51 protein-coding genes and 3 pseudogenes are annotated in these 57,671 nt (G+C 64.1%); 20 read left to right on the top strand and 34 right to left on the bottom strand.

The window, feature by feature from the left end; genetic code table 11:
* Positions 1-36: 36 nt before the first annotated feature.
* The 5 genes from HYR72_18865 to HYR72_18885 all read right to left on the bottom strand — a co-directional run bounded on the left by HYR72_18865 (position 37) and on the right by HYR72_18885 (position 4,017).
* The gene (locus tag HYR72_18865; GenBank protein ID MBI1817044.1) at positions 37-285 is read right to left on the bottom strand and encodes a type II toxin-antitoxin system HicB family antitoxin; all 249 of its coding nucleotides are present in this window, start codon (positions 283-285) and stop codon (positions 37-39) included.
* 1 nt (position 286) lies between these two features.
* Entirely contained in the window at positions 287-481 is a 195-nt protein-coding gene (locus HYR72_18870) for a type II toxin-antitoxin system HicA family toxin (protein ID MBI1817045.1), read from the bottom strand.
* A gap of 84 nt (positions 482-565) precedes the next feature.
* A complete protein-coding gene (locus HYR72_18875) occupies positions 566-2,068 on the bottom strand; it encodes an acetyl-CoA acetyltransferase (protein ID MBI1817046.1) in 1,503 nt (500 codons plus the stop codon).
* Positions 2,069-2,254: 186 nt separating this feature from the next.
* Positions 2,255-3,325 carry a hypothetical protein gene (locus HYR72_18880; GenBank protein ID MBI1817047.1) on the bottom strand — a complete coding sequence of 357 codons (1,071 nt, stop codon included), beginning with the start codon at positions 3,323-3,325 and terminating at the stop codon, positions 2,255-2,257.
* Positions 3,322-4,017 carry a TetR/AcrR family transcriptional regulator gene (locus tag HYR72_18885; protein MBI1817048.1) on the bottom strand — a complete coding sequence of 232 codons (696 nt, stop codon included), beginning with the start codon at positions 4,015-4,017 and terminating at the stop codon, positions 3,322-3,324. The genes HYR72_18880 and HYR72_18885 overlap by 4 nt, the downstream gene beginning before the upstream one ends.
* 265 nt (positions 4,018-4,282) lie before the next feature.
* Here HYR72_18885 and HYR72_18890 point away from each other — a divergent pair, with 265 nt between their 5' ends.
* A complete protein-coding gene (locus HYR72_18890; GenBank protein MBI1817049.1) occupies positions 4,283-5,440 on the top strand; it encodes a lipid-transfer protein in 1,158 nt (385 codons plus the stop codon).
* Positions 5,441-5,443: 3 nt separating this feature from the next.
* Positions 5,444-5,887 (top strand): OB-fold domain-containing protein, encoded by a 444-nt coding sequence (locus HYR72_18895; protein ID MBI1817050.1) that lies wholly within the window; start codon positions 5,444-5,446, stop codon positions 5,885-5,887.
* 74 nt (positions 5,888-5,961) lie between these two features.
* On the opposite strand, the gene HYR72_18900 is transcribed toward HYR72_18895, so the two are convergent.
* From HYR72_18900 to HYR72_18920, 5 genes are all read right to left on the bottom strand, one after another.
* Positions 5,962-7,284: an acetyl-CoA hydrolase/transferase family protein gene (locus tag HYR72_18900; GenBank protein MBI1817051.1), complete on the bottom strand. Its 1,323-nt coding sequence runs from the start codon at positions 7,282-7,284 to the stop codon at positions 5,962-5,964.
* A 118-nt stretch (positions 7,285-7,402) separates the two neighbouring features.
* On the bottom strand, positions 7,403-8,095 hold the full coding sequence (locus tag HYR72_18905) for a hypothetical protein (GenBank protein ID MBI1817052.1): 693 nt from the start codon (positions 8,093-8,095) through the stop codon (positions 7,403-7,405).
* A gap of 76 nt (positions 8,096-8,171) precedes the next feature.
* Positions 8,172-9,323: an amidohydrolase gene (locus tag HYR72_18910; GenBank protein MBI1817053.1), complete on the bottom strand. Its 1,152-nt coding sequence runs from the start codon at positions 9,321-9,323 to the stop codon at positions 8,172-8,174.
* A 19-nt stretch (positions 9,324-9,342) separates the two neighbouring features.
* Positions 9,343-10,494, bottom strand: a complete 1,152-nt coding sequence (locus HYR72_18915) for an amidohydrolase (protein MBI1817054.1) — start codon at positions 10,492-10,494, stop codon at positions 9,343-9,345.
* Positions 10,495-10,582: 88 nt separating this feature from the next.
* Positions 10,583-11,407 (bottom strand): 2OG-Fe(II) oxygenase, encoded by an 825-nt coding sequence (locus HYR72_18920; protein ID MBI1817055.1) that lies wholly within the window; start codon positions 11,405-11,407, stop codon positions 10,583-10,585.
* A gap of 93 nt (positions 11,408-11,500) precedes the next feature.
* On the opposite strand from HYR72_18920, the gene HYR72_18925 reads away from it, so the two are divergent.
* The 5 genes from HYR72_18925 to HYR72_18945 are packed head-to-tail and all read left to right on the top strand — an operon-like array spanning position 11,501 to position 18,048.
* Entirely contained in the window at positions 11,501-12,841 is a 1,341-nt protein-coding gene (locus HYR72_18925; protein ID MBI1817056.1) for an O-antigen ligase domain-containing protein, read from the top strand.
* Positions 12,831-13,829: a glycosyltransferase family 2 protein gene (locus HYR72_18930; GenBank protein MBI1817057.1), complete on the top strand. Its 999-nt coding sequence runs from the start codon at positions 12,831-12,833 to the stop codon at positions 13,827-13,829. The genes HYR72_18925 and HYR72_18930 overlap by 11 nt, the downstream gene beginning before the upstream one ends.
* Complete coding sequence (locus tag HYR72_18935; protein MBI1817058.1) at positions 13,826-14,812, top strand: glycosyltransferase; 987 nt, start codon at positions 13,826-13,828, stop codon at positions 14,810-14,812. The genes HYR72_18930 and HYR72_18935 overlap by 4 nt, the downstream gene beginning before the upstream one ends.
* 21 nt (positions 14,813-14,833) lie before the next feature.
* Positions 14,834-16,075, top strand: a complete 1,242-nt coding sequence (locus HYR72_18940) for a glycosyltransferase family 4 protein (protein ID MBI1817059.1) — start codon at positions 14,834-14,836, stop codon at positions 16,073-16,075.
* Positions 16,072-18,048, top strand: coding sequence for a WecB/TagA/CpsF family glycosyltransferase (locus HYR72_18945; protein ID MBI1817060.1), 1,977 nt, complete (start codon positions 16,072-16,074; stop codon positions 18,046-18,048). The genes HYR72_18940 and HYR72_18945 overlap by 4 nt, the downstream gene beginning before the upstream one ends.
* Here HYR72_18945 and HYR72_18950 read toward each other — a convergent pair.
* A complete protein-coding gene (locus tag HYR72_18950) occupies positions 17,970-19,100 on the bottom strand; it encodes a glycosyltransferase family 4 protein (protein ID MBI1817061.1) in 1,131 nt (376 codons plus the stop codon). The genes HYR72_18945 and HYR72_18950 overlap by 79 nt on opposite strands.
* 137 nt (positions 19,101-19,237) lie before the next feature.
* Between HYR72_18950 and HYR72_18955 the strand changes: the two genes are divergently transcribed.
* Positions 19,238-20,494, top strand: a complete 1,257-nt coding sequence (locus HYR72_18955) for a glycosyltransferase (GenBank protein MBI1817062.1) — start codon at positions 19,238-19,240, stop codon at positions 20,492-20,494.
* On the opposite strand, the gene HYR72_18960 is transcribed toward HYR72_18955, so the two are convergent.
* The 5 genes from HYR72_18960 to HYR72_18980 all read right to left on the bottom strand — a co-directional run bounded on the left by HYR72_18960 (position 20,484) and on the right by HYR72_18980 (position 25,509).
* Positions 20,484-21,251, bottom strand: coding sequence for an FkbM family methyltransferase (locus HYR72_18960; protein MBI1817063.1), 768 nt, complete (start codon positions 21,249-21,251; stop codon positions 20,484-20,486). The genes HYR72_18955 and HYR72_18960 overlap by 11 nt on opposite strands.
* Before the next feature lie 204 nt (positions 21,252-21,455).
* Positions 21,456-22,109 carry a sugar transferase gene (locus HYR72_18965; GenBank protein MBI1817064.1) on the bottom strand — a complete coding sequence of 218 codons (654 nt, stop codon included), beginning with the start codon at positions 22,107-22,109 and terminating at the stop codon, positions 21,456-21,458.
* A gap of 115 nt (positions 22,110-22,224) precedes the next feature.
* Positions 22,225-23,478, bottom strand: a complete 1,254-nt coding sequence (locus tag HYR72_18970) for an O-antigen ligase family protein (protein ID MBI1817065.1) — start codon at positions 23,476-23,478, stop codon at positions 22,225-22,227.
* Positions 23,479-23,650: 172 nt separating this feature from the next.
* Positions 23,651-24,379 (bottom strand): MBL fold metallo-hydrolase, encoded by a 729-nt coding sequence (locus HYR72_18975; GenBank protein MBI1817066.1) that lies wholly within the window; start codon positions 24,377-24,379, stop codon positions 23,651-23,653.
* Between the two features lie 23 nt (positions 24,380-24,402).
* Entirely contained in the window at positions 24,403-25,509 is a 1,107-nt protein-coding gene (locus HYR72_18980; GenBank protein MBI1817067.1) for an alcohol dehydrogenase catalytic domain-containing protein, read from the bottom strand.
* A gap of 178 nt (positions 25,510-25,687) precedes the next feature.
* Here HYR72_18980 and HYR72_18985 point away from each other — a divergent pair, with 178 nt between their 5' ends.
* A complete protein-coding gene (locus tag HYR72_18985; protein MBI1817068.1) occupies positions 25,688-26,596 on the top strand; it encodes an alpha/beta hydrolase in 909 nt (302 codons plus the stop codon).
* A gap of 866 nt (positions 26,597-27,462) precedes the next feature.
* Positions 27,463-28,521, top strand: a complete 1,059-nt coding sequence (locus tag HYR72_18990; GenBank protein MBI1817069.1) for a TauD/TfdA family dioxygenase — start codon at positions 27,463-27,465, stop codon at positions 28,519-28,521.
* 6 nt (positions 28,522-28,527) lie between these two features.
* On the opposite strand, the gene HYR72_18995 is transcribed toward HYR72_18990, so the two are convergent.
* The gene (locus tag HYR72_18995) at positions 28,528-29,853 is read right to left on the bottom strand and encodes a citrate synthase (protein MBI1817070.1); all 1,326 of its coding nucleotides are present in this window, start codon (positions 29,851-29,853) and stop codon (positions 28,528-28,530) included.
* A gap of 147 nt (positions 29,854-30,000) precedes the next feature.
* Here HYR72_18995 and glgP point away from each other — a divergent pair, with 147 nt between their 5' ends.
* Complete coding sequence (glgP, locus tag HYR72_19000) at positions 30,001-32,187, top strand: alpha-glucan family phosphorylase (protein ID MBI1817071.1); 2,187 nt, start codon at positions 30,001-30,003, stop codon at positions 32,185-32,187.
* On the opposite strand, the gene HYR72_19005 is transcribed toward glgP, so the two are convergent.
* From HYR72_19005 to HYR72_19020, 4 genes are all read right to left on the bottom strand, one after another.
* A complete protein-coding gene (locus tag HYR72_19005; GenBank protein MBI1817072.1) occupies positions 32,171-32,797 on the bottom strand; it encodes an HAD-IA family hydrolase in 627 nt (208 codons plus the stop codon). The two genes, glgP and HYR72_19005, sit on opposite strands and share 17 nt — an antisense overlap.
* A 398-nt stretch (positions 32,798-33,195) precedes the next feature.
* Positions 33,196-33,891, bottom strand: a complete 696-nt coding sequence (locus HYR72_19010) for an HAD-IA family hydrolase (GenBank protein MBI1817073.1) — start codon at positions 33,889-33,891, stop codon at positions 33,196-33,198.
* A 2-nt stretch (positions 33,892-33,893) separates the two neighbouring features.
* Positions 33,894-34,319 carry a nitroreductase family deazaflavin-dependent oxidoreductase gene (locus HYR72_19015; GenBank protein MBI1817074.1) on the bottom strand — a complete coding sequence of 142 codons (426 nt, stop codon included), beginning with the start codon at positions 34,317-34,319 and terminating at the stop codon, positions 33,894-33,896.
* 87 nt (positions 34,320-34,406) lie between these two features.
* Complete coding sequence (locus HYR72_19020) at positions 34,407-34,853, bottom strand: nuclear transport factor 2 family protein (protein ID MBI1817075.1); 447 nt, start codon at positions 34,851-34,853, stop codon at positions 34,407-34,409.
* A 607-nt stretch (positions 34,854-35,460) separates the two neighbouring features.
* Between HYR72_19020 and HYR72_19025 the strand changes: the two genes are divergently transcribed.
* The 5 genes from HYR72_19025 to HYR72_19045 all read left to right on the top strand — a co-directional run bounded on the left by HYR72_19025 (position 35,461) and on the right by HYR72_19045 (position 40,205).
* Entirely contained in the window at positions 35,461-37,242 is a 1,782-nt protein-coding gene (locus HYR72_19025) for a hypothetical protein (GenBank protein ID MBI1817076.1), read from the top strand.
* 170 nt (positions 37,243-37,412) lie between these two features.
* Positions 37,413-38,258 carry a MaoC family dehydratase N-terminal domain-containing protein gene (locus HYR72_19030; GenBank protein MBI1817077.1) on the top strand — a complete coding sequence of 282 codons (846 nt, stop codon included), beginning with the start codon at positions 37,413-37,415 and terminating at the stop codon, positions 38,256-38,258.
* A 41-nt stretch (positions 38,259-38,299) separates the two neighbouring features.
* Complete coding sequence (locus HYR72_19035; GenBank protein ID MBI1817078.1) at positions 38,300-39,055, top strand: glycosyltransferase family 2 protein; 756 nt, start codon at positions 38,300-38,302, stop codon at positions 39,053-39,055.
* A gap of 245 nt (positions 39,056-39,300) precedes the next feature.
* Positions 39,301-39,711 carry a prepilin-type N-terminal cleavage/methylation domain-containing protein gene (locus tag HYR72_19040; GenBank protein ID MBI1817079.1) on the top strand — a complete coding sequence of 137 codons (411 nt, stop codon included), beginning with the start codon at positions 39,301-39,303 and terminating at the stop codon, positions 39,709-39,711.
* Positions 39,712-39,776: 65 nt separating this feature from the next.
* Positions 39,777-40,205 (top strand): prepilin-type N-terminal cleavage/methylation domain-containing protein, encoded by a 429-nt coding sequence (locus tag HYR72_19045; protein ID MBI1817080.1) that lies wholly within the window; start codon positions 39,777-39,779, stop codon positions 40,203-40,205.
* Between the two features lie 5 nt (positions 40,206-40,210).
* Here the strand turns inward: HYR72_19045 and HYR72_19050 are convergent, their stop codons facing one another.
* Positions 40,211-41,755 (bottom strand): hypothetical protein, encoded by a 1,545-nt coding sequence (locus HYR72_19050; GenBank protein ID MBI1817081.1) that lies wholly within the window; start codon positions 41,753-41,755, stop codon positions 40,211-40,213.
* Positions 41,756-41,851: 96 nt separating this feature from the next.
* Here HYR72_19050 and HYR72_19055 point away from each other — a divergent pair, with 96 nt between their 5' ends.
* From HYR72_19055 to HYR72_19065, 3 genes are all read left to right on the top strand, one after another.
* Positions 41,852-42,091, top strand: coding sequence for a hypothetical protein (locus HYR72_19055; protein MBI1817082.1), 240 nt, complete (start codon positions 41,852-41,854; stop codon positions 42,089-42,091).
* A gap of 93 nt (positions 42,092-42,184) precedes the next feature.
* Positions 42,185-43,111, top strand: coding sequence for a hypothetical protein (locus tag HYR72_19060; protein MBI1817083.1), 927 nt, complete (start codon positions 42,185-42,187; stop codon positions 43,109-43,111).
* A gap of 54 nt (positions 43,112-43,165) precedes the next feature.
* Entirely contained in the window at positions 43,166-44,299 is a 1,134-nt protein-coding gene (locus tag HYR72_19065) for a DGQHR domain-containing protein (protein ID MBI1817084.1), read from the top strand.
* A 148-nt stretch (positions 44,300-44,447) separates the two neighbouring features.
* On the opposite strand, the gene HYR72_19070 is transcribed toward HYR72_19065, so the two are convergent.
* Together HYR72_19070 and HYR72_19075 are read right to left on the bottom strand one after the other, a co-directional pair.
* The gene (locus HYR72_19070) at positions 44,448-45,122 is read right to left on the bottom strand and encodes an HAD family phosphatase (GenBank protein MBI1817085.1); all 675 of its coding nucleotides are present in this window, start codon (positions 45,120-45,122) and stop codon (positions 44,448-44,450) included.
* 4 nt (positions 45,123-45,126) lie between these two features.
* On the bottom strand, positions 45,127-45,702 hold the full coding sequence (locus HYR72_19075) for a peptidyl-prolyl cis-trans isomerase (protein ID MBI1817086.1): 576 nt from the start codon (positions 45,700-45,702) through the stop codon (positions 45,127-45,129).
* Positions 45,703-45,817: 115 nt separating this feature from the next.
* On the opposite strand from HYR72_19075, the gene HYR72_19080 reads away from it, so the two are divergent.
* Positions 45,818-46,744 (top strand): alpha/beta fold hydrolase, encoded by a 927-nt coding sequence (locus HYR72_19080; protein ID MBI1817087.1) that lies wholly within the window; start codon positions 45,818-45,820, stop codon positions 46,742-46,744.
* Positions 46,745-46,774: 30 nt separating this feature from the next.
* Here the strand turns inward: HYR72_19080 and HYR72_19085 are convergent, their stop codons facing one another.
* The 10 genes and pseudogenes from HYR72_19085 to HYR72_19130 form a co-directional block, all read right to left on the bottom strand.
* Positions 46,775-47,128 carry a YciI family protein gene (locus tag HYR72_19085; protein ID MBI1817088.1) on the bottom strand — a complete coding sequence of 118 codons (354 nt, stop codon included), beginning with the start codon at positions 47,126-47,128 and terminating at the stop codon, positions 46,775-46,777.
* A gap of 88 nt (positions 47,129-47,216) precedes the next feature.
* Positions 47,217-48,245 (bottom strand): zinc-binding dehydrogenase, encoded by a 1,029-nt coding sequence (locus HYR72_19090; protein MBI1817089.1) that lies wholly within the window; start codon positions 48,243-48,245, stop codon positions 47,217-47,219.
* Entirely contained in the window at positions 48,242-48,994 is a 753-nt protein-coding gene (locus HYR72_19095) for a class I SAM-dependent methyltransferase (protein ID MBI1817090.1), read from the bottom strand. Before HYR72_19095 ends, HYR72_19090 begins: the two co-directional genes overlap by 4 nt.
* 15 nt (positions 48,995-49,009) lie before the next feature.
* Positions 49,010-50,098 (bottom strand): annotated as a pseudogene (locus tag HYR72_19100) (DUF2855 family protein).
* Positions 50,099-50,161: 63 nt separating this feature from the next.
* Positions 50,162-50,434 (bottom strand): annotated as a pseudogene (locus HYR72_19105) (GFA family protein).
* A 177-nt stretch (positions 50,435-50,611) separates the two neighbouring features.
* Positions 50,612-50,938: pseudogene (locus HYR72_19110) on the bottom strand (GFA family protein).
* Positions 50,939-51,119: 181 nt separating this feature from the next.
* A complete protein-coding gene (locus HYR72_19115; GenBank protein ID MBI1817091.1) occupies positions 51,120-52,703 on the bottom strand; it encodes a hypothetical protein in 1,584 nt (527 codons plus the stop codon).
* On the bottom strand, positions 52,700-52,969 hold the full coding sequence (locus tag HYR72_19120) for a hypothetical protein (GenBank protein ID MBI1817092.1): 270 nt from the start codon (positions 52,967-52,969) through the stop codon (positions 52,700-52,702). Before HYR72_19120 ends, HYR72_19115 begins: the two co-directional genes overlap by 4 nt.
* Before the next feature lie 142 nt (positions 52,970-53,111).
* Complete coding sequence (locus HYR72_19125; protein MBI1817093.1) at positions 53,112-55,283, bottom strand: DUF3604 domain-containing protein; 2,172 nt, start codon at positions 55,281-55,283, stop codon at positions 53,112-53,114.
* Between the two features lie 317 nt (positions 55,284-55,600).
* Entirely contained in the window at positions 55,601-57,604 is a 2,004-nt protein-coding gene (locus HYR72_19130; GenBank protein ID MBI1817094.1) for a VCBS repeat-containing protein, read from the bottom strand.
* Positions 57,605-57,671 lie beyond the last annotated feature (67 nt).

Raw genomic sequence — 57,671 nt, forward strand, 5'->3', positions numbered from 1 at the left:
AACCTCCTCCTATGCTCGGTGCCAAGCGCCGCGGGGTCAGGCCGCCGCTTGGGCGCGCTTCTCGTTCTTGATGACAACGCTCGGGTCTGGATTGGCGGACGGGATCGCAAGCCCTTGCTCACGGAGCAACTGAACGTGCTCTTCGACGCCCCAGCGCGCCTTGTACAAGCAGTCTTCGATGGAATGCCCAACGCCGGTGAATCCAGTCAGATCGGGAGAATAGAATCCGAAGAAGTTGGGGTCTTCCGTGGCTTCGATCACCAGCGAGTACTTGAGGTCGATCATGTCACCTCCCCTGTGTGATGCCTGCCGCCTTCAAGATCGCGGCACAGGTACCGGTCGGCACCTCTTTGGCTCCGTGGTAGTCGATGCGCACCAAACCAGTCAACCCAGGCTTCGCGTAGTACCGGATAGATCCCTTCTCGCGCAGGAGGCGAAAGCCGTGCTGCTCCAACAGGCGCACCAGCTCGCTGAACTTCACACGTCGGGGTGTACTGCCCTCAGCACCCCAAGTCCAGCGCGACGTTCCGACTCAGGCGTCTGTCTAGTGCCCTCTCTCTACTGCCTACTGCAGTTCAAACAGATTCGATCCATTCGCGGACGAGACGGTACCGCGGCGACCGACCCCTTCGCTTGCCATCAACGATTCGAGGGTGGCGAGGTCGGCTGGTGTGTTGGCGAGGAAGCGGCGGCCGTCGGCGAGACGGCCGATGATGATGCCGCGAATCGGATTGCCGTCGCGGTCATGCGCGACCGTGTAGGTTTCGATCGTGCCGTTGCCGCTCGGCTCGGTAGCCAGCGCCGGATGCGGTTCGGCGTCAATCTGCGCTTGATAGTTCTTTGGATCTTCGCGCACGAACGGACGATCGGGCGGCGTCGCGCTGTAAATGCCCGCCGAGTGCTTGGTGACGTACCAGCCCAGACCCGTGACTAACCCTTTGCTGTCAGGCTTTGCGCGCAGCTTGGCCATCATCGTCGCGATCGAGTGCATGACGAAGTTGTTGCCCGGACCGCCGTGGTAGGGCAGGCCGCCGGTGACCGTCAGCGGGCGCGGATCAGCCAAGGGAATCCCGAGCATGTCGCGCCCGAGTTGCATGGCGCTGGGAAAACAACTGTAGAGATCGAAGTAGTCGATGTTGTCGATGCCGAGTCCAGCCATCGCCAGTGCCTTCTGTCCCGCCATGCGAATCGCCGGCGAGGTGAAGTAATTCACGCGCTCGGAGACGAACCAGTGATCGTGCGCATCGCCGCAACCCCAGAGATACACCCAGCGCGATGGATCGATGCCGAGCGCGCGCGCGTGACCGACCGAGGTCATCAGCACCGCGGCCGATTGATCGACGTCCAGGATCGCGTTCATGTACTTGGGATACGGAAAGCCGATCATGCGGTTCTGCGGCGTGACCGTGGTGATCTCCTCGGCGCTGCGCCGTTGCGGGAACCATGCATACGGATTGGCGGCCGCCACTTCGGTGAAGCGGCTACACAGATCGCCCAGGCGCGCGCGATGTTGCGCCAGACTCAGGCCGTAGTGCGCGCGCAACGCGTTCTCGAACGCCGGATAGATCGTCGTCGGCAACATCAGGCCGTGCGTGGTCTCGTAGTCGTTGGTGCCCTGGCGCGCATCGCCGACGATCGTCGGCGTACCTTCAGCACCGGACGACCACGGCAATGTGATCCCGGCGCGCCGGGCGCGGGCGACGGTGTACACGGCTTCAGAACCGGCGAGCAGCGCCAGTCGCGTCTTGCCCGCGGCGATTTGCGCCGCCGTCTCGTTCACCAACCATTGCGGCGTGTTGCCGCCGAGCGACGTGTAGATCTCGCGGCTGGGATGGGCGCCGAGCTGCTCCGCCAGCGCGCGCGGCGGATTGCCGTAGTGCCAGCCGAAGATGTTGACCACCGAAACGTTGTCGAGTGTGGCCAGCAGCCGTTCGTCCGCGCTGGCGTCGGCCGCCGCGCGGCGCGCGCACTCGGCCATCGTCAGCAGCGGCTCCTTCGCCTGCGCCGTATCGACGTCCTTCTGAGTGTACTGTCCGGCGCCGATGAGGATGGGGGTGAGATCGTGCATGGTCGTGAGTCGTGAAGCGTGAGTCGGGAGTCGTTAGTCGTGAAGCGTGTTCGTGACTCGTGCTCGTGACTCGGATTCGGTCAATCGGGGCAACGCGGTTCTCTCCATCTCAATTCCACAATCCGCAATCGCCATTCCGCATTCGGAACATTCCGCAATCCCCAATCCGCAATCTAAAGTCCGCAATCATCCTGGTACCGGTCCGAGCTGCGCGAACTCGGCGAGGATCTGCGCGCCGTCTGTCCGCGCGGCCAACTCGGTGCGAATCTGATTCATGCGATAGTTGAGCATGCGATCGCGGCGCGGACCGGCGCCTGGGTTGTTCAGGATCTTGTTGCAGATCGCATCGATCACCGTCGCACCGGGAATCTCTTTGCCGTCTTGATCGATCACGGTGCGGGCGCGGGTCTCCGCCAGCGCGCACTGCAGGTAGCTGACGTGGATGGTCTCGTCGGCGGTGATGTAGTCGACCATTCGCGGCGCGAAGTCGGGCGCGGCGGAGCAGTCGGGATCGCTCAACACTTCCTTCGCCCAGGCAAAGGTGCCGTAGGCGAGCAACTCGATCACCAACAGTTGCGTGAAGACTGACAGCAGCAGCTCGAACATCGGATTGAGAGTGGGGAAGAGGAACTTCATCTCGCCGACGCCGATCGCGTCGGGTGACGGCTTGGCCGGACCCGAGTAACCCGGCGGCGGAGCGATCGGCAGATTCTCGTACATGTCGGGCGTCACGGGCGGATTGTTCAACGCGGCGTCGCGGATCGCGTACCACATCTGGTCGTGCCCCGCTTCGGTCGCGCTGCCCGCCTCGTCGTTGCCGTGAGCGTCGAGCAGACCTTTGGAGAGATGCGCCAGGCAGGTGTTCTCGATCGACTCCTTGAAGAGCGGTTGCCAGTCTGGACGCGGCAGTCCGCGGAGGCCGTCGTTGCCGAACCCCTCGGTGATGCCAATGAGCGTGAGGATACGCGTCATTGCGCTGCGCGCGCCGTGGCGGAGCAACACTTTCGTCTGCGCTACGTTAGGGAAGAAGCGCAGATCGAGCTGTTCGAAGCGAATGACTTGCGTCGGATGCCCCTGCGCGGCGAGTTGTTCAGTCCACGCCTTGATCGCGTCGAGCCGATGCCGCGAACGTGGCGGGACGTAGCGGCCCTGTTGATCGAGGCCGCCATGGAACAGCACCTCGCCGCGGCGGATGCGCGAGGCGAAGTCGCATTCGGCGACAATCTCGTCATAGGTGTAGCTGAGCTTGGCACTCATGGTTTGCTCCTTCCAATGTTTACCCCGAGGCGACGAGCGCGGAGGGTTATCTGCCGACGGCCAGCGGTCGGTTTCTTGACCGCTGCGGCCATCTCCGGCCAGCGCTCGGGGCACATGACGCCATAGAGCAGCAGGCGCTTCAATTCACGGGTGAAGCGGCGTGTTGCCGCCGCGCTGCCGCCCTCATCTTTGGTTCCACTCCGTCCACGCAGCGACCACACCAGAATGGCCGCAAGTAAAATGTGACCCAGCATCTCGGGATCGATGCCAGGTTGCGTGCGATCGCTGCTTGCCAACGTCTGCATCGCCTTCATATAGCGCGTCCAGCCGACGCGGTTCGGCAACTGGATGTTCGCCAGCATCTGGAACATCCACAGCCGCGCGATCTCGGGATGCTGCAAGAAATACTCGACCATGTGATCGATGCGGTCGCCGGGCGCGATGTCGGCGGTGAGCATGCGGCTGGTCTCGTCGGCCAGCCGCGCCATCACCGCACCGACGAGATCGTCGCGGGTGCGGAAGTGTTGATACGCGGTGGTGCGGTTGACGCCGGCGCGATGGGCGACGTCGGAGACCGTCAACGCTTCGGGGCCGCGTTCCGCCATCATCGCCCGCGCCGCAGCCACGATCTCTTCGTACGTGCCTTCCGGATCGCGTCGCCGGCGCGCGCCGAGCCGAACCACCTGAGCCATGCCATCCTGTGTAGTCGAGGTGCAAGGCGTAATCAACAACAGTGTTGTTTATCCTGCATCGGGCCAATCTTCACCACGAAGTCACGAAGCGCGAAGTCTGGGTAGGGGCGCTGCTCGCTGCGCCCCCGCCGGGCCGGGCAAGCGCGGCCCCTACGGCCCCGCCCCTGCGAGTTGTAGGGGGCGCACGGCGTGCGCCCTCTGTCCATATAGGCAGTTCCATCTCATCGCCGGATTTGCCAAGCTGCGCTGCGATGCGGAGGCCGACATGACATCCACGATCAAAGACCGGACGGCGATTGTTGGAATCGGGCAGACGGCATTCGGCAAAGGACTCGATGCCAGCGAACTATCGCTGGCGTGTCAGGCCATCTCGCTGGCGCTCGATGATGCCGGACTCGCGCCATCGGAAGTCGATGGTCTGGCGATGTTTTCGATGGAGAGCGGGCGCGAGGTGGAAGTGGCGCGCAACGTCGGCCTCGGCGACATCACCTACTTCGGCGAGATCGGCTACGGCGGTGGCGCCGGCTGCGGCGCGGTCGGACACGCGGCGATGGCGGTCGCCACCGGGCAGTGTAACGTCGCGGTGGCGTGGCGCGCCCGCAAGCGCTCGGCGAAGGGCAGCCGCCCGTGGGCCAACGTCAACGCGCGGCTCGGCGGGTCGAACCAATGGACCCGCCCGTTCGGCTTGCTGCGACCGGTGGACGAGGTTGCCATGCTGGCGCGCCGCTACATGCACGAGTTCGGGTGCACGCGCGACCACCTCGCCAATGTGGCACTGGCATTTCGCAAGCACGCCAACCGCAACCCCAACGCGACGATGCACGAGAAGCCGATGACGCGCGCCGACTACATGAAGGCGCGCTGGATCTCCGAGCCGCTGTGCCTGTTCGATAACTGCCTCGAAACCGACGGCGCGCTCGCGGTCGTGCTCGTGTCGGCGGCGCGCGCCAAGGATCTCAAGCAGCGCCCCGTTTACCTCCACGCCTTCGCGCAGAGCATTCCGCGCCAGCACCAGGTGATGACGAACTATTTCACCGACGATCCGCTGCTCGGCCCCTCATGGGCGTGCGCGCGACTGCTGTGGCAGCACAGTGACTTCGCGCCGCGCGATGTCCGTGTCGCCCAACTCTACGACGCCTTCAGCCCGTTGATTCCGCTCTCCCTCGAAGGCTACGGCTTCTGTGGTCGCGGCGAAGGGGCGGCGTTCACCAACGACGGCGCGCTCGAATGGCCGAACGGACGCCTGCCCACCAACACCGCCGGTGGTGGCATGTCGGAGGCCTACGTGCACGGATTCAATTTGGTGTTGGAAGGCGTCCGGCAGATGCGCGGCACGTCGACGAGCCAGGTCGACGGAGCCGAGTCCTGTTTGGTGACCAGCGGCGAGGGAGTCCCGACCAGTGCGTTGCTGTTACGGAGGTGAACGATGGAAAGCGCCTTTCTTCTTCCTGATCCAGATGACGACGACGCCGCGGATTTTTGGAGAGGCACAGCGCGCGGAGAACTGTTGGTGCAAACCTGCGCGGCATGCGGCCAGCGCCGAATTCCGCCGCGCCCGATGTGCCCCGCGTGTCGTTCGCTGCAGCACCGATGGGACAAACTGTCGGGATGCGGCACGATCTGGTCGTTCGTGATCGCGCATCCGCCGCTGTTGCCGGCGTATCAGGCGCTCGCCCCGTACAACGTGATCACGGTGGCGCTCGACGAAGACCCGAAGCTACGGCTCGTCGGCAACCTGATCGCGCGTCCCGATGGTGCGATCAACGAGATCGACCCGGCAACGATCCGCATCGGCGAACCGGTACGCGTGGTGTTTCAGCAGGTGGAGGATGTGTATCTGCCGCGTTGGATAGTTGGCAGGGGGCAGTAGGCAGGGGACATGGGCAACGGGCAACGGGAGAAGATCCGAACTGCCGACTGCCCCCTGCCGACTGCCTACTGATTCTAGGGCCAGAACAACCGCCGGGCTGCCGCGTGCAACTGTTCGCGGAAATCGGGATGAGCGATCTCGATCAGCGCCAGCGCGCGCTCGCGCTGTGTCAGACCTTGCAGGTTGGTGATGCCGTGCTCGGTGACGACGAAGTCGACGAAGGTGCGCGGCACGGTGACGACCGTTCCGGGATCGAGTTGCGCCACGATGCGCGACACGCGGCCGCCGCGCGTGGTCGATGGCAGCACGTGAATCGCGCGGCCACCGTCCGAGTAGAGCGCGCCCATCGTCCATACCAGTTGACCGCCCGGACCGGTGTACATCTGCGAACCGATCGACTCGGACGCCACTTGTCCGGTGAGGTCGATCATCGAGGCCTGATTGATCGCGACCAAGTTCTTGATGCCGCTGATGCGCGGCAGGTTGTTGACCCACTCGATCTCGTAGAGCGCGATGCGCGGATTGTCGGCGCAGTAGTCCATATCGGCGCCGGGTACGATGAACGACGCGGTGGTCACTCCGGGATGGTACGTCTTGTACTTGCCGGTCACGGCCCCGGCTTTGATCAACTCGACCGCCGAGGCGACGAGAATTTCTGAATCGATGCCGAGGTCGTGCTTCTCGGTGAGATAGCTACCCATGCACGACGACAGAGTTCCCGTGCCGATTTGCAGCGTGTCGCCATCGTTGATCAGCGTCGACACGTAGGCGCCGATGACTTCGGTGACCTCCTGGCGCTCCGCTGTCAGCTCCGGCACGGTCAGCGCGATTTGGCGCTCCTGTTTCTCGACCAGGAGATCGAACTCGGACAGATGGATGAAATTGTCGCCGCGAGTGCGCAGTCCCTTGCCGCCGACTTCGGCGATGCTGAGCTTGGCCGCGCGCAGCAACGGTTTGGAGTGCCACAGCGAGTAGCCGAAACTGACGAAGCCGCGTGCGTCGGGCTGGGAAACCGGCGCCATGAACACGTCCGCCGAGAATCCGTCGCGGCGACCGCCGCGCAGAACCTTGGAGCCGAGACCGTAGTCGACGACGGCAAAGTCGCCGCGGCGGGCCTCGATCGACGGCCGCACCAGCACCGAGATGAAGTCGGTGACGAACTGAATGTGCTCCTCCCACCCGGGCTCGCCGTTCGCCCACGGATGCGGATGCCGCGTCGCACCTTGCAGCACGCGCACCCCGTGCAACTCATCGCGACGGCGCGCCAACGCGTTGAGCAGCGTCACCGGAACGGGGCCCATCGGAAAGCGCACGAAGTCGCCGTCCTTCACGCGCCGCGCGGCCTCATCGGCGGTGACGAGCTTGTCGCGGAAGCTATCGCGCCAATCGGGATTCACGATGCAATCTCCGAGTGTCCGACGAAAGCTGGTGCACGCAATGCGAAGCCCTCTCCCGCATCACCAGCGGGAGAGGGTGTGGGTGAGGGCTTCGACAACGAGATGACCGATGCGCGCTTCACTTGTGCCTACTCCTTACGGCGTGCGGGCGGCAGTCGCGCGGCGCTCGGAATTGGCAAGTCTCCGCCTTGAAGCGCTGCAACTCGGTCTCAGCGTTTTCCGAGTAGTCTACAATCGGGTCGATCTCCATCCCGTTTGATGTCAGGAGCCAGTACCAATCGTATGAACCGCCTGCGAGGAAGTACTTGTGCTTGATCACGATCAGACACCCGCGGCAGTTTCCTTCGTGGATGACATCGAGCATATTGCCACCGCCGAGCGGCTTCACCCGACCGGTGGTCACGTCCACGTTGTAGATGCAATTGGAAACCGCTGCACAGTTAGTCATGAAGAATACCGAGCGCCCGTCGAACGCGAACTGGGGATTGGAGAAACTGGCCAGCGAACTCTCCTGACCCGGTTTGGTGGGGCTAGCCACGAGCCGTCGCGCTCCCCTTCCGTCGCTGCTGATGATCCAAATCTCTTGCGGATAGGCATCATCTCGCCCGGTCCATATCTTCGGGCCGTCTAACGTGCGGATGAATGTCACATACTTCTTGTCGGGCGACAGAGTTGGCGCCGCGTCTTTGCCTGACGACGTGAGCTGCTTAGTTTGTCCCGTCGCGTCAGTGAAGAAGATGTTGCCGTCCTTTTCGAACGTGGTCTGCGCGGCCGCCGACATGGTGAGCAGCGCGGTCGTCAGCAGGGTCACGCCGAAGGAAGCCCTCACCCTCACCCTCTCCCGCTGGTGATGCGGGAGAGGGAATGTCTTCCCGCTTGCGTTCACGTCAGCTCGGTACGCCGTACACCTTGCGCACGTTCTCGCCCAACAACTTTGCCCGCGCGGTTGGTGCGCACTTGCCGGCGAGGTCCTCCAACTCGGCGATGTAGTCGCCGGTGTGATCGGGGTGCGGGAAGTCGGAGGCCCAGAAGAAACGGTCGGTGCCGAAGAGGTCCATCAATGCCGGGATCGTGGTCTCGTCGGGATCGCACGAGATCCAGCACTGGCGGCGGAAGTAGGCGCTCGGCTTCTCCTTCAGCGGCACGGCGCCGCCGAGCAGCGACGAGGCGTAGCCGTCCATGCGGTCGAGCCAATAGCCGATCCAGCCCGCACCGGACTCGAGGATGATGATCTTGAGCCGCGGGAAGCGATCGAAAACGGCGAACTGAAACAACGTGGTGAAGGCGTGGCGCACGGCGTCGGCCGCGGTCACATTGAGAAAGAAGTGATTGCCCTGGAGATTGTCGAAGCGTCCCGGCGTGGCCCACTTGGGTTCAAAGGTTGGATGGATCGCCAGCGGCACGTCGAGATCTTGCGCCGCGGCGAACAGGACATCGTGATCCGGGTGCCCGTGCGGGCGCTTGGTCATCGTGAACGGCGCGACCCAGCCGCCGCGCGCGCCGGCGCGTACCGCGCGCTGCAGTTCGATCGCCGCCGCCTGCGGATCGCCGAGCGAGAGATGCGCGATCGGAATCAGCCGCCCGCCGCTGTCGGCGCAGAAGTCGACGATCCAGCGGTTGTAGGCTCGGGTGTAGGCCTGCGCGATCTCGGCGTCGGTGCACTCCGCCTCCCACAGCACGCCGAGCGTGGGATAGATGAAGGCCGCCGCCAAATTTTCCTGATCCAAGCGCTGCAGCCGCTCGCGCGCGTTCATCGCTCCGAACGAGGCGCCGCCGACGTAGGTGTGCTCGGCTGACGGCAAGACATCGGCGAGCTGCCGACCCATGCCACCGAGCAAGCTCAGCATGCCGCCGCCGACGACCTTGGATGCGGCGCCGTTGATTTCGAGACGCTCCAGACCGTTGCTGTCGCGGCGAAAGCGCAAGGCGCGCTCGCGATAGCGCGGCTCGAGATAGGTTTCCCACAAATCCGGCGGTTCGAGGATGTGGCCGTCGGCATCTACCGCACCGTCATAGGCGAGGCGTCGTATCGCAGTCATCACAATTCTCCTATGCGCGTTACACGGCCATGCCGTAGCATCGCCGCACGTTTTCGCCCAGCAACTGCGCGCGGGCACTGGGCGCGAGTTTGCCGGCGAGGTCCTCCAACTCGGCGATGTAGTCGCCGGTGTGATCGGGGTGCGGGTAGTCGGAGGCCCAGAAAAAGCGGTCGGCGCCGACCAGATCCATCAGAGCAGGGATGGTCGACTCCTCCGGATCGGCCGAGATCCAACACTGTCGGCGGAAGTAGTCGCTAGGCTTGTGCGTCAGCGGCAGCGCCGCGTTGGGAACCTTGGCGATGGCGTCCATGCGATCGAGCCAATAGCCGATCCAGCCGGCGCCCGATTCGAGGATGATGATCTTGAGGCGCGGGAAGCGATCGAAGACGCCGAACTGAAACAGCGTCGTGAAGGCGTGGCGCACCCCTTCGCCGGCCAGCATGTTGAGGTAGAACTGCGCGCGCCGAATGTACTGCATGTCGAAGCGGCCGGAGAACGCATGCCGTGGCTCGAAGGTTGGATGAATGCCGAGCGGCACGTCGAGGTCTTGCGCCGCGGCGAACAGCGCATCGTGATCCGGATGACCGTGCGGCTTCTTGGTGATCGCGAACGGCGCCACCCACGCACCACGGCAGCCGTCCTTCACCGCGCGTGCGAGTTCGTGCGCTGCGGCAACTGGATCGCCGAGCGAAAGATGGGCGATCGGGATCAATCGACCGCCCGAGTCGCGGCAGAAGTCGGCGATCCAGCGATTGTAGGCGCGGCAGTAGGCTTGGGAGATTTCGACGTCGTCGCACTCGGCTTCCCACAGCAGCTCGATGGTCGGATAGAGGAAGGCGCCCTCGAGCCCCTCCGCATCGAGCAATTGCAACCGCTCCGTTGCGTTCATCGAACCGAACGGCGCACTGCGTAGATATGTCCGCTGCGGGTTAGGAGCGATCTGCTCGCTGCGCTTGCCCATGCCGCCGAGCATGCCGGGCGATCCGCGCCGGGTCAGTTTCGACGGCGCGCCATTGATCTCGAGATACTCGAGTCCTTCGTCATCAGTGCGCAGCCGCAAGGCGCGATCGCGGTACCGGGGTTCCAGATACTGCTCCCACAAGTCCGGCGGTTCGAGGATGTGACCGTCGGCGTCAACGGCACCCGGATAGACTATTCGTCGTGTGGCCATGCTCAAGGCTCTCGCCCGCTTCTCTTTGCATGCGTCGGATGGGGATCGCAATCGCGGATCGCTAGCATGGCAATGCTCGAACTGTCGTTCAGAGTCCCCGGACGATTTGCCCCAAACGCCTTTTCGCGCGGCGCGCTAGCTCGATGGCCTGATTGCCAATCGTTTCTGCCGGCATGAGGATGAGACCTTTGAGCCATTCGTCTGGCCGTGCGCGAAATTCGGTAGAGTAGGCCGGGCCCGTCCAGTCTGGCGGCGGTTGGGTCGTGTAGTAGTACGCCGCGAACGAGTTTCGCGTCATTGCCTCGGGACAGCCGACCTTCGAGACGCCATGAAAACCCGGCGCTGTGGTCTCGAAAAGCACGCAGCGGTTGAGGATCGGCGCGACCTCGCGGTCGCAGTGCGTCACCGTGGCATCCCACAGTTGCAAGCCGCCGCCCCACGCGGCGGGCCAGTCGCGATTCAAGAACAGCAGGATGTTCAGACGCCGATACAACCCGCGACGCGGGATGATGTTGAAATCGGCGTGGAGGTCGAGGCGTGAGTTGGCCGCCATCAGATGCATACCGCCACCGGCGAGCTGTTCATCCGCTAGCAAGGCCGGAATGTCGGTGATGTGAGACAGCGTGGCGAGAAACTCGGGGGCGGCAAGGATTTCGTGCAACGTGCGGATCGGTTCGGGAAAGTGCTGGGGATCGCTGATCTGTACCTTGCCGCGCTCGTTGACGGTGGCGAACGTCTTCCCGACTCGACGCGCTTCCGCAAATGTCGGGTAGGCACGCGCCACTTGCTCAGCGAACTCGGCGCGCAGCAATCCATCGACACAAATGAAGTGGAACGGCCGGGCGGCTTGGAAGTCCGCGCGCAGCCGCTCGCGGTCGAGCGGATTTAGGTGCGTGTCGAATAGGGATGACATGAGCAAGTTGTCGCCGCTCTTAGCCCGACTATCGCGTGCGCTGCAACCGTCCGCCCGTCATCGGTTGTACGTGGGTTGTGCCGGATCGCTGCCTTGGCCTATGGTCGTGGGGTGACGCTGCCTGCGGCGCTTGCGCTCTTCGGTTGGATTCCGTTTGCATTGGTCCTCTTCCGTTTCCTGCCGGCACGACGCGCCGTTATCGCCAGCTTCGTCATCGGCTGGCTGTTCCTGCCCAACGCAAGCTATCCGATCCTCGGTTTGCCCGACTACACGAAGATGTTCGCGGTCTGTCTCGCCCCGCTCTTCGGTGCGATCGTGTTCGACTCCACCCGTGTACTGACACTGCGACCGCGGATGGTCGACGTGGCGATGATCGTCTGGTGCCTCTGTCCGTTTGCCTCGTCGATGAGCAACGACCTGGGCGCGTACGATGGTCTGTCAGCCGTGTTCGAGCAGAGCGTGACATGGGGCGTGCCCTACGCGATCGGTCGGATGTACTTCGGCGATCTCGTGGCGTTGAGCGAGCTGGCGCGCGGTATGTTGATCGGCGGCTTGGTGTACGTCCCGCTGTGCCTGATCGAAGTCTTCATCGGCCCCCGGCTGCATGCGCTTGTGTACGGCGATCAGCACTATGCATTGTGGAAGGCGTGGCGATTCAGCGGCTGGCGGCCGGCAGTGTTCATGTCGAGCGGCTTGGCCGTCGCGCTGTGGATGACGGCCACGACGCTCACCGGTGCGTGGCTGTGGTTAACCGGTACGTTGAGTCGAGTCGCAGGTATTCGAGCGCAGTTCTTGTTGGCGGGCTTGCTCGTGGCGACGCTGCTGACGCGTTCGGTCAACGCCTGGACTTTGTTGCTGCTCGGGAGCGTGGTGTTGGGTTGCGTTTTGCAGCATCGCCTCACGTTACTCAAGCCTCTGCCGGTTGTTTGCCTCCTGGCGATGGCGCCGACGTATGTGTTGGCGCGCGCCACAGGTCTCTGGTCCGGCGTGCAGCTCGTGCCGCCGATTGCCGCAGTGCTGAACCTCGATCGCGCGCAGTCGGTCGAATACCGGCTCATCAGCGAGCGAGCGATCGTCGACAAGGCGCAGCAACAGCCGCTATTGGGATGGGGTCGTTGGGGCCGCGCCGCGATTGAGGCTGAGCCGGGTCAGGTGGGTACGATCCGCGATAGTTTGTGGATCATCGCGTTCGGCGATAGCGGATTGGTTGGATTGATCGGCGTGATGACCGTGCTTGTGTTGCCACCTGCGTGGTTCTGGTTCCGCTATCCGCTTGAGCGATGGACGGAGCCCGCGGTCGCATCGGCCGCCGTGCTCGCGATCGTCGTCGTCCTGTACACCATCGACAGTTGCTTCAACGCCATGGTGAACCCGATCTTCATGCTCGCCGCGGGCGGACTCGTGGACCTCGGCCGCGGACCGGATGCAGCTTGAGCACTCGATGCGCTTAGCAGTGATCATCGTGAACTATCGCACGCCCGAACTCACGGTCGATTGCTTGGCGTCGCTGGTCGGCCAATGTGACGCCAACCGCGATCGCGTGTTCGTCGTCGACAACGCCTCGGGCGATGGCTCGACGGCGCGCATCCCGGACGCGATTGCGGCGAACGGGTGGGGCAGGTGGGTGCAGTTCCAGTCCGCCTCGCTCAACGGCGGATTTGCGGTTGGCAACAACCTTGTCCTCCGCTCTCTCTTGGCCTCGTCCGATCCGCCGCGCTACGTGTTTCTGCTCAATCCGGACACCATCGTGCAACCGGGTGCGATCGACGCGCTACTGGAGTTCATGGAGCTGCACCCCGACGTAGGCATTGCGGGCAGCGGCCAGGAGGATGTATCGGGAGCGCCGTTGCGAGCCGCCTTTCGCTTTCCCACCGTTGTGAGCGAGATCGAAGCCGGCATGCGGCTCGGATACCTGTCGAAGCTGCTGGCGGCCTTCGTCGTTGCGCCGCTGCCGCCGACGCAGCCGAGCCGTACCGATTGGGTAGCAGGCGCGTGCATGTTGGTGCGCCGCGAAGTCTTCCAACGCGTCGGCTTGCTGGACGAAGGCTTCTTCCTCTGCTTCGAAGATGTCGATTTCTGCCGGCGCGCGGCCGACGCCGGGTTTCCCTGCTGGTACGTGCCGCAAAGTCGCATCATCCATCTGGTCGGACAAGCCTCAGGTCCGCGGAGGGTAGGAGGTAGGACGCAGCGCCGCCCCGCGTGTTGGTTCGACGCGCGGCGCCACTATTTCGAGAAGCACTTCGGGGTAGCCTACCGCGTGCTCGCCGACGTGGGTTTCGCGTTCACGTTCTTGCTGTGGCGCATGCGGCGCGTGGTGCAGCGCAAACCGGATGCGGATCCGCCGTACTTCCTCATCGATTTTCTGCGGCACAGTATTTTCGGCGGACGTCGCCGCGCCGCTCCCGACATCACACGCTCATGAGCACCGTCGGCGCAGTGATCATCGGCCGCAACGAAGGCGAGCGTCTGCGCCGCTGCCTCGTCTCCGTGGTCGGACGGGTGCCGTTCGCGGTGTACGTCGACTCCGGCTCGGCCGACGATAGTGTTCGACTGGCGCGCGAGCTGGGCGTTGATGTCGTCGTTCTCGACGCCAGCGCACCGTTCACTGCGGCACGCGCGCGCAATGCCGGAACGGCTCGTCTCCTCACCCTCGATCCGGCGATCGAGTTCATCCAGTTCATCGACGGCGATTGCGAATTGGTGAGCGGTTGGATCGAGCGGGCGTTGGCTGAGTTCACAACCGCACCGCGTGTGGCGGTGGTGTGCGGACGGCGGCGCGAACGCTCTCCCGGTGCCTCGATTTACAACACGCTCTGCGACATCGAGTGGGACTCGCCCATCGGCGACGTCAAAGCCTGCGGTGGCGATGCGTTGATGCGCCGTGCTGCACTCCGCGAAGTCGGCGGATATACGGCGTCGCTGATCGCGGGCGAGGAACCGGAGCTCTGCGTCCGCCTGCGCGCGCGGGGCTGGATCATCCGGCGCATCGATGGCGAGATGTCGGTTCACGATGCGGCGATGATTCGCTTCGATCAGTGGTGGCGCCGGACCCAGCGTACAGGCTACGCCTTCGCGCAGGGCGCCGCCATGCATGGTCGAGCGCCTGAGCGCCATTGGGTGCACGAGAGCCGTAGCATCTGGTTCTGGGGCGTCGCGCTGCCGTTGCTCACCCTGGCGACCGTGATGCCAACGCACGGTGCGAGCGTACTGTTTCTTGCTGGCTATCCCGCCATCGCCGTACGCATCTACCGTCGCATGCGGCGACACGGACTTTTACCATCGACTGCGGGGCTGTATGCGCTGTTCTGCGTGGCGGGAAAATTCCCGGAGGCAATCGGCCAACTGCGCTTTGTCCGTGAGCGGCTGCGCCGCTCGCCGCGTCTGACCGTTGTGCCGCGCGCTTGAGTCTCAACTTCCGGAGCCGCTGTGAAAATTGCGTATCTCGTCAATCAGTATCCGATGGTGACGCACACCTTCATCCGACGTGAGATTGCGGCACTCGAGCGCCACGAGGTCGAGGTCGTGCGCGTGTCGCTTCGGCCGGCTGGCGAGGAGGTGTGTGATGCCGCCGATCACGGCGAAGCCGCACGCACGCGTGTGGTGCTCGCGCGCGGGGTGCCGGCGCTGCTCGCCACCGCCCTGCGGGTGGCGGTCGAACGCCCGGCCGCGTTCGCCGCGGCGACAACGCTAGCAATGCGGATCGGATGGACATCGGATCGCGGCGTGATTCGTCATCTGGCGTACGTCATTGAGGCCTGTACGCTGCTGCGATGGTGTGCCGCGGCGTACGTCACGCACGTGCACGCGCACTTCGGCACCAACCCCGCCGCGGTGGCGTTGTTGTGTCGCGTCCTCGGAGGCCCGCCCTACAGTTTCACTGTGCACGGGCCCGAGGAGTTCGAGCGGGCCCCTCACCTCGCGCTTGCTGACAAAGTTGCCTCCGCCGCTTTCGTGATCACTGTGAGCGAGTTCGGGCGTCGCGAGCTGTCGCGGTGGTGCGCGCCCGAGCATGCGACGCGCATTCACGTGGTACGCTGCGGTCTCGACGCGATGTTCCTATCGCAGGTGCCCACGCCGGTGCCGCGCGCGCCGAAACTGGTATGCGTCGGGCAGCTCTGCCACCGCAAGGGGCAGTTACAATTGCTCGACGCGGTTGCTCGTCTGGCAAGTGCCAATGAGGCCTGCGATCTCGTGCTCGTTGGCGATGGTCCGGCACGTCACCAGATCGAATCGCGCATTCACGCCCTCGGCCTGCGGGAACGCGTCACGCTCGTCGGATGGGCGACGGGTGCCGAGGTGCGTCAGCACATCGTTGGCGCGCGTGCGTTGATCCTACCGAGTCTGGCTGAAGGACTGCCGGTGGTCTTGATGGAGGCACTGGCGGTCGGTCGACCGGTGATTTGCACGGACGTGGCGGGTGTTGCCGAGCTGGTCGAGACCGGCACCTGTGGTTGGTTGGTGTCGCCAGGATCCGTGGACGCGTTGGTGACCGCGATGCACGCGGCATTGCGGACGCCGACGGAAGAGTTGGAGCAAATGGGCCGCAACGGTGCGGCGCGGGTCGCCCGTCTGCACAATGCAGAGTTGGCAGCGGTTACGTTGATCGGCCTGCTGCGCGCGGCGGACGGCAATCCAAGGCTACGCGACCCACATGAGCGGCGGCAATGACGTGGCTCTTGGACGCGATCGTCTTCGCTGCTTCGCTGGTGCTCCTCACCCCCATCACGGTGGTCTTCGTCGAGTGCATGGCCGCGCTGCTGCCCCTTCGCTCCGCGCGACGCGACCCCTCGTCAGCGCGCCCACGGCTCGCGGTCCTGGTGCCGGCGCGCAACGAAGCGGCGGGGATCGGTGCCTGTCTTGCCTCGCTGGTCGCGCAACTCGTGCCGGGCGACCGCCTGATCGTGATCGCCGACAATTGTGACGACGACACCGCCGAGATCGCCCGCAGAGCCGGTGCATTGGTGCTCGAACGTCACGACCTCGATCACTACGGCAAGGGCTACGCACTCGATCTGGGAGTGCGCTGGTTGGACCGCGACCCTCCCGAAGTCGTCGTCATGATCGACGCTGACTGCATCGTGGCTCCCGGCAGCGTCGACGTTCTCGCGCGTGCTGTCTCCGGCTCGCAGCAGCCGGTACAGGCGTCGAATCTCGTAACCGCGCCGGTCAACATGGAAGAGGGCGGCGATGTGTCCGCCCTTGCTTTCCTGGTGAAGAACCTGGTGCGGGCGCGCGGGCGACAGCGCATCGGCTTCCCGTGTCTGCTGGCGGGTTCGGGCATGGCGTTTCCGTGGCGGGTGATTCGAGCGGCATCGCTCGCCGCCGGCGACGCCGCTGAAGATCTCGTGCTGACGGTTCAGCTCGCGCTGTCGGGTCACCTTGCGTCCTATTGCGATGAAGCGCGGATTGTCGGGCAGCTCGCGAACGATCGCGAGCGACGACGGGCCCAGCGCAAGCGATGGGAGCATGGACACCTGGACGTGATCCGTACATTCGGTCCGCGATTGGTACGTACGGCATTGCGCGAGCGACGGCCTGCTCTGTTCGCGTTGGCGCTCGATTTGTGCGTGCCCCCACTCTCGCTCTTGTTCCTACTGTGGGGTGCGGTCACTGGTGCAGGCAGCGCGCTTGAAACGAGCAACTTCGCGACCCTGCTCGGGGGGATGCTGCTATTGGCGGCGGTCGGCGTGGCCTGGGCGGGTTTCGGGCGTGAGACTATCTCGGCCGCCGCGATGCTCACTGCGCCGTTCTACGTGCTGCGAAAGATTCCGCTGTATCTGGCGTTTCTGCGGCGTCCACAGACTCGCTGGCTGCGACCCGCACAAGCCGGCGATGTGTCCGAGTGTGCGGCGCCATTTGCCGTGGTGCGGATCGGTGGCGTGGCGGTGCACGCGATCACTGAACGCCAGTGTATTGCCCACGTGCTCGGCGAGCTGGATGCCGGGCGCGGCGGATGGTTGGTCACGGCCAACGTGGATCACCTGCACCGCTGCGCGCGCGACACCGCCTATGCCGAGTTGTGCGCTCAGGGGTCGCTCGTTGTTGCCGACGGAATGCCGCTGATCTTCGCGAGCCGTATCCAAGGGACGCCGCTGCCGGAGCGCATCCCCGGGTCGAACCTCATCTCAAGTCTGACCGCCGCCGCGGCGCAACAAGGCCGATCGATATTCTTGCTCGGCGGCGCGCTGGGTACCGCCGAGTCCGCGGCCAACGTCTTGCGCGGTCGTCATCCCACACTCCGCGTGGCCGGCACGCGGTGTCCCGCACTGGGCTTCGAACACGACCCGCACGAGCTGGCGCGCGTCATCGCGGCGGTGACCGACGCCGCACCGGATATCGTGTACGTTGCGCTGGGCAAGCCCAAGCAAGACCAACTGATCGCGCAGCTTGCCCCGGCGCTGCCGTGCACGTGGTTCGTCGGCGTCGGCATCAGCTTCAGTTTTCTCTCAGGTGATGTGCGTCGCGCGCCGCTGTGGATGCAACGTGCCGGGCTGGAATGGCTGCACCGCTTGCGGCAGGAACCATCGCGATTGGCGAAGCGCTACCTCGTGGATGACCTCCCCTATACGCTGCGGTTGTTCGTTGGCGCGGTGGTGGCGCGGCTGTGGCGCCGCTCGACGACCTCGGCGACGAACTTGTAGTAGTCGTGCGCGATCGCCGACCAAGCGAAGCGTCGAGCGAACGCTTGGGCCGCGGAGGCGGCGACGCGGCTGCCGAGCGCTTGCGTCATCCCGCGGATGACGGCCTCGTCACGCAACACATCGACCAGGACGGCGTCCGCATCGAACAACCAGCGAGTCAACTGTCGGTCGTGTGCGACCACCTGCAGTCCGCAGGCGAATGCCTCGACCTGTGTGCTGCCGAACGGTTCGTCCAGGCTCATGTGCAGCAGCAGGTCCGCGCTGCGATACAGTGCTGGCATATCGGTGTGCGGCACCGTCAGACGCTGAAACCGACCCGGCATGAGCTGCGCCGCACAGGCATCGATGTCGCGCCGCTGCCAGCCGTCGCCCGCGACCACCAGGTGCAAGTTCGGAATCTGTGCGGCGCAGCGGATGCCGTCGAGGACGCGCTTGGCAGGGATCAATCCGCTCACCATCAGCGCCACCTTGCGGTCGAGCGGAATGCCGAAGCGGGTTCGGTCGTGCGGACCCGGCCGGAATTGCTCCGGATCGACGCCGTTGGGAATCAGCGTACTGAACCATCGCGCGCGATTGCGGTCGAAGTACTCGGGACTGGTACACACCAGGCCATCGCAAGAGAAGTAGCGAAACTCGCGGTTGTCCGTCTGACACGGCCAGTCGCCGTTTTGCGTGACGAATAGGTGCGCCGGCCGCTGGCGCGCGCTCGTCCGCGCCCGCAACACCCAGTTCACGAACGGATACGAGCAGGTAACGCTCACGTCGTACGCGGCGGGGTTGTAGCTGCGCAGCAGGGCGACGGCAAAGCTGAACTCTTCGTAGCCGACGTCGCCGCGAAACATCGGCAGCGAAGGGAAACGTTCAAAGCGCTCGCGAGCGAAGCAGGGCACGTGGACGAAGCGATACGGTTCAGCCGGGCGCGCGTGCCCGGAGCCGAACAGCGTGACCTCGCACGCTGTCTCGCGAACGAGGGCGCGGGCCAGCGCCTCGAAGGCAGTCTCTGCGCCCCGCGCGACGCAGTGGAGTCCGGGAAGAACGAAGGCGATGCGCATGGCGAGCCGGGAGACGAGGTTCAGTGCAGCGGGCGCATTCGCTTTGTCATCGCTGGCGAGTCAACGCTATACACAATCGCATGCCGGCCACAGCATGCGGCGCGCGAGCGACCGGGGTCAAGCGATGAGGCAGGATCATGAGGCAGGATCAACCACTGCGAATTTTCTACGCCGCCGGCCCGGGTGATGTGGCCAACACCTTCCGTTGTTGGAAGCAGGATCGCGACGATCCATCCTATCTCTCGTGGGCCTACGCACAGCAGTTTTTCGAGATCTGTCGCGAGCTGAACGCACCGGCCTACGTGCTGGCTTGCTGCGTCAAGCCAGACCTCGTCCGTGACGAGCACTTCACCGTCGAGCATCGGCCCAATCCCTTCGAGTCAACGCGGGGAGCGCGCTTTCACTTCGGTCGGGTGTCGTACGGACTGCAGATGCTCACCACCGCGCTCCGCTTTCGCGCCTCCGTGGCGGTGGTGCCGATGGGGACGTACTGGTTCATGCTGTCGCTCTTTCGTCTCTGTGGCGTGCAGGTGATTCCATCGTTGCACGAAGTCTTGTGGTGCAAGTATGGGCGGATGAAGCTCTCGCACCGGGTGATCAAGCGACTGGGGCGACGGCTGTTCGCCCGCCATGCCTTCGCGATTCTGAGCATCTCCGACGACGCGGATCGACAGGTCGCGCAGCTTACGCGCGGCCGTCATCGCCCGATTGTAGCCTTCTTGCCGTCGTTCCGGTCTGAGAAATTTGAAGGGACGGCGCGCACGCGGCCAGCGCGCCCTCCGTTTCGCGTGGTGTTTGTTGGACGCATCGAGCGCAACAAAGGCGTCTTCGATTTGCTCGAGGTCGCCCGGGAGCTGATGACGCGAGGGCGGACTGACATCACTTTTGATGTATGGGGCGGCGGCTCGCAACTCGGCGCTCTACGCTCCGCGGTGGTCACGGCGAAGATGGAGGCCACGTTCCGTTGTCACGGGTACCGCGACGAGATTGAGATGGCGGCGACGTACGGGAGTGCTCATGTCGTCGTTGTCCCTACCACAACCGAGTTCAGCGAAGGGTTTCCTCGAGTGGTCGCTGAAGCAATGCTGAGCGGATGTCCGGTCGTCACTTCGGCAGTGTGCCCTGCGGTACGCTACGTCGGCGATGGCGTAGTGGAAGTGCCGCCGGGCGACATCATCGCGTACGCCGACGCCATCGTGGGTCTGTGCGACGATCACGAACTCTACGAGCGCACGCGGCGCGCGTGCATGGTCGTGGGAGCGCAATTTTGCGATCCGGTTCGCAGTTGGGGTAGCGCACTGAAGACCACTCTGCAGGCGTTGCAGAGCGGGCACGATCCGACACCGGTCTCCTGGCTCCCGGGCGCGCCCCACGATAGAGCCGTCACGCCATGAAGGGGCTCAATATGGAGTGGCGTGGGTCCCGCGCGTGAATCCAGAGCACGTCATTTGCCGGCAACCCAGTTGGGTCGGCGACCGAAGCGAGCCGCAGGCGATGGCGAACGAAATTGCGGTGCGTCGATAGAGCGTAGCCGCGATATCTGTGGCCGTGCATGAGGTCGAACAACTCGAGCGGCGTCGATCCCGCCCGTTGTAGCCACGCGGGTACGACCTCGGTGATCACGAGCGGATGCCAGCGCGCCAACGTGCGCGCCATGCCACGCAGAACGCGACATTCGAACCCCTCGGCGTCGATCTTGATGGCGGTCACGGGTGCCGCGTCCGTTTCGATCACCTCGTCGCCGCAAACCACCGGCACGGTGAAACGCGCGGAGACCAGATGCTGGTCGGGCTCAGGGACCCTCGCCAGTGTTCCCAACCCAGAATGCGACGTCAGCACACTGAGTGTCAGCTGCATCGCGCTGTCGGCGAAGCCGACGCGATGGACGCGCACGTGACGGATCGCGTTCAACTCGAGGCATCGGTCAAGACGGTCACAGCATTCGGGATTTGGCTCGACGGCGTCGACGGTGCCAGCGGGAGCAACCAAGCGCGCAGCCAATAGCGTGATCATGCCGATGTTGGCGCCGACATCGACGAAACGATCGCCCGGCTTGAGGTACAATCGCAGCACCAGTTGGGCGGGCAGATCGTAGTAGCGGCCGAGAAAGTATGTTTGTCGTTCTGACCAATTCGAGAGTCGCAGTTCCATCCGATAGCCGTGCCACTTACCGCGGCACGTGCGACTCGTGGCATCAGCCCAGGCGGAATCGTCGCTCCCTCCAACCCAAGCGAACAACCGTCCCCAGCTCGGTAACTCGAATCGTGTATAGGGGACGATGAACGGCGCGAGTCGCCGGTAAGGCATGCCAGTTTGTCGTCTCGGTGGTGGTCGTCCGCCTGGCGGCGCGCGCGGCTACCAGGCGCCGCGGCAGGACAACACAGCGGGAACCGTGAGCAGCAACAGTTTGAGATCGAGCGCTAGACTGTGGTTGTCGATGTATTCGAGGTCGAGTGCGAGCTGATGCGCAAACGGAATCGTGCTGCGCCCGCTGACCTGCCAGAGCCCGGTCAATCCCGGCCGTACTTCCAGCCGGCGATGCGCTAGCGGGGTGTACCGCGCGACTTCCTTTGGCAATGGCGGACGTGGGCCGACCATCGACATGTCGCCCTTCATCACGCACCACAACTGCGGCAGTTCGTCGAGACTGAGTGTGCGGATGATGCGCCCAATCGGCGTCATGCGCGGGTCGTGCCGCATTTTGAACGTGATCGCGTCCTGATCGTCCTGCTCGCTCACCATGATGTCATGCATGTGCTCGGCGCCGACGTGCATGGAGCGAAACTTGGGAAACCAAAACGTGCAGCCGGCTTGCCCGACCCGACGCTGCCAGAAGATCACTGGCCCACCGTCGGCGAGCTTGATCGCGAGCGCGACCAGCAGACCAATCGGCAACAGGGCCATCAGCAGGACCGCCGCGATGCCGATGTCGAGGAGACGCTTGAACGCGGTTGCGTCGCGCAAGATCGCGCGCGGCAGGGCAAGTTCGGTTTGTCGATGTGGCTCCATCAGTGCGTCAGGGCCGTCCTCGGATCGAAACGATTCGCCGTTAGTGCTCGTGACCGTCGCCGACATCGCCTCGCCCCCCCACTCGCGCTCATATGACGGCCCCTATGCACCCCTGTCAAGGGGACAGCGGCGCTCGGCCGGGCGGTTGCGCCGCCAGCCCTTCGAACCGCAGACTCAGCGCCACGGCGATGTAGAGTACCCAGCCGATGTCGTACTGTACGAGATCGCTCTCGGTGAAATTGCGCAAAGCAAAGAAGATGAGAAACGTGATCGACCACAAGTCGAGGGGCGCGCGGTTCGCCAGTGCCAGGCGAAAGCTGCGCCATAGGCACCAGCCGTACGGAATGATGAAGGCGGCGAGGCCAACGACGCCGAGGTCCAACGTGAGATCCAAGAACCCATTGTGCCCATGGCCGGGGTTGCCCAGGTACACAGCAAGGAGATTTCGAGATCCGTGGTGGTCGGGCCGCCAGAACGCGGCGTAGCCGTCACCGAGCCATGGGCGCGTGCGGACTTGATCAAACAACGCGCCCCAAATGTCGGTGCGGCGATTGAGCGTGCGGTCGCTGCCGAGCCAGCTCAGTATCGCGTCGACCTGATAGGCGGCGACGGCGGCAACGAGCACCACTACAGCCGTGGCGACGATGAATCCGCTTGTCCGCCGTTGACGGGGAAGGCGTTGCAGCGCAGCCAGTAGCGCTGCTCCGGTAACACAGACGACTGCGACCACCAGCGCCGTGCGCGACCGCGACATCACAACCAGTCCCATAGAGACAACCAGACCGATCAAAGCCAGCGTCCGCTTGCGTGCCGCAAGCGCCAGCAGCGTGCACGCGGGCGGGGCGAGCGCGATCACGCCGCCGAACACGTTTTTGTGGGCGAACACGCCCTGCCACGCACCGGCGTGCACGCCCGTCATCACTCCATAGCGGGGGAAGAACACCGCCACGGCGGCGCTGGCGATGCCGGCGATCGCCAATGTCAGCGTCACCAACTCGATCTGTTGACGATAGCTGAAACGGAGCGCGAGAAAGAGACCGAACAGCGTTGAGGCCGTCAGCATCTCGGTTGCCCGCAATGTCAGGTCAACGTCCGCCGACCACAGCAGCGAGCTGAGCGCGAGTAGTGGGATCAGAAGCACGGGCCAGACGCATTTGACGACCGATCGCAACGCCGGCGGATCGAGCGCGAGAAGCAGGATCACCGCAATCGATCCGCCGAGGCCGACCGAACGCCCCGGCGTGCGCCCAATGAAATGCGTGAGGACGAGATCGAGTGCCTGGCTGAGCCACAGCAGATAGCTCAACGCGAAGGCCCACTCGGCGATCCGACGCGGCGGAGTGGCCCGCGCGGCGGTCAGGTTCGACATTGATTCAGTCTATCGCACGCGACGCGTCTGCGCTGTGCGAGGGCGGGTGCAAGTTGGTCCCAGATATCGAGCGCATCGGCGAGTCCGTGCAAGCAGACGAAATGCAACGGTTCGGCGCCGCTGCCTTGCACGCGCAGGGTATGCCCACCGGGGTCAACGCGCACGCACACTCCTACGCAACGAGGCCGAGCACCTCGCGCAACGTCGCGGCCAAATCGCGCAGCGCGCGTTCGCCGTCGCCGACAAAACTCGATCCGTGCATGAGCGCGAGGGTGCGCGGTTTGAGGTCGGCGATCTCGTTGAGGATGCGCTCCGTGTGCGGCGTGAACGGATAGGCATTGGCGAGAGGCCCCGCCTCGTCTTGCTCAAGGCCGCGGCGGGCGCGCTCGACCACATCGGCCGTGGTGACCGCTTCCACGTCGCCGCCGTGGGTGAAGAGATCCGAGCACAGCAACGTGCCGGTGGTCTCCTCGAACAGCAGCGACGCTTCCCAACAGTGCGGCACGTGCGGCGTCTTGAGGAAACGGAAACGCTTCCGCCCGGTCGTGAAGGTCTCGTGATGCTCCATGGCGTGCGCCGGCCGAATCGCGAAGTCGTTGACGCTGACGAGAGCGCCGACCAGCGTACACATCGCTTGCGCCTGTGGCGCGAGCGCGAGCCACTCGTTCAGCGCGCCGCACTCGTCCGATTCGAAGTGACTGAATCCGATCCAGCGCAGCCGCGCGGGATCGATCAGTGACGCAACGCCTTCGCGGACGACCGGAAACATCCCCTTCATGCCGGTGTGGAACAGCAACGGCTCGTCGTCACGCACAAGGAACTGATTGAACTGGAGGTTGAACTCCGGAACGAACGTCGAGATGCGGAAGATGTCCGATGCGATTTCAGTGATGGTTGGCATGGGTAACCACAATCCTCGTTTCGCTATGGCCGATTGGGTAGTAGGCAAGAGTGAATGCTCGATTCGCCGGGCACTTCGCCGGCGAGCATTTGGATTGCGCGCTCGGCGCCGGCGAGTTCGAAGTCGTGCGTGTGCATCTTGGCCACCGGGATGCGGCCCGACTCGATCAACCGAATCGCGGACCGATACGACTTGCTGGTGACGCCAAACGCACCCTTGATCGTGATCTCTTTGGCGACGATCAGGTCGCTGATGAAGTCGGGCACGGGTTTGAAGCCCTTGACCCCGGCAAGCACGACGCGCGCCCCCATTGCGGCATAGTACAGCGCTTCGGCGACCGGCTCCGGGGCGTAGGCGGAAACCTCCACGATCACGTCGGCGCCGTGGCCGTTGGTCAGCTCGCGCACGTGCCGGCGCGCGTCCTCGGCTTCGATGTCGATGGTGTGATCGGCGCCGAGTTCGCGCGCCAGGGCGAGCTTCGCGGCGTCGCGCCCCAGGCCGGTGACGATGATCTGGTCCACGCCGGCGGCACGCGCGGCGATCACGCTCGCCAGACCGCGTTGCCCAGGACCGAGGATCAGCACGATGTCGCCCGGACCGGCGTCGGGAATCTCCACCGCCCATCGAAAGCCGGCACCGAGCGGGTTGAACATGACGGCGATGCTGGCGGGAGTCTCCTTGCGCATCGGATGCACGAGCGAGTGCGGGTCGAGGTACATGTAGTCAGCGTAGGCTCCCCACAACCCCGGTGGATGCGACAGCGGCACGTACGAGTAGCCAAACATGCCGGCGCCGCGTCCCCGGCAGACTTGATAGCGGCCGTCGATGCACGCGCGGCAGTGCCCGCACGGGATGAGCACCTCGACCGCGACGCGATCGCCGGCGTTGACTCCCCAACGCTTGGCGGCGCGGTCGCCGATCTGCTCGATGATGCCGAGCGGTTCGTGGCCCGGAATCAACGGCCAGCGCGCGGGCAGCGTGCCGGTGTACTGCTCGACATCGCTGCCGCAGATGCCACAAGCCTCGACGCGCAGCAGCGCGCTGTCGTCGTCGATGGCGGGAATCGGCAACTCGCGCAGTTCGAGTTGCCGGGGGCCGGTTTGCACGATGGCGCGGGTCGTCGCTGGCATGGTCTCTGTCTCGTGCGCTCCCTCAACGCGATCGATTCAGCCCTAGCGGAAGGGAAACTTTGTTGTCAATGCGAGGCGCGCACGGATAGCGAACGCGGCGTTCTGCGATAGGGCGCTGGTCCGTCCACAGCGATCATGCTAGCCACTATCTCGCTGCGTGCAGAAGAAATGAGATGCGATGCGAGAAAGTAGGATGACACCCGAAGCCGTCACCCATCCCGAGGTTCCGCGTCACGATGTGCCGCGCGGCGGGCGCAGCGGTTTTACGCTCATCGATGACCGGCAGGTTCACTATCTCGAATGGGGCCCCGCCGGAGCGCCGGCGGTGTTGGCGCTGCACGGTGGCGGACAGACGGCGTACATGTACGAAGAACTCGGCGCCGCGTTGTGCGAACGGTATCACGTATTGGCGCCGGATCTGCCCGATCATGGTGATTCCGATCCGATGTCCGAGGCCGGTCGCCACGCGATTGCGGCGACGCTTCCCGGGCTGTGCACGCACTTTGGCTTGCGACGCTTCGCCATGATCGGGGCGTCGCTCGGCGGCATCGTCTCGATCACCTACGCGGCGGTGCACCGCGACAACGTCAGCGCCATTGTGCTGATCGACGTCGGGCACAAGCTCGAAGAGCAGGGCGTGATGAAGATCATGGAGTTCATGCGCGCGCACGAATCGTTTGCGTCGCTCGCTGAAGCCGCCGCCGAAATTGCCCCCTATCTTCCGCACCGCAAGGCGGTACGTCCCGAGCGTCTGAGCCGCAACCTGCGCCAGCGCAGCGACGGCCGCTGGGTATGGAAACACGGCTACAACCGCCGTCTGCGCGCCGAAGGGGATCAAGCCGGCCGCAACTGGAGCCACGTCATCGACGGACTCGACGACGACTGCGCCAAGCTGCGCTGCCCGGTGCTGATCCTGCGCGGCTCCGCCAGTGACGTGCTGTCGCGCGAAGGTGCGGAGGAAGTCGCTGCATTGATTCCGAACGCACGCTTGGCGACGGTTCACAACGCCGGTCACCTGGCCGCCGGCGACAATTCCGAATCGACGGTGAGTTTGGTGTCGGCGTTTCTGGCCACGGTGGCGTGGTAGGCATTCGACCGATTGATCGTCCGGCGCAGCCGACCCGATCGATCCCTCCCGCTATCCCAAGTATCCCGCGCTTAGTCACGTTCGACCCGGAGCGAGAGAAAACCGACGGCGCGGTTTTCTCTCGCGCTCTCTTTCGCGCCCGCTGCGCTCGGCTATTGGCGCTGCTTTCCGAGTCGGCCGCCGCAGTCAGACGGGAACGACAACGCGCTGCGATGCCAATGATGCGCTTCTGAACACCACCGGTGGCCTCGGTGCGTTGTAGATCCATCGCCGCACGTTCCTCCGAAGACCTGTCTTCGATTTCCCTCTTGCCGGGCATCCGACACGAACGGGGAACACACGTAGGATCTTCCCGACATCTTCGCAGAGGCCATCGGTTGATCGCGCACGCGCATCCTCGCGTAACCCGTTCGTTGCGCAGTAGCATGATCGACGGGCGTGGCCGGACTCACAAGGACGCAACCCATTGCCCGGCTCCGCGGCCGGAGAGTGGAGCGCGAGGAGAGAACCAGGCCGCTGGTGCTCTCCTCGCAGGGTGCAGGGGTGAAGCCCCGCCACGGATGGTTCGAGAGATTTGCGCACTCAGCTTCATGCGATCGACGCGGAGCGAGAGAAAACCGACGGCGCGGTTTTCTCTCGCGCGCTCTTTCGCGCCCGCTGCGCTCGGCAATCGGCGCTGCCTTCCGAGTCGGCCTCACGCTGAGGGCACACGTGAACGGCAAGGGGCTGCGATACCAATGAGGCGCTGCGGAGTGTATTCGGCGGCCTCTGCGTTTCGTAGAGGTGCGCGGTCTCTCCACCGAGAAACTGTGGACGTGATGCGCAACCTTTGCGCGCGTCGCCAGTTCCAGCTAGGCAGGCATCGCATGGCCGCCGTCGGCATCGAACCCCGCGATTCGTTTCTGCGTGTCCGCTTCGCTGACGGCACACATGCCGACTTCCACTATTTCTGGCTCCGCCACAACTGCGAGTGCTGCCGTCATCCGCAAACCGGGGAACGCATCATCTGCTCGTCGAATGTGCCGATGGCGATTCGACCGGAATCCGTTTCGCTGAACGCCGACGCGACCGAGGTCACTGCGCGCTGGAACGATGCGGACGGACATCGCAGTGTGTTCGCGCTGCCGTGGTTGCATACGCACGCGTATGCACTAAACCGTGAGGACGTGCTCCCGCCGTCGAGCGATCTCGGCGCAATCGAGGTTGACTTCGCGGCGCTTGGCGCGGCGGCGCTCGATCGCTGTGATGATGCCGTGCGATGTTTTGGTGCGATCATCGTGCGCGGTCGTGGCAACGATACCGAAGCGATCATCGATGATTTCGCGCAACGCGGCTTGCAGGTGATCGGCACGCACTTCGGCCGTATCGAGGATCTGCGGACCGACAACACCACCAACGACAACACCGATCAGCTCGGCTACACCGACGCACCGGTGGATCTCCATACCGATCAGCCGTTTCTCGACCAACCGCCGCGCTATCAGATGTTGCACTGCATGCAGCCGGCCGAGAGTGGCGGTGAGAACGTCGTCGTCGATGCCTGGCAGGCGGCGCGGTACCTCCGCAATCTCGATGCGCATGCCTTCGAGTTGTTGACGCGCATCGGGGTGCGTTTCCATCGCCAGCAGAAGAAGTTCGAGCGGCTGGTGGTCTCGCCGGTCATCGAGATCGACGGCGAGACGATCGTGCGCATCCGTTCGAGTTACTTCACCATGGCGCCGCATCGGGTGCCGTTCGAGCAGATGGAAGAATGGTACCGCGCCTACAACCGCTTCGCGGAGATTGTGAACGACCCGCGCCACCAGTATCGCTTTCTGCTGCGGGCCGGCGACTTCCTGCTCTACGACAACTACCGGATGCTGCACGCGCGCACCGGTTTCACCGGCGCGCGCTGGCTGCGCGGCGTGTATTTCAATCGAGAGTAGGGCGCGTCAGATCTTCTCGCTGACGGCGTCCTCACGCATCGATGGCGCCTGGCGCTGCTCGATCGCTACGAACGCGCGCGGGCCTTCGCCGAGATAGATCTGGCGCGGGCGGGCGATCGACTGTTCGGGGTCGCGCACCAATTCGGCCCAGTGCGCCATCCACCCAGCCGTGCGCGCGATCGCGAACAACACTGGGAACATGGTGATCGGTAGCCCCATCGCTTGGTAGACCAGTCCGGAGAAGAATTCGAGATTGGGGTACAGCCGGCGCGACATGAAGTAGTCGTCCTGCAGCGCGACGCGTTCCAGTTCGAGCGCGATGTCGATCAGCGGACTCTTGCGGGTCGAGAGCGCGACTTCGATCGCCAGTTGCTTGGCGATCTTGGCGCGCGGATCGTAGCTGCGATAGACCGGGTGGCCGAAGCCGAACAGCTCGCGGCCGTCCTTTACTTGCTTGATGAACGCCGGGACTTTCGCGACCGAGCCGATTTCTTCGAGCAGCGCGATCACCCGCTCACTGGCGCCGCCGTAGCGCGGGCCGTAGAGAGCCGCCACACCGGCGGCCACGGCGGAAAAGGGATCGGCCTGTGAACTCGCCACACAGCGCAACGCGTTGGTCGAGGTCGCCACTTCGTGGTCGGCATGCAGGATGAACATCACGTCGAGGGCGTGCTCGAACACCGGATCGGGCTGGTACTGCAGCTCGGTCATACGAAACAGCATCGAGAGAAAGTTCCCGGTGTAGCTCAAGTCGTTGTCGGGATAGATGTAGGGCAGGCCGCGTGTGCGGCGATAGGCGAAGGCCGCCAAGGTCGGCAGCTTGCCGATGAGGCGGCGCGTTTGCAGCCGGCGCGACTCGAGATCGACGACATTCTTCGCGTCGGGATAGAAGGTCGATAGCGCGCCGACCGTGCCGACCAGCACGCCGAGCGGCTCGGCGTCGTAGCGAAAGCCGTCCATGAACTTCTTGACGTTCTCGTGCACCATCGAGTGGACGGTGATGTTCTGCTTCCACATCGCGAAGTGGCGCGAATCGGGCAGCTCGCCCTTGACGATGAGGTAGGCCGTTTCGAGGAAATTGCTGCGCGCCGCGAGGTCTTCGATGGCGTAGCCGCGGTAGTGCAGCGTCCCCTTCTCGCCGTCGATGAAACTGATGCGGCTCTTGCACGGGGCGGTGTTGGTGAACGCCGGATCGTACGAGACGAGGCCCGGGTCATCTGTGGAGACCTTGATGGCGGACAAGTCAGTCGCTCGGATTGCCCCGTGTTCGATCCGGAGTTCGTACTGCTTGCCGGTCCGCTGATCGGTGACGGTGAGCACATCGCGCGCCATAGTGCGTCCTCGCTTTCGCCTGAGCCGTGTTGCTCGTTGGTTAGCAGGATGCGCGAAAAACGCCAGACCCCACGGTAGCGACTGAGGGGCTGCGAGTGACTCGATACCTTGCGAGGCGCACTCCGGCGCTGTAATCAACGGCATTGTATGGAAGCGAAGGCTGCCGCGAATACTACTACCGAGCTCGAACCCAAGGATGGGCGGCGCGACCGCGCGCGCGCGATCACCGAGTTGGCCGAGCGGTTGCCAGGACCGCTGCTGCCGTTGGCGCGCTTGGTCTACAACTACCGCTGGGCGTGGATGGTCGGCGGCGGCTCGTTGTTCCATGACATCGATCCCGCCGGCTGGCGTCACAGCGGATGCAACCCACGCGCCGTGCTCGAAGCCGCGCCGCCGCGTCGCCTAAACGAGTTGGCGCGCGATGCTGAGTTTGTCGAACGCGTCGAACACTTCGCCGCGCGAGTCGACGCCGACGCGCAGCGACCCGATGCCGATTTCGGGATCGCAACCGCGCACCCAATCGCCTACTTCTGTTCCGAGTTCGGCATTCACTGCTCGCTGCCGCTCTACGGCGGCGGTCTCGGTGTGCTCGCCGGCGATATGCTCAAGGCGGCCTCCGACCTCGCGCTGCCGATGATCGGTGTGGGCTTGCTCTATCGCGAAGGTTATTTTCATCAGCGACTCGATACGCAGGGCTGGCAGCACGAGTACTGGACCCCCACCGACTTCGCGCGCCTGCCCGCGGTGCTCGTCACCGGGCCGGATCAAGAACCGTTGACCGTCGAGGTGACGATTCGCGATCGCCGGGTCCGCATCCAGATCTGGCGCGTCGATGCCGGGCGCACGCGATTGTACTTGCTCGATACCGACCGTGAGGACAACCACGTCATCGATCGCTGGATCACCTCACGCCTCTACATCGGCGACCGTTGCACCCGCCTGGCACAGTACGCCGTGCTCGGCATCGGCGGCGTGCGCGCGCTCGCCGCCATGGGGATCGAGCCGTCGTTGGTTCATCTCAACGAGGGACACGCAGCGTTCGGCAGCTTCGAGCGCTTGCGGCGCTCGCTGGCGAGTGGGCGGCCATTTGGAGAAGCACTTGCTGCTGTACGCCGCGAGACCGTCTTTACTACGCACACTCCTGTCGCCGCCGGCAATGAGGGATACGGTCGCGATGAACTGGAGCCGGTGCTGGGCGACTTCATCGATCAGCTCGGCGTCCCGCGCCCCACGTTCTACGATCTCGGGCGTTTGTCTCCAGGCAACGAAAGCGAGCCGGCCAGCATTACGCCGCTGGCGCTGCGGACCAGCCGCGCGTCGAACGGCGTGTCGCGCCGTCACGGTGAAGTGGCGCGCAGCATGTGGCAGCCGTTGTGGCCGGATCGGTCGGTCGAAGGTGTGCCGATCGGCCATGTCACCAACGGTGTGCACGTCAGCACGTGGATGGCGGGGCCGATGCAAGAGTTGCTCGATCGGCATCTCGGAGAAGAGTGGCGGCGGTCCGCTCCCGACGCGGCGCTGTGGGAGCGCGTCGCGGCGATTCCGGACGACGAGCTGTGGGCGGTGCGCTGCGCCTTGCGCGAGCGATTGGTGGACTACGTGCGCGAGCAATCGGTGCGCGACCGGCTCGGCCGTGGCGAGCCGTCGGACTACGTCGAGGCGGCGGCGCGGGTGTTCGATCCCGCCGTGCTGACCGTCGGCTTCGCGCGCCGCGTGGTGGCGTACAAGCGCCTCTACCTGCTCGCGCGTCTACCCGACAACGGACTGCTGCACTTGCTCGCCGATCGCCCGACGCCGCTGCAGGTGGTGTTGGCCGGTAAGGCGCATCCGCAGGATCAGGAAGCCAAGGAAGCCTTACGCGGACGCTTCGAGTTGAAGCACGCACCACTGGTGTCGAGCCGCGTGGTGTTTCTCGAAGACTACGATCTCCACATGGCGCCGCGGATCGTGGCGGGCGTCGACGTGTGGCTGAATCTCCCGCGCCCGCCGCTCGAAGCCAGCGGCACCAGCGGGATGAAGGTTGCCATGAACGGCGGGCTGAATCTCAGCGTGCTCGACGGCTGGTGGGCGGAAGCCTACGACGGCGAGAACGGCTGGGCGATCGCGACGCCAGACGCCGATCCGCATACACAAGACGAGCACGACGCGCGGGCGCTCTTCGAGTTGCTCGAACACCAAGTGCTGCCGCTCTTCTACACGCGCGATGCCGACGGCATCCCGCGCGGGTGGCTGCAGCGCGTGAAGGCCGCCATGCGGTCGCTCATTCCGCGCTTCACTGCCGAGCGCATGCTGCGCGAGTACGTCCGGACGATGTACGTCAACGGCTCGCCGTGAGGTCGGCGAGCTGATTTCGTAACTCGTGCAACTGTTGCACGCGCCGCGTCGTCCACGGCGTGTCGCCGACTCCGACGAAGTGTACACCGGCCGCCGTGGCGGCGGCGAGATCGCTCTCGGCATCGCCGACGTAGACCGCAGCACCGGGTGCCACGTCGAAGTGGGAGAGACATTTCTCGATCATGTCCGGATGCGGCTTCGGCCGCGCGACATCGAGCACGCCCACCGCAAGGTCGAGATAGGCGTCGAGCTTGAAGCGTCGCATGACTTCCTGCACGGTCGTGCCGCGATTGCTCGCCATCGCTAGACGATACGATCGCTTCAACGATGCCAACAGCGGATACAATCCCGGTGCCGGTTCCATCAGGTCATAGAACGGACCGTAGTCGATCGCGCGCGCAATCTGCCGCGCCTGCTGCAACGTGGCGGGATCGTCGGCGAACAACTGATCGAACACTTGCGACGACGCCATGAAGTGCGCGCGCTTCTCCCACTCGGCGGAGAGCGGCGGCAGATCCATCTGGCGCAGCACGGCATTGTAGTAGGCGACGTTGGCGCGCCACGAGTCGAACAGCACGCCATCGCAATCGAAGATCACCGCCCGCAGCATCGCGGTAGAGAAGCAGAGCGGTGGCGAAAAGGGAAGGTGGTTCGGGGGCGATGCGCGGTTATTTTGGACAGCCCTCTAGCGCGTTGGGGAAAACGAAGAGAGTGGCGTCGCACACTACACCACTGAGGTGCCACCCGCTGCACGGATCACAGCTCGCGAGGTTCGGGCAGGCACTCAGCGGCTTGAGTCCGCGTGCGATATCGACCAGCAAAACCAATTCATCAACCGTAACCTGGACGTCGTCATTGCAGTCACCGGCGCAACACGGTGCCGTCTGGGCCGCCAAGGGCACAACCCGAAGCCAGGGAATCATCGCCACTACGATCACTGCGAGGAATCGCCGCGCCATTGAGCGCAAGAATAGTCCAGGTCAGTTTCCAGCTCAAACTGACCACCCACTACCCGCGGGCGGCGACTCCGAGTGTGTGGAGGAGCGCGGTGAACGGCTTGAGCGTGGCAACGTCGATCGCGCGCAGGCCGGCGGCGCGCGCACCGGCGATGTCGTGCTCAGCGTCGTCGCCGACGTACGCCGCTTCGGACTCGACGACATCGAGCTGAGAGAGGGCGACGCGAAAGATTCGCGCATCGGGTTTTAGCGCACCGGCATCCGCCGGCAGTACGAGCACATCGAGCAGCGCGCGCAGACCAAGGCCGTCGAGGATAGACTTCAAGCGATGGTCGAAGTTCGAGACAATTCCCGTGCGTAGCCCGCGCCCGCGCAAAGCGGCGAGCACCTCGACCGCGTCGGGAATGACCTGCCAGCTCGACGGCTGCGCGAAGTGGGCGAAGAGCAGATTGAAGTATTGCTCGAAGTCGGAAAACTCCGCCGACTCGTCGGCGATGCGGAACGTCGTCGCCACCACTTTGCGCCACCACGCCCGTTCCAGTTCTATGATGCGCTCGGGCGACGCACTGGGGAACAGCATCGGCGGCATCTGCTGCCAGGCAGCGCGGAACGCTGGCTCGATGCGGTTTGCCGTTGTGTTCACGCCAAACGTTCGCGCCAGCCGCGCATAGGTGTCGCCAACCGGCTCGCGCAGCCGGAGCAACGTGCCGGCGGCATCGAACAGCACCGCTTGCACTGGCGTCGACACGTTCACAGCGGGCTGAGCTCGACGATCGGAATCACCCGGGTCGTCTTCTTCTGATACGAATCGTAGGGCGGGTACATCGCCTTCAGCTTCGGCCACAGCGGTGCGGCTTCTTCCGGGTTGAGCGAGCGCGCGCGGTAGCCACGGGTCGCTCCGCCGAGTTCGACCTTCACGTCTGGGTGGACGAGCAGATTGCGGTACCAATGCGGTGGCGTGTCGCTACCGCCGAACGACGCGACGATGTAGAGCCGCTCGCCCTCGGCGATGTAGAGCAGCGGTGTCGGCACTTCGCGTCCGGTCTTGCGTCCGCGAGTGGTAACAATCAGCGTGTTCTTGCCCAGCAGCCCTTTGCCTCCCACCACGCGGTAGAGCGTGGCGTGGAGGCGAGTGACGCCGCGCACGACGTTGGCCAGGATCGGATTCCATTGCATGACGCTCACCCTCCGTATTCCATCGATCATCCCACAGCCGAGCCGAGCGGGGAAGTAGTGAGCGCCGATCTGTGTTCGTGCGACTCCCTACAACGAATCGGTCCGTGTTGCTGACCAGCCTTGCGGCGCGCGGCCATCGACGCGCACGCGGCGATGACGAAACAGCCAGCGTTCGCCAACCTGCACGAGTTGATCGCGGTAGCGCCCCCAGTGGTCCGGACCACGATGAGTGATGGCGAGGAAGTAGCTCGCCGCGCTGGCGGTGTCGGTGTTCGCGATGTCGATTCGGATGCTGGAGAGGTGATGGCGGATGAACGGCTGGGTCTCGCCGGTGGCGAGGCTGGTCTTGGTGCTGGTGAGAAAGGTGAGAATCGCCGCGCGCCCCGCGAGCGGCGCACGGCCATCGATCTCCAGCACGCCATCTTCGGTGAACAGTTCCACCAACTCAGCGAAGCGCCCGCTGTCGGCGCAGTGCGCGTAGCGCGCCAGCGTGTCGCGGATGCCTTCGCGTGCGCTCAGTTGCCATAGCTCCATGTCGCCGCCTCCCTTCGTGTGGAGACCTCCGTAGTGCAAGAGCGCGGCGCGTTGCAAGGTCTCTCGCTCAGCTACGTACGCCCCTCTCAACTTGTTTCCATTCCGAAGCAGCTTCCACTATCACGGGCTCCGATGTGGCGCGCTCTGAACAATACGGATGAGCGAAGATCGAAACGATGGCGCGTTCCAACGTTTCGGCCCGGGTCAGCCTCGCCCGCATCGTGGATGTCTTCGGCACTTATGTGCGCCATGGTTTTCGTCGCGAGCGCGCGCACCGCTCCGGCCGGTACAAATGTTTGGACGAGTCACGGGCCAGGGGGCGGGTCTATCCACGCGCTCGCCATCGATCCGACCACGCCGAGCACGCTCTACGCTGCGACGGGTTTCATCGCCATCAGCGGTGACGCCCTTGGTGGCGGCGTCTTCAAGAGCATCGACGGCGCCAAGAGTTGGCGGGACACGGGCCTGCCACCTGACACTTCCGTCGACGCGCTGGCGATCGACCCGAGCACACCCGGCACGCTGTATGCCGCTACGCTTGATCGGGGCGTGTTCAAGAGCACCGACAGCGCCACCAACTGGTATGCGGTGAACACGGGCCTGCCCGATGCTGGCGTCGTCGCCATCGCGATTGATCCCACTACGCCCAGCGCTCTACGCTGCGACGGCCGCCGGGGTGTTCAAGAGCACGGATCGTGGCACCATCTGGCGGGCTGCCAACACCGGCCTGCCGAGTCCGCGAATCGCCGCGCTTGCGATCGATCCCACTACTCCCTCCACGCTCTACGCCGCCGCGCTGTCGGATTACGGTGGGCCGCCGGGCGGCGTGTACAAGAGCACCGATGGCGCCGCCACCTGGCAGGCTGGTAACGTTGGCCTGCCCCCCAACACTATCGCGAACGTACTCGCCATCGATCCAACCACACCCGGCACACTCTACGCCGGGACACAGTACAGCGGTGTGTTCAAGACCACCGACGGCGCCACCAGTTGGCAGGCGTTCGGCGCTGCCCTGCCTCCCGAGTCCATCCTCAACGCACTCGTCATTGATCCCGGCACGCCTAGCGCCCTCTACGCCGCGACCGGCTCCTTCGTCTCCGACGGTTCCGGTGGTGGCGTGTTCAAGACCACGGACGGTGCCGCTAGCTGGCAGGCTGTCAGCACCGGCCTTCCCACGAACACTATTGTCAACACGTTCGCCATCGATCCCGCCTTGCCCGGGACGCTCTACGCCGGGACGGACTATCGGGGCGTGTTCAAGAGCGCCGATGGTGCCGCTAGCTGGGACGCTGCCAGTGTGGGTCTGCCTCCAGGTGTTGTCGTCAACGCGCTAGCTATCGATCCGGCTACGCCCACTACACTGTACGCGGGAACGTCGCACGTCGGCGTCTTCAAGAGTACGGATGGTGCCGCGAGTTGGCAAGACACAGGCCTGATCGCTGACTTCGTTAACGCCCTCGCCGTTGATCCAACCACGCCGAGCACGCTCTACGCCGCGGCGGCCGGTGTCTTCAAAAGCACCGACGGCGCCAGCACCTGGCGCGATGCCAGCACCGGCCTGATCGACAATGCAGCCGTCTCCGTGCTCGCCATCGATCCCGCCACGCCCAGTGTGCTCTACGCCGGGGCGGGGTACGGTGGCCTGTTCAAGAGCAGCGACGGTGCCCGTAGCTGGCACGATGTCACCGGCGAAATGTTTGCGGTTGATAGCGTCGAGTCGCTCGCGATCGACCCGAACACGCCCACCACGCTCTACGTTGGAACACTCAGGGGAGGCGTGTTCAAGAGTACGGACGGTGCCGCCAACTGGTACGCCGTGAACAGCGGTCTGACCCACCTCATCAGAACAGACTTCGGGGTCTCCGTGCTTGCCATCGATCCTGTCACGCCCAGCACGTTGTACGCAACGACGGGGTATGGCGGTGTCTTCAAGACCACCGACGGCGCCACAACCTGGCACCCAGCCAGCGCTGGCTTGGTAGATCCCTTCCGCTTCGCGCTCGCCGTTGATCCTGTTACCCCCAGCACGCTTTATGTCGGGACGGGCGGGCGCGTGTTCAAGAGCACCGACGGCGCCGCCAGTTGGCACGCTGTGAACGCCGACCCAATCCTCTATGCTGCCTTTGCACTCGCCATCGATCCCACCAAGTCCATGAAGCTCTACGCCGGAACGTACGGTCGGGGCGTGTTCGAGATCGAGCAGGTCTGCGCCGGCGACTGTCATGAAGATGGGCAAGTGACGGTCGACGAACTAGTGACCCTGGTGAACACGGCCCTCGACAACGGCTCCGTGTCGGCGTGCAGCAACGGCGACATGGATCACGACGGCCACATCACGATCGATGAGATCATGATGGCCGTGAACTTCGCGCTGGAAGGCTGCCTGTAGATCAGGAGCATCACGACATCACGAGAGGTTGAAAGCACGAAGATAGCGCACGTTCGACAAGCCCATCTCTCGTTTCGTGGTGTCGTCCCCTCGTGCTTTCGTGATTCTCCATGATCGAGCGATCGTCCGGGGCTTGACTTGAGCGCGAACTTTCCTGACAAGGAGCGCCCATGGGCAAAGCAATCTCAAGTGATCTGGTTGGCATGACGTTCGAGCCGGTTCCCTTCAAGTGGGATTCGAAGGACGTGATGCTGTATGCGGTCGGGGTCGGGGCCAAGCCGGAGGGCGAACTGGAGTTCGTCTATGAAGGCAAAGGTCCCAAAGTGTTGCCGACCTTTGCGGTGATTCCCGGCATGTTCTCGATGGGCGGCCTGGTCTCGAACGTCGACATCGATCTCGCCATGCTGTTGCACGGCGAGCAATCGATCACGTTGCATCGGGAGATTCCGCCCGACGCCAGCGTGCGCGTCACCGGCCGCGTCAGTGAAGTGTGGGACAAGGGCAAGGCCGCGGTGATCGGTTCCGAAGGCATCGTCGAGGACGATCAGGGTCTCTTGCTGACTACGAAGGCGACGCTGTTCATTCGCGGCGCCGGCGGCTTTGGCGGCGAGCGGGGCCCGTCGACACAGGGCGTGAACGTGGTGCCCGAGCGCAAACCCGATCATGTGATCGAAGAGCCGACGCGGCCGGAGCAGGGCGCGATCTATCGTCTGTCCGGCGACCGCAACCCGATCCACATCGATCCCGACTTCGCCACGATGGCCGGCTTCCAGAAGCCGTTCATGCACGGGCTGTGTACCTACGGCATCGTCGGCCGTGCGATCCTGCGCGCGCTGTGCGGTGGCGATCCGGCGCGCTTCAAGTCGTTCGAGGCCCGCTTCGCCGATCAGGTCTACTTCGGTGACGTGATCATCACGAAGATGTGGGTGACCGGCAAAGGCGAGTCGATCGTGCAAGCGGAGACGCAGAAGGGCAACGTCGTGTTGTCGCAAGCGCGCACGACGTTCAAGTCGTAAGCGCGCATGAGAAAGAGAGCGCCCCACGCGCTCTTCTACTTATGCCTAGTCCCTCCGCACCGCACCTCTCCGTCGTCATCCCGGCGTACAACGAAGCGCGGCGATTGCCGCGCACGCTCGACGATGTTGTGAGTTATCTCGCGCGCCAGTCGTACGCCGCGGAAGTCCTCGTCGTCGACGACGGTTGCCAGGACGGCACCGCCAACCTCGTGCGCACGCGCGCCGCCGGCACCGCGTTGCCAATCGAAGTGATCGAACAACCCGACCAGCGCAATCACGGTAAAGGTGCCGCGGTTCGCCGCGGCATGTTGGCGGCGCGCGGCTCCCATCGCTTGTTCATGGACGCCGACAACTCGACGACGATCGATCACGTCGAAACATTCTGGCCGGCCATCGAGGCTGGCTTCGATGTCGTGATCGGCTCGCGCGACGTGCCGGGTGCCGACGTGCACGTGCATCAGGCCTGGTACCGCGAGCTGGCCGGTAAGCTCGGCAATCGGGTCATCCAACTGTTGGCCGTGCCCGGCATTCACGACACCCAGACGGGTTTCAAGATGGTGACCGCGGCGTGCGTGGAGCGCGTGTTCCCGCTGCTCACCATCGACCGCTGGGGCTTCGACGTGGAAATCCTCGCGGTGGCGCGCGCGCTGGGCTTTCGCATCAAAGAACTGCCCGTGCGCTGGGTGGACCAACCCGACAGCAAGCTGAAGGCGACGAGTTATCTCGAAGTGCTGCGCGAAGTCTGGCAAGTGCGCCGCAATCTGCGCGCTGGACGCTATCGATCACTCGATTCGTGACAACCGAAGAGTTGTCGCGCTGCGCCTGACGCTCCGACACCTTAAGAAGGACCGGATCAAAGAAGGTGCTATGCGCTTCGCTGCGATTGAACGACATTCCACGTCGGCTGTGGTTGCCGCTTTGCGGCACCGTGTGCTGAGTTCCTGACGAGGTTCGAGGCGCGCCGTTTGCGGCGCGCCTCAAACCCAAGAGAGCTTTGCCGAACGCAATCATGGCGTGCTTCGTGCTTTGCGAGGCGAGTGCGATGAATGAGGGGATATTGAAACTGCCGGTGTCATCGAAGGGGTTCACGCTGATTGAGTTGCTGGTCGTGGTCGCCATCATCGGCATTCTGGCTGCCGTCGCTATCCCGCAGTTCACCGCCTACCGTCAGCGCGGCTTCGATGCGCGAGCCAACTCTGATCTGCGCAACGCGGCGACGTCGGAGGAGGCGTACTACGCGACGTATCGCGTCTATGTGTCCGAGGATTTGAACGGACCAGCGACTGCGACGACTCTGCCAGGACTAGCGATCTCGGATACCGTTCACGTTGCTGTGTACCCTGTGGGGAACACCGACGGCTTCAGCGGCTATAGCTACTCCTTCAACGGTACCATGCAGTTCAACTGGGACAGTACGAACGGTGGCATGCAGCCAGCTTCCCCCCAGACCTGAGCCCTCTGACCACGTGGCGCAAGCGTAGATAGCCTCAACGGCCTGCAAGGGAGGGAATTGTGAAACTGTCGGTATCATCCAAAGGGTTCACGTTGATCGAGTTACTGGTCGTAGTCGCCATCATCGGTATCTTGGCCGCCGTCGCCATCCCGCAGTTCACCGCGTACCGCCAGCGGGGATTCGATGCGAGGGCCAACTCGGATCTGCGCAACGCGGCGACGTCGGAGGAGGCGTACTACGCGACGTATCAAGTCTATGCGTCAGAGTCGTTGGACGGACCAGCGACCTCGACCACTCTCCCGGGATTGATGGTTTCGGATACCGTTCACGTTGAAGTCTACCCAGGGGGGCTATCTGTCATTTCGAATTTGGGGAGCTCAAACGAAGGCTTCCAGGGCCGAAGCTACTCCTACAATGGCACGAAGGAGTTCCGCTGGGATAGCACGAATGGTGGCATGCAGTCAGATGCCGGCACTACCTTCACGGCGGCCTGAGCAACTCAGAACACGTAGCGCAACCGCAGATAGCCTTCGTCATTGCGCTTGTACTGGCCGCCGACCGATTGGCTGCGACCGGCGATGAAGAGATAGCCGACGCGCGCGTCGATCGCGTCGGTGATCCGGTAGGTCAGCCGCGGCAACAGGATCGAGTAGTCGCTCTCAATGCCGTAGACGCCGATGAGCTGCGCCTGCAGATCGTCGCTGAGGAAATTCTTGCGCAGGTTGGCCAGCAAGCGGGTGTCGACATTCTTGATAAGCAGGTCGATGTCGTTGTGCAGCACGTCGGTCTGGTTCGCCTGCAGCAACAGGAAGTAGCCGTCGACCGCATAGTCGGCACCGGCTCCCCACTCGACCGCATCGTGAACCACGAACGACGTCCCGAGGTCGATCGGCACTTCCGGTATGCCGTGCGCGAAGGCGATCAAGCCGGCTTTGATCTGCGGCGCGAGCACACTCGGGTTACTGACGAGGAAGCGCAGGTCGCGGCTGAAGGGACGGCCGCTGACGTAGGCGCCCTCGCCGCGAAAAGTAAAACCGCCCCACGTGTACGCCGCGTCGGTGCCGTAGGCATCGATGGTGCGAAACACCGGCGACAGCAATGTCTCCGCGGTGATGCCGTTGGGGAGTTGAGTCGGATCGGGCGGAGCGAACGCGATCGCCGCGGCGCTGAACGCCGGCGTCGGGTCGAAGCCGTGGTAGTAATAGAGTGCAACGTCGGCGCCGCGGACAACGCCCGACCAGCGCGCGGCCCAGTCGCTATTTTGAAACTGCCGCGCCGGTGGGGCGGCGTTGATCGCCTGCAAGCGCACCGGCACGCTGAACGCCGGATTGGGATGACCGCCTAACTCGAACAGCCCCGCCGGTACGGAGAAGACATCCGCCGGTGTGGCCGCCGGAGGAAACCAGCGCTCACCGGGATTGGGAAAGCGATACGGGACGTAGATCGGCGCGTACACCACCGTGAAGCGGCTGTCGTCCGGCAGCCAGTCGCGCGCGGGTAGGGAGTACGAGCCCTGTATCGCCGGTACGCCGATCTTGCGCTCGTCTTCTTCTTGCAACAGCGGATCGACGAAGCGTTCGGGATTGATCAGGTCATTGGGTTGCTGACGGTCGAGCTTGCCCCACGCGAATTTCTGCTTGCCGACTTGCAGATCGAACGCCTCGAAGTGTGCATCGAGGTACGCCTCTTCAAACTCGACCGCTGGCGACACGTCCTGGAAAGTATCGTTGAGGTTGAACGTGCCGGACTTCGTGGCTTGAAACGTCGGCCCGCCGTTGACGCCGACGGTGCTGGTGTCGAGGTGGAGCCAATCAGTCAATTGAGCGGCTCCGCGCACGCGCAGCGTCTCGAGCGTTCGATCGTGGCCGGTAGCGCGGTTGGTCTCGAAGACTTCGCGGATCTCGGCCGCGCCGTCCAACTCGATCGTGCGCCCACCCACTGTGGTGCGCAGCGCCCACGCGGTTGGCGCGCTCAACGTCAGCGCGGAAACACAGCCCGCCAGCAGCGCCATCGACGTGCGTGATGTGTGCCCGGTCAACCTCATGCCTCCCCTTCCCGCAGGTCGCAAAGTCGCGGTCTACTAGCTTGGAATCATCGTTCGGTGCAATCTATACAGGGACATCACCCAGGAGGGCACGCAGTGAACCCAGACGTCATCAAGGGACTCGAAGACGACATCCGCGCGGTCCACGCGCGGTTCATGGCCGCGATGGAGCAGCGGCTGCCGGCGATGCAAGTGGAAACCAAGGAGCGCTACTTCGTAGTGCTGACCTCGCTGGTTGGGAAACTCGAAACCCCCGAGAAAAATCTGCGCGACATCTTGCAGGAAGTAATGTCGGAGGCGGCGAGCCTGATCTTCGAAGAGATGTCGGGCGGCTAGGTCCGACAGCAGACGCCCGACGCGGCCGTCGCTGTCGACATCTGTTTCTCAAGCGTGTAGGACTCGCTGTCATCTCGTACGGAGGACATGTGCATGCGCTCGGTAAGGATGCCTCGGGGTTTGCTGGCTGTGGCCATGGTGTGGGCCGCTCTCTGCAGCGTGGCTGCGGCGGTGACGATCGATGTCGAGTCGGCGCCGGGCATGCCCGGTGCCACCGTCGATGTCGTCGTGGCAATGAGCGCCGGGCCCGGCGAGCAAGTCGTCGGAATGCAGAATGATGTCTGCTTCGATCCGAGCGTGTTGACGTTCGGAGCGTGCAAGATCAATCCGGACATTGGACCCGGGTCGGATACCGAAAAGCAACTCGGCACGAGCGTCGTGCGCGGCACCTGCGTCCGCAATATTCTCTTCCATGCGGCCAATCTGAATGCGATTCCACCTGGGCTACTGTACGAGTGTACATTTGGAATCGCGGCGAATGCGCCGCCTGGAAGCAGTTTGCTGCAGAACACTGGGATCATTGCCTCCGACTCGAAAGGACATCGATTGCCAGCGTCCGGTGCGAGTGGTTCGATCATGGTGGGTGGCGGCAATACCGGCGGCGGTGCAGGAACGGGGAGCGCGCAACGACTCGAACCAGCGATGCCGCAGGTAGGCCAACCGGCTCCGGTCGCACCTGGATCGATGCCGCAGGTCGGCAACGGGTCGCAGGTGCCGCCGCCGGCGCAAGCGGGTCAGCCCGGAGCGGCTGGCCGAGTAGAGCCGCGACTGGAAGCCGCGCCAGGCGAGCGTTTGGAAGCGGCGCCAGCCGAACCTCACAACGCGCAATTGCAGGCGGTGCCGACGGCAGTAGCGACGAGTGCGGCAACGGCTACGAAGGCAAAGGCCGCAACGACGCCAGCAGCCACGGCGACGAAGGCCACGCCGGTGGCTACGGCGACGACCAAGAAGACGACACCGAGTGCGGCCGAGGCGACGCCGACGGCCAAGACGGACGCATCGGACAAGCCGAGCAAGTAGCCCACGGAAGCGGGAACGGGATCGCGAGCGAGTGACGAATCACGGAGGGCAGGGATGATCACCGTACCGGCAATGCGACTGCATCAGTTCGGCGTCGAGTTCTATCAAGCGATCTTGGGTGTCAGCGACGTGCAGAAGCTCGTCCGCTTCGAAGTGCTCAGCTACACCGGCGACGGTCGCACCGCCGGCAAGCGGCCGGTCAAAGCTGGACGCGCCGGCAAGATCAACTGGGATGTATTGGAGAGCAAGATCGCCCACAGCGAGGAGGCCTACCAGCGCCCGCTGATTCAGAAGAAGATTGCCGAGCTGATGGACTACTACGTGCAATGCTCCGAATCCGGCAGTCTGCCCGCCGTGCCAGGCGCGGTGCTGCTCACGTCGGAGCGCCGGCTCGAGTTCGTGCCGGTCAGCTCCCACCGCATTCTTGGCGTCCTGCAGTTGCCGCCCGAGTCGGGATCGCTGCGCGCGCTCGACGGCCAACATCGCTTGCTGGCGATTCATCAGCTCGCCGAGCAACGGCCGCTGGAGAACGTGCAAGTGCCGGCGATCATCTTCGATCGGCTGACGCCGGATCAGGTGGTCGAGTTGTTCGTTACCATCAACGCCAAGCACACCAAGTTGAACCCATCGCACTTGATCAGCTTGTCGGGCCGTCGCCTCTATCCAGACAAGGCGTTGGCCGCGAGTCACGACATCATTCGCGTGTTGTCGGAGAACAAGGATTCGCCGTTGCACGGCGATATCAAACTGTTCGGCGTCGGCCACGGCCGGGTGGCGCAAGCGCCGCTTGCCGACGAGTTGAAGGGGGTGTTCACCGCGCTCGACGCCTTCGGCGGTCGCCAGGCGGAAGTGTTTCACGAGAACGCGCCGCGCTTCTTCTTGACGTACTTCAAACAGATCGCGCGCGTGTTCAATAAAGCCTGGAGCAGCAAGCGCTACAGCATCAAGACTGCGACCGCGCTGCGCGCGTTCCTGCGGCTGGTGCCCGACGTGTTGTCGACGATTCGGCACAACGGCGGCGATCCGTATGAGGCGGCCTCGATTCACGACGCCATCGCGCCGTGGCACGAGTACGTCGGCGATGCGCGCTTCGAAACCGAAGGCGAGTGGCGCATGAAGCAAGCCGGCGGCACGCGCGGCACCGTCGACGTCCTCGCCCGCGAGCTGCGCTCCGCGCTGCGGACGTGATCGTGCGACTGGATGTTCCTCTCCGTGTAGGGGCGACGCATGCGTCGCCCGCGCGGTGATGCGTTGGCCGGGAGAAGACGGAGGGCGAGGCAAGCATCGCCCCTACGCCTTGCGATTCTCGTAGGGTCCCTATGCGGACTATCTGTCACTAGCGAGTGAGAACCAACGACTCGATGAGATCCACAGAGATCTCATCCAGCGATTTGACAACACGCGTTGCCAACGTGAAGTCGTTGTCGATAGTAAAATCGTGCGGCACGGCGATGCACAAGCAGCCAGCGCGGTGGGCCGCCACCACGCCCTTGTGCGCGTCCTCGATCACCACACAGCGGTCAGGTGGAAGGCCGAGTCGCGCCGCGGCGGTGAGAAAGGCGGCGGGCTCGGGCTTGGCCCCAACGTAGTCCTCGCGCGTCACGATCGCCGCGAAGTAGCCGCGCAGTTCGAATCGGTCCATCACATAGTCGACCTCGTCGCGCTTAGAGTTGGTGGCGAGTGCGATCGGAAACGTCGTGCCGAGTCGCGCCAACGCCGCGACGGCGCCGGGCATCAACGTGACCTCGCTGTGCAGGAGTTCTTGATACACCGGATTCTTCAGCGCCCGGAGCTGGTCGGGCGCCATCGGCAGATTGTATTTCTTGACCGCATACTCTGGCCCGCGACCGCCGGCGATCCATTCGCGACCGTATTCCTCGCGCGTGACCTGAACGCCGAAGGGCTGCAGTACCCGGCAGTAGGCCCGATACTGCAACCCCTCAGAGTCGATGATCACGCCGTCGAGATCAAAAATGATCCCCAACGAACACGAGTCACGATCACGATCCACGATCCTACTTCACCACCGCAATGCTCTTGATGATGACCGGCTCGGCCGGCACGTTCTGGTGCGGGATCTTCGTGGTGGTGGCGACTTTCTCGATCTTGTGGACCACGTCGAGTCCGGCGATGACCTTGCCGAAGACGGCGTAGCCATGGCCATCGGGTTTGGGGCGGGTGAGGTTGTCGTTGTTGACGACATTGATGAAGAACTGCGCCGTGGCGCTGTCGGGATCGCCGGTGCGCGCCATGGCGATGGTTCCTTCATCGTTCTTCAAGCCGTTGTCGGCCTCGTTTTTGATCGGCGCGTTGGTGGGCTTCTGGCGCATCTCCTGGTCGAAGCCGCCGCCCTGAATCATGAAGCCGGGGATGACGCGATGGAACACGGTCCCGTCGTAGAACTTGCTGTTCACGTAGGCGAGGAAGTTCTTCACCGTGATGGGTGCCTTCACTTCGTCCAATTCGATTTTGATGTCGCCCATTGATGTCGAGACGAGAACCACAGGATTTTTCCCTTCTCCGGCAAACGCGCCGGACCCGGCGAGGCTCACACAGAGAGCCCCGGCAATGACAACGAACCACTTCATCATGCACCTCCTGAGAAATAAATCGCAGCATCCATAGCAACTCGGTTCGTGGGTGCAACCCTTGACCTCTTGAACCCCCACCCCTGCAGACCCTAGAGTGGCACAGAAGGAGTTCGAGATGGCCGACGCCGAACTGCTCCGTGCCGATGCGTTTCCGATCGAACAGGCGAGCGTACGCGGTTTCACCATGCGCTTCGTCCGCGCCGGCATCGGCGGCTTTCCGCTGTTGCTGATCCACGGCTGGCCGGAAACCAAACGCATCTGGTACCGCAACATCGCGCCGCTGGTGGCGGCCGGCTTCGAGGTGATCGCGCCGGATCTGCGCGGCTTCGGCGACAGTGACATTCCCGCCGACGGCTTCTTCGATCTGGCCGCACACGCGCGCGATCTCTACGCGCTGGTGCATGACGGACTTGGTCACCAACAGATCGTGGTGGTGGGCGGCGATCTGGGCGGCGCGATTCTGCAAGACCTGGGGATGCGGTTCCCCGGCTTCGTCGTGCGGCAAGTGGTGTTCAACTCACCGTTGCCCTATCTGCGCGAAGAGCACCGAGGCTTGCGCACGCGGCCGGCAATGGAAGCCGCCGACTACTATCTCCGCCAGGGAACCGGGGCCGACAGCTTACTCGCCGAGCTCTCCACTGAACTCTTGCGGCGCGACTACATCGCGGCGTTCTATGGCCATCGCTTCTGGGCGTCGCCGGGCACCTTCACGTCGGCGGCAGTGACCTTTCTCAGCGAGCCGTTTGCCGATCCGGCGAAGCTGCGCGCCGGCTGGGGCAACTACGAGTCGGCGATGGGGACGCGGCCGCAGTCCGAGCCGCCGCTGTGGGGCAAGAATACGATCCCGACGTTGATTCTGTTCGGCCCCGACGACCACGTCATCTATCCCGACTTCGACGAAATGGCCGCGCGTGTGTTTCCGGAACACATCGGGCCATTTCGCCTCAGCCGGTGCGGCCACTTCCTACAATGGGAACAAGCTCACGTACTCAATCAGACCGTGCGCTACTTCTGCGCCGATCTGCTGGCGCGACGCCGCTGAGCGAAGTGGCCTACGAATGACTCGGTGGCCTCACGTGCGGAAGTCGAGGACCGGACGAACCTCGACCGCGCGTTTGCCCATGCCCGGTATGCGCGCGGCGAACGACAGCGCCTCGTCGAGATCCTTGGCGTCGACCAAATAGTAGCCACCAAATTGTTCCTTAGTTTCGGCGTACGGCCCGTCCGTAATGAGCGGCCTACCTTCGCCGAGGCGCACGGTAGTGGCGGCGCTGCTCGGCGCCAAGCCGCCGCATCCCTTGTACTTACCTGCCTTCCGAAGATCTTGCTCCAAGCGCTCGTGCTCGCGCATGATTGGCGCCATCTCTTCCTGGCTCTTCGTGGTCCAATCCGCCTCATTGGCGTAAATCATCAGCACATAGATCATGCGAATCCTCCCTTCTCGTCTCTCTAGTCGAACGACCACCGCCGTGCTCGACACTTGCGGAGACACATTTTCACTCAGCCTCCAGACGCTAGGGCTTCCACGTAACGACCACCTTGCCGGTCGATCCGCGGCTTTCGAGAAATGCGTGAGCCTTGGCGATCTCGTCGACCGTGAAGCGACCACCCACCGTCGGCTGAACCTCGCCATCGAGTGCAAGGCGGACGACGGCTTCGAGGCAGCGCTGCAGCGCCAGCGGTCGCTGGTCCGATAGACGGAGCATGTTGACGCCGATGATCGATTTCGAGTTGATCATCAACCCGATGGGATGCTGAAAGCCGAAGGACAGCGCGAACGGTAGATCGTGGAGGATCTGCGGCCGGCCGGCTCCGCGCGACGCGGCGCCGAGGCAGACCAGTCGTCCGCCTGCCGCCAGCAGTTGCAATCCTTTGCGCACCGAGGCGCCGCCGAGCGAATCGAAAATAACATCGAGGCCGTCGCTACCGCGAATTTGCCGAACGACCTCGACGAAATCGCTGCTGCGGTAGTTGATCGGGTGATCGACGCCGAGACCGCGCAGGTACGTCAGCTTGTCCGCCGAGCCCGCTGTGCCGTAGACGATGCAGCCGCGTCGCTTGCAGAGTTGGACCAGTGCGGTGCCGACGCCGCCCGCCGCGGCGTGTACGAGAACATGATCTCCCGGATGCAGTCGGGTCATTTCTTCCGCGCAGTGATACGCGGTGCCGTACTGGGTCGGTAAGGCGGCGGCGACGCCGGCGTCCATTGTGTCGGGTATTGTCGCCACCGCGCGCGCATCGGTCACCGCATGAGTGGCGTAGCCACCGAAGCGCGTGAACCCTGTGACCCGCGTCCCCACTTGCGGGCTGGTGGCGCCGGTTCCCAACGCGTCGATGCGGCCCACCACTTCGTACCCGATCACGCACGGGATCGGCGGCGCCTCTTGGTACGTCCCCTGTCGCGCCGAGACGTCGGCGTAGTTGAGGCCGAACGCCTCGACCGCGATTCGTACCTGTCCCGGCCCCGGTTCCGGCGTCGGCAACTCGCGAACCTCGAAAGCCTGATCAGCCGCGCCGTAGCATACGAGAACGACAGCTTTCATAATTTCCGTGCCTTCCAGATTTCTTCGCACGGCCAGCGTCGTGCCCACTCCAACGATACGAACTTCCATCCGGAAGTTGCGCCTTCAGGCGGACGAATCTCGATGAGGTCTTCGACGACGAAGCCGTAACGACGCAGCAAGCGAATCCATTCCCCGTGTGGGAGATGAAACTCCACCGAGCCATCGGCTGGGTTGTGACTGCGGTGCATGCCGAAGTAATCGCACACCAGGCTCGTTCCCGCGCTCTCCGCTTCCATCGGCCAACACAGTTGAATGATGGCGCTGTTGGTCAGAAAGGCCAGCAGGCCGCCGGGCCGCAGCAGCCGCACCGCTTCCGCCACCATGCGCTCGGGCTCCACCCACAGCGCGGCTCCGTATTCATTGAACACGATATCGAAGCTCTCGTTGGCGAGCGGTACCTGCGCGCCGTCGGCGAGAACGAGAGGAAACTCCACGCCAAACTCGCGTTGAAAAGCCCGCGCGTGCGCGAGTTGACCCGGAGAGTTGTCGAGGCCGACCACGCGGGCGCCGCGCCGCGCCAGCCACGACGAGAAGTAGGCGTTGCCGCAGCCGTGTTCCAGAACATCCTTCCCAGACACATCGCCGAGCACTTGCAGCTCGCGCTCCTCGACGTGCCAGATTCCCCAGTGCGCCGACGCGTTCTGCTGCCAGTTCCGTCGACCGCTGACAGCAAAGTCGTTGCTCAGACGATCCCAAGCCTTACGATTGCGGCGCGCGTCGTCAATCATGGCCGCGAGTGTACTCTATAGCGACAGCACGTGTCCTTCGGACGGCTCTATCTTGCCGTCGAGCGCCGCTCGATAGACGGACTCGACCGCAGCTTGGCCGTGGCCCTCGACGACGCGCAGCCAGCGCGCGGCGGAGTCGAGGAATCTTCGCATCGCCTCGCCGACGCGCGTTTGCAACCCGGCCATGCCCCAGTCGCCGCTGCGCCTTCTCGCGTGATCGGGCGCGAAAAACAGAATCGGGGTCGGCCCCGGCAATTCCCCGCCCGGCGCCATTTTCTCCCAGTGCGTGACGCCCACCGAGCAGCTGTACCTGAGACTGTCGCCGAGCGCGTGATGCACCGCACTCACCACCGTCGCGTTGCCGGCGAAGTCGACGAATACCGCCGGCGTCTGGCTGGAGAGTGACCGCAGGTCGTCGTAAGCAACCACACGGTCGTAGTAACCGGTGCGCTCGACGAATGACTTGTTCGACGGCGAGGTCAGGCCCACGACGTCGCACTGCTCGCGTCGCGCGTGTGACAGCAGGAAGGCAAGGCCAAGGGCGGTCTTGCTCGATGCGCTGGATAGAATGACCGAGCGCGCGCCGAAGAATGCGCTCTCGGCGAGGAAGTCGTCGAGCAGGAACGATGTGGTGAAGAGCGGACGGAAGAGCGCGAGCTGTGCTTCATGGGCGCGATCGTAGCCCGGGTCAGCCGCGACGCGCGTGTACTGGTTGTAAATGGGCGGCAGGCTGGCGCGATGTGGCGCGGCGTCGATGAAGCCCGCGGCGGAAACGCGGTCCGCCTGTACGACGAGGTACGTCGACATCGGAAAGTAACCGAAGATGCGCTCGCCTGGCTGCAGGCCATCGTGGCGCGAGCGCACGATGTCGCCGAAGCCCCACACGGGGATGCGCCCCCAACCTTCTTGCGTGGGAAAGAAGGACCAGTAACCGATGAGGTCGCCGACCGCGCCATACGTGATGTTGTTCGCGGTGAGGGCGAAGCGATCGATGCGCAGCAAGAGCTGCCCGGCCTCGAGTGCAACGTCGCCAGTGTCGCGCCCAGGCACGAACGCAGTCTGACGCAGATCATTTCTATTGACGATGAAGTCCATGGACTACACCACGGGTGGATATTCCGCGTGCTGCGGCAGGTCGTCGGCGATCGTGTACCACGGCGCCATAGAACCGACGAAGATGTGTGCTTGCGGATGCATGCCGGGGTCGTCGTCCAGACCGCCCATCGGCACCACCGCTATTCCCCGGTCACGATCGATTCGCGGCATGCTCGAACCGCACGTCCGACAGAAGAGATGCGTGAACCGCTGCGCGTCGGGGACTTTGTACGACATCAAGAGATCTTCGCCGCGGGTGAAGCGCAGGCCGTCGCTGCCGACGAAGAGGTTGGACGCGTACGCAGCGGACCGCGCTCGGCGGCAACGGCTGCAGTGGCAGTTCATGCAGCGAATCGGTGTGCCCTCGACGACGTACGCGACGCTGCCGCAGAGGCAGCTGCCGCGCGGGCTCCCGGGCGGGTCGAGCGGCGGACGGTCCGGCAATATCGCCGCGTCGATGCCGGGCGGATACGCGTCGAAGCACGGCACGCTGTCGTCGATCTCGAACCACGGCGCCTTCGACGCGACGAAGATGTGCGCGAGTGCGCGGACGCCGGGATCGTCTTCGAAATTGCCGGCGGGAACAAAGACGGCTCCATCCAACGCATCGCCCGGCACCACCGATCCACACCGACCGCAGAAGCAACGCGCGAAACCCGGCGCCGAATCCCAGCGCCGAACGTGCTCGCTGCCGCGCATTTTGAAGCCCGCCGCCGGCGCCGCAATGTAGGTGGCGAACGCCGCGCCGTGCGCCTTTCGGCACCGTGAGCAGTGGCAGTGCGACATCCACCCGAACGGGCCGTCGGCCTCCCAGGTAACATCTCCACACAGACACCGCGCGCGATTCATATGAGATCCTCCGTCTCCCGATTACACCCGTTTAGGTCTTGTGAATGAAAGTCCCAGAAGGTGCAACAGTCCGCCACCTTGCCCCGAGTCAGCGCCGCGCGCCGAGATCCATAGAGGAAGTGATCACCGATGGTCATTTCTACTCCGGCTCGCGTTGGTAGGGGTGGAGTTGCCGACGGCATCATCCCCCACAAATCGCGGGCGCCGGGTAGGTGCCACTCTCTCCCTTCACGAGATGATAGATCACCCACGGTCGCGACGCCGACCGGTACACTTCCTCGTAGTGCGCGCACAGCATCGCTTTGAACCGCGCTCCGTCGGCTGATTGTAGCAGGTGCGGTTCGTCCCACACTCCGACATAGTCGACGCCTCCCTGCCAGGTGGGCACCGCCGCCCATCGCACTCCAGGGGCAGTCCAACCATACAGCGTACGATCGAAAAGCGCGCCAAATGGGCTGGCGGTGCGCTTGAAGTTGACGGGGAAATACGACAGCTCGCCCTCGTAGAAGCTCAAGATGGTCCGGTCAGCTCCAACTCCCAGCAGGTCGCCAGCGTGCAACAGTGGACGAGTCTGTGTCGCCAGCGTCGGGGTGCCGACCTCCATCCAGTCGCCTGCGGTCACCACCAGAGCTTTCGTGTGATCGTGCAGTAGCGCCGCACTGTCGCTGATCTCGCGCTCGGCCATGCTGGCCGGTCGCAGCACTACGTACAGGCGGGATAAGTGTACCAGCGAGAAAGCCAGAAACGTCAGCGCCAGCGCCGCATCAAGACGCGCTGGGAGACGCCAGGTTTTCAGCACGACAAGGAGCAGCAGGAAGAAGAGCAGATTGCAGCGTACGCCAATGTACGCGCCGCCCGCTCCATCCTCCGGCATGAGTAGCGCCAGTAACAGGGCCACAACCACCACTACGAGGCGGCGCCGAGCCGCGCGGCCCGCGCCGAAGGCATTGCGCTGTTCATCGCGCAGAAACAACGCGCCCAGCGTGAGCAACGCAAGTGATGGCAGGGCACTCCACCACAGCGCCCCTTCCCCGGCGAACGCCCCGCCGGCCATGAGCCCGGCTACCCTGACCCCGATCCGCTCCCACGTGTATGCGGTCGACGCCTCTGGATACCGGGCCGCGACGGCGAGTAGAGGCAGCGACGACACCGCCAGTATCCCGAACTCGCGCAGGCTCACGCGTCGCTCGCTGATTGCCGATGCGATCGACGCGGCACCCAAGAGTACAAATGTCCACCCCGCCGTCAGGATGTGAAGGAACGGGAGGATGGCCAAGAGACACCCGGCGACGAGGAGGCGCCGCGCGTTGAGACCCACATCGTCACGCGTCCACAGGGCGATGGTGTGTAGCGCCACGGGCATGCTCAGACAGAAGCTGTAAAACCCCATGCGCAGGACAAAGCTCATTGCGAACAGCGGCAGCGCACACTGTGGAAAGAAGCAGGCTTCGGTGTCTTCGGCGACGAAGAGGAAATGCCAGAATAGGCCCCCGACAAACGCGAGAACGAGGAACGTCTCAACCCACAGCGACGGCATTGCGCCGAGCAGGAGCGAAACGGTCTCATGCACTGTCCAGGTTGACAGCGCTGACGCGGACCATTCAAACGCGTGATCGATGGCCGGGTAGTGAACGCTGCCGAGATGCCTGATGACATGCCCGGCGTACAGGTGAGCGGGCCCGTCCTGGGTCGGAAATGGTGTGAGCAGCAAGACGGGAATGCTGGTGAGAATCAGGGGCAGGCCGCGCCAGCACTGCCCCCTCATCGCGTCGCCTGCGCCAGCAACCGCCGCGCCCCGCCCTCAATGACGAGCACAATGTGCGGTGCCAACAGCGCCACCGCCGGCATGAGAGAACGATTGCTGAAGTGACTCTGGTCGCCGTACGCGTACCGGGCGATCGCCAGCGCCTGCGCCGCCACCCCGACTAGTAGCAGCAGCAGAAAGGGATCCCGTTTTGATCGATACTTCGCCGGAAACCCCATCGCTGCCAAGAGGATGGGGTTCGATACCAGTAGGCCATTGGGTTCCATGCTGGCGGTTTCTCATGCCGTCCCGATCAATACGGGGCGGGCGAGCGGAAGCTACGATGGATACGCCGGCGAAGGCAAGTCGGGGAACGGCGCGGTGTCGCGCCTCCTTCAATCTCGCGAGGTCGGCGACGTGCTCAGCTTCTCACCCGGGCACGTACCAGATCGGCGATGCCCAAGCACGCTCTTGCACGGTCGTCGGGACCGTTGGATCGTCACACGTGGGCAGCCGCTGCTCCGCCGGCAATCGGTTGCACAGCCAGGTATTCCACCGGCAGGTCGGGTTCTCTAGTACGCGGACGTAGTAGTAGGCCTGGAGGATGGGGTTGAAGTCGGGGTCGCTCCACACCGTGCACAACGAGTCGGCGCCCGGGCCATGCAGCGCGCACGTTGCGAGATCGACTGTTGCGCCATTGTTAGCGTCACCGGCGACATCATAGACCATGTAGTGAGCGTCGCCGTTGTCGATCCATCCTTTGACGATCTGAAGCCGCTGCAGCGGCGCGCCGGGTCGTTCGGTGGTGCCGGGGTCGCGCAGCGCGGTGATGACGAACGATGGCGCCGTGATCCCCGTCGGTGGGGGCGGCAATACACCGCCCATCGGCACGCCGTGATCGTAGCCGGTCTGGATGAGGTTGGGATACTGGCACAAGTTCTCGGGCAGGTTCCATCCGCCAAAGACGCGCACGCTGAGGCGGGTGCCGCTGGTGGCAAAGGTCTCGCGGCGCCGCAGCGCATCGAAGATGCTGGAGCGAGAGTTCTCCTCCGCCCACACCGCGGCCAAGCCGCCAGGGCTGTAGGTCAGATTGCCGTACGATCCGGCATAGGCTCCCAACAGTTGCCCGGCTTCCGCATCATTGGAACCCTGATGCCCGACGAAGGACGACTCCTCCGTAAAGCCGGGGATCGCATTGTGCGTGTCGGTGCTGCCGATGACGCCGAGACGATACGGATTCGCGCCGAGTCGTTCTTGTTCCTTGAGTCCCGTGAGCAACGTCCCGCGCACAAAATCGAGCCTTGACACGCACCCCAGATCGACGGCCCCGAGGGCGCCGGTCCCATCGCCGCAATCGTCGAACGGCGGCTGTCGGCGTTTTTCGAACGTGCACTGTTCGTCCGGTGCGCCGAGCATGCCCGACAGGCCATTCATGCATTCCGAATCGCCCTTGTGCTGATAGATCTCAACCAGCGGTTCGATGCGATTGCGAAACAATGCCTGCGCGCGTTGCTCGTCGAGACTCTGGGTGCCGGGGCGCTCCACCATGAACGTGCGGCCATTGCTCTCGTTCGAGTTGTGCGGGATCGCCAGCACGTCGCAGCCGTTGCCGGCATCGAGGCAGGTGGTCTGCAAATCCCGCCACAGACCCTGCGGCGTCGCCTCCTCGAATGCGGAGATCGGGAACGGCACGTGTTCGTTGCGGAAGATCACATTGCGATGCATCGTGCTGCCGCCGGGGCTGCGGGAGTACTCGTAGGCAACAAACGAAGTGAAGCGGCAGCGATCGTAGGCCGCGTTGGCCGCGTCTTGTACACGGTCCCACACCGTTGCCGCGGCGTCGAGGCAGACCTTGTTGTCCGCACCGCAGAGATCGCGGAAACGGGTCGGCCGTGACGAAATCAGTCGAGCGCCGAAGGTTTGATACGCGTCGCTGACGCCGGTGCGAAACAGTTTGCAGCTCGCCGAATCATAGGTGGGCGAGCCCGGCGTGGTGCAGGTGCTGATCTCGCCCAAAAATTCCGAGTGATCGGTCACCGCGGTGAAATCGAGCGGCCGTTCGAGGCGGACCGTGCGTGTACCGATTCCATTCACGTCGAGCGGCGGCAATGCGGCCGGCTCCCCGCGGGCAAAGCGATACGCGTCGGCCGGCGTTCGGCGGAGATCCCAAAAGTATGCGTCGAACGAGTTCATCGTGTGGACGTGCAGGTCGCCGAAGTAGACGTTGCGCAACGGGTTGCGTTGCGGGCACGGCTCCTCCGGCGTTGCCGTCGGCTGCGGAGTTGGCGACGCGGTTGGGCAAGTGTTGAGGGCATAGTTCACGGCCACGACGAGTTCTTCGACCGTGACTTCCGTGTCCATGTTCGTGTCGAACGCCTGGCAATCACCGACTTGCGGACCGCGCAGCGCGATGTTGACGCCGATCACCAATTCGTCGACGGTCACCTGATTGTTGTGATCGCAATCTCCGGTACACATGCCGGGCGTCGCAGTCGGGCTCTGACCTGCGGCTCGCGTGCTCGCTGCGATCACCAGCAGTGAGCCGAGCAGCGCGGTGCGCAGCGCGGCGGTTGGAGCGAGAGGTGATCGTGAGCGAGTCAAGGCAGCTCTTGTAAACGAACGGCCACCGCTCCGTCAAAGGTTTTGTGGTGTCGAAGAAACGAGACGGGTGGGACGCCCACCCTACCGGGGATTTTGAAATTCAAGGAAATCCGGGTAGCGCAGGCGTCCCGCCTGCGTCTCCAGTCGGGGTTGCCTCACGCTTAGCAGCCCGTTGAAGAAGAGCGGCGCCCTTCGAGACGGCGCTTCGCGCCTCCTCAGGACGAGCGGGAAAGTGTTGTGGCACAAGGGAAGAACCGCTCATGCTGAGGAGCGCCGATAGGCGCGTCTCGAAGCATGCGGGGTTCTTCAACGGGCTTTTAGTCGGGGCGATCCAACAGCAAACCACCCTGATGCTTGAGGAAGGGGGCGCTGTAGTGAGCGCCCCAACAGATTCCACCGCTGCTCTTGCGTAGCTGTACGTCAATCGGGCCGGTCAACGCGCTGACGTCGGGCATGCCGAGGTTCGCTCCTCTGCCGAGGAGTGTGATGCTGGCCTGGCCATCGGCGAGCCCTTCGTTCAAATGCAGCGACAGCACGCCGGCGGGCGTGCGTTTCGGATTCGAGTAGGCGAAGTTCGTGGGATTGTCCTTCCAGCACGGTTTCGCACCGCATGTGTTGCCGGCCGGTACCGCCGCATCGGAGACGAGGGTGTTGTTGTCGTAGAGGCAGAGGAAGTACGTGTCGGTCGTCAGCGGGTCGCCGAAGTCGGCCTTCGGTGTCGCCGTGCCCTTGAGCCACTGCCACAAGAACAGGTCGCTGGTGTCCGGCGACCGATCGATGAGCAGGAGGAGACCCTTGCCGCTGACGGCCGGCCCGCGGCAGGTGTCTGGTACCGGAGGGCAGGCAGGCGGCGGTCCGCTGTCGTTCTGCATGATCTTCACGATGTCGGCGATCTCGTCCGTAAGCGCGAGATCGAGGTCGCCGTCGTTGTCGATGTCGAGCAGAATGGCGCACGAAGGATTCGAGATGGCGGGGATGTCCGGATCGAACGTGAAGTTCCCGGCTCCATCGTTGATCAAGATGTGCCACAGGCCGCCGCCGTAACTCGACACGACCCAGTCGAGATCGCCATCGCCGTCGAGATCGCCGAGTGCGGAGCCGACGACGTGCGGCGCGGTTGTGAGTACGGTCGGCGCTTGCAGTGTGCCGTCACCGTTGCCGAGCAAGATCGCCGCGTTGCCGCTGTCGCCGTTGGCGGTCGCCACATCGAGCTTGCCGTCGCCGTTGACGTCGCCGACGGTCAGCTTCCACGCCAGGCCGCCGGCGCTCTGTGGCGTCTGCGCCGTGAACGTGCCGCTACCATTGCCGAGAAGCACGACGATCGTTTGGCCGTCCTGCGCGCCGACGATCAGGTCGGAGATGCCGTCGTTGTTCATGTCGCCGGAGGTCAGCGCATACTCGCCGTCCTCGCCGCTGTCGAAGAAAGTCGGGGCGCTGAGCATGCCGCCGTTGTTGATCATCAGCGACAAATTGTTGGAGGTGTGATTCGCGTTCACGACATCCCAATCGCCGTCGCCATCGACGTCGAGCGCGGCGATGCCGTGGGGCTCCATGCCGACCGGCCGCGACTGCGACGATGCCCAACCCCCATCGCCCTTGCCGCGAACCAGCCACACGCTGTTGCTAGTGGTGGCGGAGATCACAATGTCGACCACGCCATCGCCGTTGAAATCGCCGGACTCGTTGGGACTCGACTCGATGCCGATGTGGAAGGGCGGCGTCAGGACGCCGCCGAACTGCCCGCTGCCATCGGCGCGATTGACGAAGACGCGCAGATCGGCGCTGTCCTCGTTGACCGTTGTGAGATCAACGTAGCCATCGCCATTCAGGTCGGCGGCCATGGCACCATAGATTTGCGTGTGAACCGACGGATTGGTGCGGTTCGACATCTGCTGGATCTGCGTGAACGTGCGCGACGAGGGCTGCGTCTGAATGCGGAACTGATATGCGAAGCCGGCGCTGCGCAGTGGCGACGAATCGGCGGCGGTGATCGTATGCGACAGATTGACGATGACGACTTCGCCGGCGGCGAACGGCCGGCCGGGTGTCAAGGTCACCGACTGATTGGCGTTGGAGAATGTGAACGGTCCAGAAGCGACGCCGCTCTGCTTGCCGAAGACTCGGAACGAGGATGCAGTGATCGTGCTCGGGAGGAGGGCTTGATCAAAGGTGATCGTCACCGCCGTGTTCTTCGCCGCGCTGGCGAGCCGCGTCGGACTCATCGAAACGACAGTGAGCGTGGACGCCGAGCCAGCGCGGGAGACCAGCAAGCTGAACACAATTGCTGTGATCAAGAGCAGACTCTGGCGGGCATTGAACATGGACTCCTCCTCAACCATCGCCGTCGGACAGCATACGTTGTAGACAGTACCAATGCGGGGTACCCAA

This window comes from Deltaproteobacteria bacterium, assembly GCA_016178705.1.
GTDB lineage: Bacteria > Desulfobacterota > Binatia > HRBIN30 > JACQVA1 > JACOST01.

Excerpts from the sequence above, each read along its gene's own strand:
- HYR72_18865 (MBI1817044.1), bottom strand. The coding sequence starts at position 285 with ATGATCGACCTCAAGTACTCGCTGGTGATCGAAGCCACGGAAGACCCC.
- HYR72_18875 (MBI1817046.1), bottom strand. The coding sequence starts at position 2,068 with ATGCACGATCTCACCCCCATCCTCATCGGCGCCGGACAGTACACTCAG.
- HYR72_18880 (MBI1817047.1), bottom strand. The coding sequence starts at position 3,325 with ATGAGTGCCAAGCTCAGCTACACCTATGACGAGATTGTCGCCGAATGC.
- HYR72_18885 (MBI1817048.1), bottom strand. The coding sequence starts at position 4,017 with ATGGCTCAGGTGGTTCGGCTCGGCGCGCGCCGGCGACGCGATCCGGAA.
- HYR72_18890 (MBI1817049.1), top strand. The coding sequence starts at position 4,283 with ATGACATCCACGATCAAAGACCGGACGGCGATTGTTGGAATCGGGCAG.
- HYR72_18895 (MBI1817050.1), top strand. The coding sequence starts at position 5,444 with ATGGAAAGCGCCTTTCTTCTTCCTGATCCAGATGACGACGACGCCGCG.
- HYR72_18910 (MBI1817053.1), bottom strand. The coding sequence starts at position 9,323 with ATGACTGCGATACGACGCCTCGCCTATGACGGTGCGGTAGATGCCGAC.
- HYR72_18915 (MBI1817054.1), bottom strand. The coding sequence starts at position 10,494 with ATGGCCACACGACGAATAGTCTATCCGGGTGCCGTTGACGCCGACGGT.
- HYR72_18920 (MBI1817055.1), bottom strand. The coding sequence starts at position 11,407 with ATGTCATCCCTATTCGACACGCACCTAAATCCGCTCGACCGCGAGCGG.
- HYR72_18930 (MBI1817057.1), top strand. The coding sequence starts at position 12,831 with ATGCAGCTTGAGCACTCGATGCGCTTAGCAGTGATCATCGTGAACTAT.
- HYR72_18935 (MBI1817058.1), top strand. The coding sequence starts at position 13,826 with ATGAGCACCGTCGGCGCAGTGATCATCGGCCGCAACGAAGGCGAGCGT.
- HYR72_18945 (MBI1817060.1), top strand. The coding sequence starts at position 16,072 with ATGACGTGGCTCTTGGACGCGATCGTCTTCGCTGCTTCGCTGGTGCTC.
- HYR72_18950 (MBI1817061.1), bottom strand. The coding sequence starts at position 19,100 with ATGCGCATCGCCTTCGTTCTTCCCGGACTCCACTGCGTCGCGCGGGGC.
- HYR72_18955 (MBI1817062.1), top strand. The coding sequence starts at position 19,238 with ATGAGGCAGGATCAACCACTGCGAATTTTCTACGCCGCCGGCCCGGGT.
- HYR72_18960 (MBI1817063.1), bottom strand. The coding sequence starts at position 21,251 with ATGGAACTGCGACTCTCGAATTGGTCAGAACGACAAACATACTTTCTC.
- HYR72_18965 (MBI1817064.1), bottom strand. The coding sequence starts at position 22,109 with ATGGAGCCACATCGACAAACCGAACTTGCCCTGCCGCGCGCGATCTTG.
- HYR72_18970 (MBI1817065.1), bottom strand. The coding sequence starts at position 23,478 with ATGTCGAACCTGACCGCCGCGCGGGCCACTCCGCCGCGTCGGATCGCC.
- HYR72_18975 (MBI1817066.1), bottom strand. The coding sequence starts at position 24,379 with ATGCCAACCATCACTGAAATCGCATCGGACATCTTCCGCATCTCGACG.
- HYR72_18980 (MBI1817067.1), bottom strand. The coding sequence starts at position 25,509 with ATGCCAGCGACGACCCGCGCCATCGTGCAAACCGGCCCCCGGCAACTC.
- HYR72_18985 (MBI1817068.1), top strand. The coding sequence starts at position 25,688 with ATGCGAGAAAGTAGGATGACACCCGAAGCCGTCACCCATCCCGAGGTT.
- HYR72_18990 (MBI1817069.1), top strand. The coding sequence starts at position 27,463 with ATGGCCGCCGTCGGCATCGAACCCCGCGATTCGTTTCTGCGTGTCCGC.
- HYR72_18995 (MBI1817070.1), bottom strand. The coding sequence starts at position 29,853 with ATGGCGCGCGATGTGCTCACCGTCACCGATCAGCGGACCGGCAAGCAG.
- glgP (MBI1817071.1), top strand. The coding sequence starts at position 30,001 with ATGGAAGCGAAGGCTGCCGCGAATACTACTACCGAGCTCGAACCCAAG.
- HYR72_19005 (MBI1817072.1), bottom strand. The coding sequence starts at position 32,797 with ATGCTGCGGGCGGTGATCTTCGATTGCGATGGCGTGCTGTTCGACTCG.
- HYR72_19015 (MBI1817074.1), bottom strand. The coding sequence starts at position 34,319 with ATGCAATGGAATCCGATCCTGGCCAACGTCGTGCGCGGCGTCACTCGC.
- HYR72_19020 (MBI1817075.1), bottom strand. The coding sequence starts at position 34,853 with ATGGAGCTATGGCAACTGAGCGCACGCGAAGGCATCCGCGACACGCTG.
- HYR72_19025 (MBI1817076.1), top strand. The coding sequence starts at position 35,461 with ATGCTGGCGTCGTCGCCATCGCGATTGATCCCACTACGCCCAGCGCTC.
- HYR72_19030 (MBI1817077.1), top strand. The coding sequence starts at position 37,413 with ATGGGCAAAGCAATCTCAAGTGATCTGGTTGGCATGACGTTCGAGCCG.
- HYR72_19035 (MBI1817078.1), top strand. The coding sequence starts at position 38,300 with ATGCCTAGTCCCTCCGCACCGCACCTCTCCGTCGTCATCCCGGCGTAC.
- HYR72_19040 (MBI1817079.1), top strand. The coding sequence starts at position 39,301 with ATGAATGAGGGGATATTGAAACTGCCGGTGTCATCGAAGGGGTTCACG.
- HYR72_19050 (MBI1817081.1), bottom strand. The coding sequence starts at position 41,755 with ATGAGGTTGACCGGGCACACATCACGCACGTCGATGGCGCTGCTGGCG.
- HYR72_19060 (MBI1817083.1), top strand. The coding sequence starts at position 42,185 with ATGCGCTCGGTAAGGATGCCTCGGGGTTTGCTGGCTGTGGCCATGGTG.
- HYR72_19065 (MBI1817084.1), top strand. The coding sequence starts at position 43,166 with ATGATCACCGTACCGGCAATGCGACTGCATCAGTTCGGCGTCGAGTTC.
- HYR72_19075 (MBI1817086.1), bottom strand. The coding sequence starts at position 45,702 with ATGATGAAGTGGTTCGTTGTCATTGCCGGGGCTCTCTGTGTGAGCCTC.
- HYR72_19080 (MBI1817087.1), top strand. The coding sequence starts at position 45,818 with ATGGCCGACGCCGAACTGCTCCGTGCCGATGCGTTTCCGATCGAACAG.
- HYR72_19085 (MBI1817088.1), bottom strand. The coding sequence starts at position 47,128 with ATGATCTATGTGCTGATGATTTACGCCAATGAGGCGGATTGGACCACG.
- HYR72_19090 (MBI1817089.1), bottom strand. The coding sequence starts at position 48,245 with ATGAAAGCTGTCGTTCTCGTATGCTACGGCGCGGCTGATCAGGCTTTC.
- HYR72_19095 (MBI1817090.1), bottom strand. The coding sequence starts at position 48,994 with ATGATTGACGACGCGCGCCGCAATCGTAAGGCTTGGGATCGTCTGAGC.
- HYR72_19115 (MBI1817091.1), bottom strand. The coding sequence starts at position 52,703 with ATGAGGGGGCAGTGCTGGCGCGGCCTGCCCCTGATTCTCACCAGCATT.
- HYR72_19120 (MBI1817092.1), bottom strand. The coding sequence starts at position 52,969 with ATGGAACCCAATGGCCTACTGGTATCGAACCCCATCCTCTTGGCAGCG.
- HYR72_19130 (MBI1817094.1), bottom strand. The coding sequence starts at position 57,604 with ATGTTCAATGCCCGCCAGAGTCTGCTCTTGATCACAGCAATTGTGTTC.